General features: G+C 72.1%; 59 protein-coding genes (2 of these 59 running past the window's edge). 28 read left to right on the forward strand and 31 right to left on the reverse strand.

The features are described 5' to 3' along the window. Positions 1-48, forward strand: partial view of a response regulator gene (locus BJ969_RS06775; protein WP_184477980.1) — the 3' portion only. Its footprint begins 639 nt before the window's first position; 48 of the gene's 687 nt are visible here — the last part of the coding sequence; the start codon falls outside the window, past its left edge; its stop codon occupies positions 46-48. Positions 49-50: 2 nt separating this feature from the next. Next, positions 51-1,205, forward strand: coding sequence for a sensor histidine kinase (locus tag BJ969_RS06780; RefSeq protein WP_343071265.1), 1,155 nt, complete (start codon positions 51-53; stop codon positions 1,203-1,205). A 23-nt stretch (positions 1,206-1,228) separates the two neighbouring features. Here the strand turns inward: BJ969_RS06780 and BJ969_RS06785 are convergent, their stop codons facing one another. The 3 genes from BJ969_RS06785 to BJ969_RS06795 form a co-directional block, all read right to left on the reverse strand. After that, positions 1,229-1,840 carry a Uma2 family endonuclease gene (locus tag BJ969_RS06785; protein ID WP_343071266.1) on the reverse strand — a complete coding sequence of 204 codons (612 nt, stop codon included), beginning with the start codon at positions 1,838-1,840 and terminating at the stop codon, positions 1,229-1,231. Between the two features lie 207 nt (positions 1,841-2,047). Then, positions 2,048-4,153, reverse strand: coding sequence for a 3-hydroxyacyl-CoA dehydrogenase NAD-binding domain-containing protein (locus tag BJ969_RS06790; RefSeq protein WP_184477981.1), 2,106 nt, complete (start codon positions 4,151-4,153; stop codon positions 2,048-2,050). Then, positions 4,150-5,397: a thiolase family protein gene (locus tag BJ969_RS06795; protein WP_343071267.1), complete on the reverse strand. Its 1,248-nt coding sequence runs from the start codon at positions 5,395-5,397 to the stop codon at positions 4,150-4,152. Before BJ969_RS06795 ends, BJ969_RS06790 begins: the two co-directional genes overlap by 4 nt. Before the next feature lie 337 nt (positions 5,398-5,734). Here BJ969_RS06795 and BJ969_RS06800 point away from each other — a divergent pair, with 337 nt between their 5' ends. Beyond that, the gene (locus tag BJ969_RS06800; RefSeq protein WP_184477982.1) at positions 5,735-6,580 is read left to right on the forward strand and encodes a GNAT family N-acetyltransferase; all 846 of its coding nucleotides are present in this window, start codon (positions 5,735-5,737) and stop codon (positions 6,578-6,580) included. Positions 6,581-6,592: 12 nt separating this feature from the next. On the opposite strand, the gene BJ969_RS06805 is transcribed toward BJ969_RS06800, so the two are convergent. The 3 genes from BJ969_RS06805 to BJ969_RS06815 all read right to left on the reverse strand — a co-directional run bounded on the left by BJ969_RS06805 (position 6,593) and on the right by BJ969_RS06815 (position 9,601). After that, the gene (locus BJ969_RS06805; protein WP_184484935.1) at positions 6,593-7,858 is read right to left on the reverse strand and encodes an HRDC domain-containing protein; all 1,266 of its coding nucleotides are present in this window, start codon (positions 7,856-7,858) and stop codon (positions 6,593-6,595) included. 113 nt (positions 7,859-7,971) lie between these two features. Beyond that, the gene (locus BJ969_RS06810) at positions 7,972-8,688 is read right to left on the reverse strand and encodes a response regulator (RefSeq protein WP_037304891.1); all 717 of its coding nucleotides are present in this window, start codon (positions 8,686-8,688) and stop codon (positions 7,972-7,974) included. 337 nt (positions 8,689-9,025) lie between these two features. Next, positions 9,026-9,601 carry a DUF3000 domain-containing protein gene (locus BJ969_RS06815; protein ID WP_425503534.1) on the reverse strand — a complete coding sequence of 192 codons (576 nt, stop codon included), beginning with the start codon at positions 9,599-9,601 and terminating at the stop codon, positions 9,026-9,028. Between the two features lie 218 nt (positions 9,602-9,819). Between BJ969_RS06815 and hemE the strand changes: the two genes are divergently transcribed. The 3 genes from hemE to hemQ are packed head-to-tail and all read left to right on the forward strand — an operon-like array spanning position 9,820 to position 13,045. Then, positions 9,820-10,905 (forward strand): uroporphyrinogen decarboxylase, encoded by a 1,086-nt coding sequence (gene hemE / locus BJ969_RS06820; RefSeq protein WP_184477983.1) that lies wholly within the window; start codon positions 9,820-9,822, stop codon positions 10,903-10,905. Beyond that, positions 10,902-12,323, forward strand: coding sequence for a protoporphyrinogen oxidase (hemG, locus tag BJ969_RS06825; protein WP_184477984.1), 1,422 nt, complete (start codon positions 10,902-10,904; stop codon positions 12,321-12,323). The genes hemE and hemG overlap by 4 nt, the downstream gene beginning before the upstream one ends. Before the next feature lie 26 nt (positions 12,324-12,349). Further along, positions 12,350-13,045 (forward strand): hydrogen peroxide-dependent heme synthase, encoded by a 696-nt coding sequence (gene hemQ, locus BJ969_RS06830; protein ID WP_184477985.1) that lies wholly within the window; start codon positions 12,350-12,352, stop codon positions 13,043-13,045. Between the two features lie 6 nt (positions 13,046-13,051). Here hemQ and BJ969_RS06835 read toward each other — a convergent pair whose 3' ends face one another. Both BJ969_RS06835 and BJ969_RS06840 read right to left on the reverse strand, forming a co-directional pair. Then, positions 13,052-13,291 (reverse strand): hypothetical protein, encoded by a 240-nt coding sequence (locus BJ969_RS06835; protein WP_184477986.1) that lies wholly within the window; start codon positions 13,289-13,291, stop codon positions 13,052-13,054. A gap of 462 nt (positions 13,292-13,753) precedes the next feature. Next, entirely contained in the window at positions 13,754-14,500 is a 747-nt protein-coding gene (locus BJ969_RS06840) for an FCD domain-containing protein (protein WP_184477987.1), read from the reverse strand. A 156-nt stretch (positions 14,501-14,656) separates the two neighbouring features. Here BJ969_RS06840 and BJ969_RS06845 point away from each other — a divergent pair, with 156 nt between their 5' ends. Then, on the forward strand, positions 14,657-15,706 hold the full coding sequence (locus BJ969_RS06845; protein ID WP_184477988.1) for an LLM class flavin-dependent oxidoreductase: 1,050 nt from the start codon (positions 14,657-14,659) through the stop codon (positions 15,704-15,706). Positions 15,707-15,732: 26 nt separating this feature from the next. Here the strand turns inward: BJ969_RS06845 and msrB are convergent, their stop codons facing one another. Together msrB and BJ969_RS06855 are read right to left on the reverse strand one after the other, a co-directional pair. Continuing rightward, on the reverse strand, positions 15,733-16,155 hold the full coding sequence (gene msrB, locus BJ969_RS06850; RefSeq protein ID WP_184477989.1) for a peptide-methionine (R)-S-oxide reductase MsrB: 423 nt from the start codon (positions 16,153-16,155) through the stop codon (positions 15,733-15,735). Between the two features lie 48 nt (positions 16,156-16,203). Continuing rightward, positions 16,204-16,539 carry a hypothetical protein gene (locus BJ969_RS06855; RefSeq protein WP_184477990.1) on the reverse strand — a complete coding sequence of 112 codons (336 nt, stop codon included), beginning with the start codon at positions 16,537-16,539 and terminating at the stop codon, positions 16,204-16,206. Positions 16,540-16,630: 91 nt separating this feature from the next. Here BJ969_RS06855 and ligD point away from each other — a divergent pair, with 91 nt between their 5' ends. After that, entirely contained in the window at positions 16,631-17,659 is a 1,029-nt protein-coding gene (ligD, locus tag BJ969_RS06860; RefSeq protein ID WP_184477991.1) for a non-homologous end-joining DNA ligase, read from the forward strand. Between the two features lie 404 nt (positions 17,660-18,063). Next, positions 18,064-18,612, forward strand: coding sequence for an ester cyclase (locus BJ969_RS06865; RefSeq protein WP_184477992.1), 549 nt, complete (start codon positions 18,064-18,066; stop codon positions 18,610-18,612). A gap of 108 nt (positions 18,613-18,720) precedes the next feature. On the opposite strand, the gene BJ969_RS06870 is transcribed toward BJ969_RS06865, so the two are convergent. Further along, positions 18,721-20,151 carry an NAD-dependent succinate-semialdehyde dehydrogenase gene (locus BJ969_RS06870; protein WP_184477993.1) on the reverse strand — a complete coding sequence of 477 codons (1,431 nt, stop codon included), beginning with the start codon at positions 20,149-20,151 and terminating at the stop codon, positions 18,721-18,723. 67 nt (positions 20,152-20,218) lie between these two features. Then, positions 20,219-21,598 carry a 4-aminobutyrate--2-oxoglutarate transaminase gene (gabT, locus tag BJ969_RS06875; RefSeq protein ID WP_184477994.1) on the reverse strand — a complete coding sequence of 460 codons (1,380 nt, stop codon included), beginning with the start codon at positions 21,596-21,598 and terminating at the stop codon, positions 20,219-20,221. Between the two features lie 116 nt (positions 21,599-21,714). On the opposite strand from gabT, the gene BJ969_RS06880 reads away from it, so the two are divergent. Beyond that, positions 21,715-23,178 carry a PucR family transcriptional regulator gene (locus BJ969_RS06880; protein ID WP_184477995.1) on the forward strand — a complete coding sequence of 488 codons (1,464 nt, stop codon included), beginning with the start codon at positions 21,715-21,717 and terminating at the stop codon, positions 23,176-23,178. A gap of 281 nt (positions 23,179-23,459) precedes the next feature. Here the strand turns inward: BJ969_RS06880 and BJ969_RS06885 are convergent, their stop codons facing one another. Next, a complete protein-coding gene (locus tag BJ969_RS06885) occupies positions 23,460-23,930 on the reverse strand; it encodes a TetR/AcrR family transcriptional regulator (RefSeq protein ID WP_246456699.1) in 471 nt (156 codons plus the stop codon). 591 nt (positions 23,931-24,521) lie between these two features. Between BJ969_RS06885 and BJ969_RS06890 the strand changes: the two genes are divergently transcribed. Next, the gene (locus BJ969_RS06890; RefSeq protein ID WP_246456700.1) at positions 24,522-24,851 is read left to right on the forward strand and encodes a DMT family transporter; all 330 of its coding nucleotides are present in this window, start codon (positions 24,522-24,524) and stop codon (positions 24,849-24,851) included. A 416-nt stretch (positions 24,852-25,267) separates the two neighbouring features. Here the strand turns inward: BJ969_RS06890 and BJ969_RS06895 are convergent, their stop codons facing one another. Beyond that, positions 25,268-26,824 carry an alpha/beta fold hydrolase gene (locus tag BJ969_RS06895; RefSeq protein ID WP_343071268.1) on the reverse strand — a complete coding sequence of 519 codons (1,557 nt, stop codon included), beginning with the start codon at positions 26,822-26,824 and terminating at the stop codon, positions 25,268-25,270. A 229-nt stretch (positions 26,825-27,053) separates the two neighbouring features. Here BJ969_RS06895 and BJ969_RS06900 point away from each other — a divergent pair, with 229 nt between their 5' ends. Then, positions 27,054-27,956, forward strand: a complete 903-nt coding sequence (locus BJ969_RS06900; protein ID WP_343071269.1) for an EamA family transporter — start codon at positions 27,054-27,056, stop codon at positions 27,954-27,956. Positions 27,957-27,963: 7 nt separating this feature from the next. On the opposite strand, the gene BJ969_RS06905 is transcribed toward BJ969_RS06900, so the two are convergent. The 12 genes from BJ969_RS06905 to BJ969_RS06960 all read right to left on the reverse strand — a co-directional run bounded on the left by BJ969_RS06905 (position 27,964) and on the right by BJ969_RS06960 (position 35,395). Continuing rightward, on the reverse strand, positions 27,964-28,845 hold the full coding sequence (locus BJ969_RS06905) for a 2-dehydropantoate 2-reductase (RefSeq protein WP_184477997.1): 882 nt from the start codon (positions 28,843-28,845) through the stop codon (positions 27,964-27,966). Positions 28,846-28,903: 58 nt separating this feature from the next. After that, complete coding sequence (locus BJ969_RS06910) at positions 28,904-30,004, reverse strand: ATP-dependent DNA ligase (RefSeq protein WP_184484945.1); 1,101 nt, start codon at positions 30,002-30,004, stop codon at positions 28,904-28,906. Positions 30,005-30,228: 224 nt separating this feature from the next. Further along, a complete protein-coding gene (gene amaP, locus BJ969_RS06915; protein WP_184477998.1) occupies positions 30,229-30,870 on the reverse strand; it encodes an alkaline shock response membrane anchor protein AmaP in 642 nt (213 codons plus the stop codon). Continuing rightward, positions 30,870-31,403 (reverse strand): DUF6286 domain-containing protein, encoded by a 534-nt coding sequence (locus BJ969_RS06920; protein ID WP_184477999.1) that lies wholly within the window; start codon positions 31,401-31,403, stop codon positions 30,870-30,872. The genes amaP and BJ969_RS06920 overlap by 1 nt, the downstream gene beginning before the upstream one ends. Positions 31,404-31,407: 4 nt before the next feature. Further along, complete coding sequence (locus BJ969_RS06925; protein ID WP_184478000.1) at positions 31,408-31,821, reverse strand: Asp23/Gls24 family envelope stress response protein; 414 nt, start codon at positions 31,819-31,821, stop codon at positions 31,408-31,410. Continuing rightward, the gene (locus BJ969_RS06930) at positions 31,818-31,997 is read right to left on the reverse strand and encodes a hypothetical protein (protein WP_184478001.1); all 180 of its coding nucleotides are present in this window, start codon (positions 31,995-31,997) and stop codon (positions 31,818-31,820) included. Before BJ969_RS06930 ends, BJ969_RS06925 begins: the two co-directional genes overlap by 4 nt. A 67-nt stretch (positions 31,998-32,064) precedes the next feature. Beyond that, on the reverse strand, positions 32,065-32,349 hold the full coding sequence (locus tag BJ969_RS06935; RefSeq protein ID WP_184478002.1) for a hypothetical protein: 285 nt from the start codon (positions 32,347-32,349) through the stop codon (positions 32,065-32,067). Continuing rightward, entirely contained in the window at positions 32,346-32,714 is a 369-nt protein-coding gene (locus tag BJ969_RS06940) for a hypothetical protein (protein WP_184478003.1), read from the reverse strand. The genes BJ969_RS06935 and BJ969_RS06940 overlap by 4 nt, the downstream gene beginning before the upstream one ends. A gap of 76 nt (positions 32,715-32,790) precedes the next feature. Further along, positions 32,791-33,342 carry an Asp23/Gls24 family envelope stress response protein gene (locus BJ969_RS06945; protein WP_184478004.1) on the reverse strand — a complete coding sequence of 184 codons (552 nt, stop codon included), beginning with the start codon at positions 33,340-33,342 and terminating at the stop codon, positions 32,791-32,793. A 151-nt stretch (positions 33,343-33,493) separates the two neighbouring features. Next, entirely contained in the window at positions 33,494-34,063 is a 570-nt protein-coding gene (locus BJ969_RS06950; RefSeq protein WP_184478005.1) for a hypothetical protein, read from the reverse strand. Further along, positions 34,056-34,625, reverse strand: a complete 570-nt coding sequence (locus tag BJ969_RS06955) for an RNA polymerase sigma factor (protein WP_343071270.1) — start codon at positions 34,623-34,625, stop codon at positions 34,056-34,058. Before BJ969_RS06955 ends, BJ969_RS06950 begins: the two co-directional genes overlap by 8 nt. Beyond that, positions 34,622-35,395 carry a pyrimidine reductase family protein gene (locus BJ969_RS06960; RefSeq protein ID WP_425503535.1) on the reverse strand — a complete coding sequence of 258 codons (774 nt, stop codon included), beginning with the start codon at positions 35,393-35,395 and terminating at the stop codon, positions 34,622-34,624. The genes BJ969_RS06955 and BJ969_RS06960 overlap by 4 nt, the downstream gene beginning before the upstream one ends. 157 nt (positions 35,396-35,552) lie before the next feature. Here BJ969_RS06960 and zapE point away from each other — a divergent pair, with 157 nt between their 5' ends. Further along, complete coding sequence (zapE, locus tag BJ969_RS06965; protein WP_184478007.1) at positions 35,553-36,581, forward strand: cell division protein ZapE; 1,029 nt, start codon at positions 35,553-35,555, stop codon at positions 36,579-36,581. Positions 36,582-36,662: 81 nt separating this feature from the next. On the opposite strand, the gene rocD is transcribed toward zapE, so the two are convergent. Continuing rightward, positions 36,663-37,907, reverse strand: a complete 1,245-nt coding sequence (rocD, locus tag BJ969_RS06970; protein ID WP_184478008.1) for an ornithine--oxo-acid transaminase — start codon at positions 37,905-37,907, stop codon at positions 36,663-36,665. Positions 37,908-38,207: 300 nt separating this feature from the next. Here rocD and BJ969_RS06975 point away from each other — a divergent pair, with 300 nt between their 5' ends. Continuing rightward, a complete protein-coding gene (locus BJ969_RS06975; protein ID WP_184478009.1) occupies positions 38,208-39,248 on the forward strand; it encodes a lactonase family protein in 1,041 nt (346 codons plus the stop codon). Between the two features lie 271 nt (positions 39,249-39,519). Here the strand turns inward: BJ969_RS06975 and BJ969_RS06980 are convergent, their stop codons facing one another. Beyond that, positions 39,520-41,133, reverse strand: coding sequence for a protein kinase domain-containing protein (locus BJ969_RS06980; RefSeq protein WP_184478010.1), 1,614 nt, complete (start codon positions 41,131-41,133; stop codon positions 39,520-39,522). Positions 41,134-41,417: 284 nt separating this feature from the next. Between BJ969_RS06980 and BJ969_RS06985 the strand changes: the two genes are divergently transcribed. The 3 genes from BJ969_RS06985 to BJ969_RS06995 are packed head-to-tail and all read left to right on the forward strand — an operon-like array spanning position 41,418 to position 44,958. Further along, positions 41,418-42,878 (forward strand): sugar ABC transporter ATP-binding protein, encoded by a 1,461-nt coding sequence (locus tag BJ969_RS06985; RefSeq protein WP_343071271.1) that lies wholly within the window; start codon positions 41,418-41,420, stop codon positions 42,876-42,878. Then, positions 42,875-43,930, forward strand: coding sequence for an ABC transporter permease (locus BJ969_RS06990; protein WP_343071272.1), 1,056 nt, complete (start codon positions 42,875-42,877; stop codon positions 43,928-43,930). Before BJ969_RS06985 ends, BJ969_RS06990 begins: the two co-directional genes overlap by 4 nt. Before the next feature lie 26 nt (positions 43,931-43,956). Further along, the gene (locus tag BJ969_RS06995) at positions 43,957-44,958 is read left to right on the forward strand and encodes a substrate-binding domain-containing protein (protein ID WP_184478012.1); all 1,002 of its coding nucleotides are present in this window, start codon (positions 43,957-43,959) and stop codon (positions 44,956-44,958) included. Positions 44,959-44,967: 9 nt separating this feature from the next. On the opposite strand, the gene BJ969_RS07000 is transcribed toward BJ969_RS06995, so the two are convergent. Together BJ969_RS07000 and BJ969_RS07005 are read right to left on the reverse strand one after the other, a co-directional pair. Then, positions 44,968-45,303, reverse strand: a complete 336-nt coding sequence (locus BJ969_RS07000) for a hypothetical protein (RefSeq protein ID WP_184478013.1) — start codon at positions 45,301-45,303, stop codon at positions 44,968-44,970. A 44-nt stretch (positions 45,304-45,347) separates the two neighbouring features. Continuing rightward, positions 45,348-45,806 carry a peroxiredoxin gene (locus BJ969_RS07005; protein WP_184478014.1) on the reverse strand — a complete coding sequence of 153 codons (459 nt, stop codon included), beginning with the start codon at positions 45,804-45,806 and terminating at the stop codon, positions 45,348-45,350. Between the two features lie 208 nt (positions 45,807-46,014). On the opposite strand from BJ969_RS07005, the gene BJ969_RS07010 reads away from it, so the two are divergent. From BJ969_RS07010 to BJ969_RS07045, 8 genes are all read left to right on the forward strand, one after another. Next, positions 46,015-46,587, forward strand: coding sequence for a type 1 glutamine amidotransferase domain-containing protein (locus BJ969_RS07010; protein ID WP_184478015.1), 573 nt, complete (start codon positions 46,015-46,017; stop codon positions 46,585-46,587). Positions 46,588-46,602: 15 nt separating this feature from the next. Beyond that, positions 46,603-47,724 (forward strand): baeRF2 domain-containing protein, encoded by a 1,122-nt coding sequence (locus tag BJ969_RS07015; protein ID WP_184478016.1) that lies wholly within the window; start codon positions 46,603-46,605, stop codon positions 47,722-47,724. Positions 47,725-47,741: 17 nt separating this feature from the next. After that, entirely contained in the window at positions 47,742-48,071 is a 330-nt protein-coding gene (locus BJ969_RS07020) for a DUF2795 domain-containing protein (RefSeq protein WP_184478017.1), read from the forward strand. 93 nt (positions 48,072-48,164) lie between these two features. Further along, on the forward strand, positions 48,165-49,094 hold the full coding sequence (locus tag BJ969_RS07025; RefSeq protein WP_184478018.1) for a serine hydrolase: 930 nt from the start codon (positions 48,165-48,167) through the stop codon (positions 49,092-49,094). Positions 49,095-49,364: 270 nt separating this feature from the next. After that, on the forward strand, positions 49,365-50,381 hold the full coding sequence (locus BJ969_RS07030; protein WP_184478019.1) for a substrate-binding domain-containing protein: 1,017 nt from the start codon (positions 49,365-49,367) through the stop codon (positions 50,379-50,381). Between the two features lie 30 nt (positions 50,382-50,411). Then, entirely contained in the window at positions 50,412-51,749 is a 1,338-nt protein-coding gene (locus tag BJ969_RS07035) for an extracellular solute-binding protein (protein ID WP_184478020.1), read from the forward strand. Next, on the forward strand, positions 51,746-52,663 hold the full coding sequence (locus BJ969_RS07040) for a carbohydrate ABC transporter permease (protein WP_343071273.1): 918 nt from the start codon (positions 51,746-51,748) through the stop codon (positions 52,661-52,663). The genes BJ969_RS07035 and BJ969_RS07040 overlap by 4 nt, the downstream gene beginning before the upstream one ends. After that, a complete protein-coding gene (locus tag BJ969_RS07045; RefSeq protein ID WP_343071274.1) occupies positions 52,653-53,495 on the forward strand; it encodes a carbohydrate ABC transporter permease in 843 nt (280 codons plus the stop codon). Before BJ969_RS07040 ends, BJ969_RS07045 begins: the two co-directional genes overlap by 11 nt. Here BJ969_RS07045 and BJ969_RS07050 read toward each other — a convergent pair. Continuing rightward, complete coding sequence (locus BJ969_RS07050) at positions 53,456-53,719, reverse strand: HC3 family zinc finger protein (RefSeq protein WP_184478021.1); 264 nt, start codon at positions 53,717-53,719, stop codon at positions 53,456-53,458. The two genes, BJ969_RS07045 and BJ969_RS07050, sit on opposite strands and share 40 nt — an antisense overlap. A 170-nt stretch (positions 53,720-53,889) precedes the next feature. On the opposite strand from BJ969_RS07050, the gene BJ969_RS07055 reads away from it, so the two are divergent. From BJ969_RS07055 to BJ969_RS07065, 3 genes are all read left to right on the forward strand, one after another. After that, positions 53,890-54,753: a helix-turn-helix domain-containing protein gene (locus BJ969_RS07055; protein WP_246456702.1), complete on the forward strand. Its 864-nt coding sequence runs from the start codon at positions 53,890-53,892 to the stop codon at positions 54,751-54,753. Between the two features lie 4 nt (positions 54,754-54,757). Then, the gene (locus tag BJ969_RS07060) at positions 54,758-54,937 is read left to right on the forward strand and encodes a DUF397 domain-containing protein (protein WP_184478023.1); all 180 of its coding nucleotides are present in this window, start codon (positions 54,758-54,760) and stop codon (positions 54,935-54,937) included. Between the two features lie 104 nt (positions 54,938-55,041). Next, positions 55,042-55,331, forward strand: the 5' portion of a protein-coding gene (locus BJ969_RS07065; protein WP_221315730.1) for a hypothetical protein. The gene runs 235 nt beyond the window's last position; the window shows 290 of its 525 coding nt (coding positions 1-290); the start codon lies at positions 55,042-55,044; the stop codon falls past the right edge of the window.

Below are 55,331 nucleotides of genomic sequence, written 5' to 3' on the forward strand. Positions count from 1 at the left end.
GGCTACCGGGTGCCCACGGCGGGCCGCGCCGAGCACGCCGGGTCGTGAACGTGGCCCGAACGGCACCGCCGCTGCGGCCGTCGCACCGCCGAGGTCCGGGACTGCGAGCCCGGCTGACCTTGCTGGCGACCGGCCTGGTCGCCGCGGTGAGCGCCCTGCTGCTGTGGCTGGGCTGGATGCTGGTGGGCAACGTCGTCGCCGGGGTGCCGCGGCTGCCCGCGGGCGGCCGGGTGCGGCTCGGCGACGCCGAGGTGCCCGCCGAGCAGCTGGGCGCCGCGTTGCGCTCCACCGCGCGGGAGCAGGTGCTCGTCGTCGGCGGTGTCGCGTTCGTCGCCGTGGTGCTGGCGGCGGCGGTGCTGGCGTGGACGGTCACCGGCCGGGTGCTGCGCCCGTTGCACGAGGTCACGGATTCGGCGCGCCGGTTGTCCGCGGAGTCGCTGGACGAGCGGATCGTGCTGAGCGGCCCGCGCGACGAGGTCGCGGAGCTCGCCGACACCTTCGACGCGATGCTGGACCGGCTGCAGGCGGCGTTCGACTCGCAGCGCCGGTTCGTCGCCAACGCCAGCCACGAGCTGCGCACCCCGCTGGCGGTGATCCGCACCGAGCTGGACGTGACGCTCACCGATCCCGACGCGGACGCCGAGGAGCTGCGCCGGATGGCCGCGGTGCTGCGCGAGGCCGCGGCGCGCGCCGAACGCCTGGTGGAGTCGTTGCTGCTGCTGGCCCGCACGGACGGCTCGGAGCTGGCGGAGCGGGAGCGGGTGGACCTCCACGAGGTCGCGGTCCGAGCCCGGCGCGGCGTCGAGGCCGAGGCGCAGGCGCGGTCGGTGCGGATCATCTGCCACGGCGAGCCGGTGTTCGTGCTGGGCGATCCGGCGCTGCTGGAACGGGTAGCGGAGAACCTGCTGGAGAACGCCGTGCGCCACAACGTCGACGGCGGCTGGGTCGAGGTCGTGACGGCGACCAGCGGGCGTTCGGCGCTGCTGCGCGTGTCCTCCTCGGGCCCGCTGATCGACCCCGATCAGGTGGACGCGCTGTTCGACCCGTTCCGTCGAGCGGGCGTGCAGCGCACCGCCCGCACCGGCGCCGGCCTGGGCCTGTCCATCGTCCGAGCCGCCGTCATCGCCCACGGCGGCCGGGTGACTGCCGACCCGGTCTCGAACGGCGGCCTCATCGTGCACGTGGAACTACCGGTCGAAAAGTGATCGGGAGTACGACGCTGGCGTGTCTATCGGCGCGAGTAGCGGAGGTGCGCGATGTCGACCTCGACCGGAACCGGGCTGGCCGTGATCGCCAGCGCGCCGTCCCCGAGCTTGAGGTGATTCTCCTGCTCGTAACGCCGCCCGATGAGCCGGTAAGTCACGAGTTCAGTGGGCCCGAGGTTGTCCTGGGCGATGCTCCAGAAGAAGGGGATCTTCTCGCGCTCGCAGGCCTCGAATTTCCGGCGTTGCTCGGCGAACGTGTTGCCGGGTGACCAGATCTCTCCGATGAGCAGGGCGTCCGAAGGCCTGAACGTCGTACCGACGGGCGCAACGGCCAGCACCGCGAAGTCGGGGATGATCCCCGTGCGATCCGCTGTGCTGACCTCCACGCTGATTCCGCTCAGCGCGGTGAGTTCTTGCCGCTCGGCTGGGGAGGTGGCCTCTTCGGCGGCGGCTATGGCGGAGTCCAGCAGGTTCACGACGCGCTTTTCCGCGAATTGGTGCTGTCCGGATGGTGCGGGTGTCACGAGCCAGTAGCCCTCGATCAGTTCAAGGCGCGAGCCGTCTTCACGAGGGGGGAGCGCGTGCCAGTCCGCGACCGTGAACGGCCCGAGCTCGTGCTGCATCGGCGCGACCACCGGTCATCACCTCGTTTCCTGGGGACGGGCTCCATCGTGACAGCTCCAGCTTAGGCACGATCGGGGCCGGGGACTACATCACCGCCAGTGAGAACACCGGTTCTTCGTAGCCGCGACGATCACCGGACAGGTGTGAAGATCCACCGCATCGGACGGCGAGGGCCGGGATGGACGTGCCCATCCCGGCCCTTCGTGCGGTTTCCGCGATCAGGCGGGCAGCGAAGCCGCGCCCTTCGGCAGGAAGCGCTTGCCGTTGACCTGCTCGGAGATGCCCGCGCGGTCCAGGTAGGCGGTGATGCCGCCCAGCCAGAACGGCCAGCCCGCGCCGAGCAGCATGCACAGGTCCAGGTCCTGCGCCTCGGCGACGACGCCCTCGTCGAGCATCAGCTGCGCTTCCTGGGCCAGCGCCTGCAATGCCCGGTCCCGCACCTGCTCGGACGTGGACGGGTTCGAACCCTGCTCCCAGAGCGCGACGACCTCGGGGTCGACGACCTGGCCGCCCTGCTCGTCCTGCTGCCACACGGCGGTCTTGCCGGCCTTGACGAACCGCTGCAGGTTCTCGCTGATCCCGAACCGGTCCGGGTAGGCCGCGTGCATCGTCTCGTTGACGTGCTGCGCGACGGCCGGGCCGACGAGCTGCAGCAGCACCAGCGGGCTCATCGGCAGGCCCAACGGGGTCAGCGCGCGGTCGGCGACGTCGAAGGGGGTGCCTTCGTCGACGGCGGCGATGATCTCGCCCATGAAGCGGGTCAGCAGCCGGTTCACCACGAACGCCGGGGCGTCCTTGACCAGCACGCTGGACTTCTTGAGCTGCTTGCTCACCGAGAACGCGGTGGCCAGCGAGGCGTCGTCGGTCTTGTCGCCGCGCACGATCTCCAGCAGCGGCAGCACCGCGACCGGGTTGAAGAAGTGGAAGCCCACGACCCGCTCGGGGTTCTTCAGCTGCGAGGCCATCTCGCTGATCGACAGCGACGAGGTGTTGGTGGCCAGGATCGCCTCGGGCGAGACGTAGCCCTCCAGCTCGCCGAACACCTTCTGCTTGAGCGACAGCTCCTCGAAGACCGCTTCGATGACGAAGTCGGCGTCGCCGAACGCGGACTTGTCCAGCGAACCGGTGACGAGCGCCTTGAGCCGGTTCGTGGCGTCCGGGGACAGCCGGCCCTTCGCGGCGAGCTTGTCGATCTCGCCGTGGATGTAGCCGACGCCCTTGTCGATGCGCTCCTGGTCGATGTCGGTGATGACCACCGGCACCTTCAGGCGGCGCACGAACAGCAGCGCGAGCTGCCCGGCCATCAGACCGGCGCCGACGACGCCGACCTTCTTGACCTCGCGGGCGAGCTTCTTGTCCGGGGCCCCGGCCGGGCGCTTCGCGCGCTTCTGGGTCAGGTCGAACGAGTACAGCCCGGCGCGCAGCTCGTCGGACATCAACGCGTCCGTGAGCGCCTCGGTCTCCGCCGCGTAGCCGGCGTCGAGGTCGTTGCCGCGGGCCAGCTCGATGAGCTCGACGGCCTTGGTGACGGCGGGGGATGCACCCTGGGTGCGGGCCTCGACGATGCCCTTGGCGCGGTTCACCGCGTCGTCCCAGGCCTGGCCGCGGTCGATCTCGGCGCGCTGCACGGTCTGCTCGCCGTTGATGACGCGCACGGCCCAGCGCACCGACTCCTCCAGGAAGTCCGCGCTCTCCAGCTGGGCGTCGAAGATGCCCAGGCCGGTGGCCTTCTTGGCATTGAGCATCTTGTTCTGGTTCAGCGCGTTCTCGATGATCACGCTGACCGCGGCGTCCGCGCCGATCAGGTTCGGCAGCAGCTGGGTGCCGCCCCAGCCCGGGAACAGGCCGAGGAAGCACTCGGGGAACGCGATCGCGCCCACGCCATCGGAGACGGTGCGGTAGTGGCAGGACAGCGCCAGCTCCAGGCCGCCGCCCAGCGCCGCGCCGTTGACGAACGCGAAGGTGGGGATGGTCGACTCGGTGAGCCGGCGGAACACGTCGTGCCCGGTCTGCGCGACCTGGTGGGCGTGCTCCCGCTCCGCGATCTGGGTGACGCCGGAGAGGTCGGCGCCGACGGCGAACACGAACGGCTTGCCGGTGACCGCGATCGCGGCGGGCTCGGCGGCGAACGCCTCGTCCAGCGCGGTGTTCAGCGCGGTCAGCCCGCCCGGCCCGAAGGTGGACGGACGGGTGTGGTCGTGACCGTTGTCGACGGTGATCAGCGCGAGCTTGCCGCTGAGCCCGGGGACGTCGAGCAGCCGGGTGTGGGCCTGGGTGACGACCTCGTCCGGGAACAGTGCTGCGAAGTCGGTCTGCGTGCTCACTTCGCGCCCCCTGCGGTGTCGAAGTTCGGGTTCTCCCAGATGACCGTGCCGCCCATGCCGAAACCGATGCACATGGAGGTCAGGCCGTAGCGCACCTCGGGGTGCTCGGCGAAGTGGCGGGACAGCTGCGTCATCAGCCGCACGCCGGAGGACGCCAGCGGGTGACCGCAGGCGATGGCGCCGCCCCACGGGTTGACCCGCGCGTCGTCGTCGGCGATGCCGAAGTGCTCCAGGAAGGCCAGCACCTGCACGGCGAACGCCTCGTTGAGCTCGAACAGCCCGATGTCCTCGATGCTGAGCCCGGCGCGCTTGAGCGCCTTCTCCGTCGCGGGGATCGGCCCGACGCCCATGACCTCCGGCTCCACGCCCGCGAAGGCGTAGCCGACGAGCTTCATGCCGATCGGCAGGCCCAGTTCGCGAGCGGTCTCGGCGTCGGCGAGCACGCAACCGGTGGCGCCGTCGTTGAGGCCTGCGGCGTTGCCCGGCGTGACCCGGCCGTGCGGCCGGAACGGCGTCTTGAGCCCGGCGAGGGCTTCGACGGTGGTGCCGGGGCGCGGCGGCTCGTCGGCCGTGGCCAGGCCCCAGCCCTGCTCACCGGAGCGGGTGGAGACCGGGACGAGGTCGGCGGCGATCTTGCCCGCGAGCTGCGCCTGCTCGTAGCGCTGCTGGCTCAGCGCCGCGTAGGCGTCGGTGCGCTCCTTGGTGAGGCTGGGGTAGCGGTCGTGCACGTTCTCCGCGGTGGAGCCCATGACCAGCGCGGACGGGTCGACGACGTTGTCGGCGACGTAGCGCGGGTTGGGGTCCACGCCCTCGCCCATGGGGTGGTTGCCCATGTGCTCGACGCCGCCGGCGATGGCGATGTCGTAGGCGCCGAAGCCGATGCCGCCGGCGATGCTGGTCACGGCGGTCATGGCGCCCGCGCACATGCGGTCGATGGCGAAGCCGGGCACCGACTGGGGCAGGCCCGCCAGCAGCGAGGCGCTGCGGCCGATGGTCAGGCCCTGGTCACCGGTCTGCGTGGTCGCGGCGATGGCGACCTCGTCGATGCGTTCCGGCGGCAGTTCCGGGTGGCGCCGCAGCAGCTCGCGGATGACCTTGACGACCAGATCGTCGGCGCGGGTCTCGGCGTAGATGCCCTTCTTGCCTGCCTTGCCGAACGGCGTGCGGACGCCGTCGACGAAGACCACGTCCCGTACGGCACGTGCGCTGCGCGGGTCGGCTGGTGCCGACGCGGGTGCGACCACGGCGTGCTCCTAACTGTGTGGGTCCTGCGTTGTGCGAGTTCCGGACCGGCTCGGCGGCGATCGACCCTGTTCCGGGCGGGTGCGGGCCCCGCCGCTACTGGCCGGTAACAGCCACTCTAGCGCTTATTACCCGTGGGTAACCACCGGGTGTGGGGCGAAGCGCTCGTGTCGGGTCGATCACAGGCGCTCCGGCGGTGGTGGCGGCCTGGCGATCACGGCGCCGGGCGCACGGCCAACGTACTCGTTCCGCCGCCGGCCGCCGGGTCGCGCGGCGCGGACCAGGCCGCATCGACGGGATTCGATTGACCAGGTCGGCGGCGGCTCGCATCATCGGGCGATGATCGACGAGGTGCCGGTGTTCCCGGCCGCAGAAGCCGCGGCCTGCGCCGCCCGGTTCGCCTGCCTCGGCGACCCGACCCGCGTCCTGCTGCTGCACGCCGTCGCCTCCGGCGGGCCGAGCACCGTGGGCGAGCTCGCCGGTCGGCTCGGCCTCGGCCAGTCCACCTGCTCGCACCACCTGCGCAGGCTCGCCGACGGCGGATACGTGGTGCTGAGCAAGGAGGGCACCACCACCCGCGTCGCGGTGAGCACCGCCCGCCGAACCGACGGCGCCCCGGTCCTGGACCTGGTTCTCGGCCTGCCCCCGGCACGCCCCGGCGCCGCCGAGGGGCCCGCCGAGGACGTCGCGGTGCGAGCGCTGGAACCCGGCGACTGGCCGGCGGTGCGGCGGATCTACGGCGAAGGGATCGCCACCGGCGACGCCACCTTCGAGCGCGAAGTCCCGCCGCCCGCGGAACTGGCGGCGAAGTGGGTGCCGGAGCACCGCTGGGTGGCCGAGCTGGACGGCGCCGTCGCCGGGTGGGCGGCGCTGACCCCGGTCTCCGCGCGCGACTGCTACGCGGGCGTCGCGGAGACCTCGATCTACGTCGGAGCCGCCGCGCGCGGTCGCGGAGTGGGCGCGGCGCTGCTGCGGCACCAGATCGCCGCCGCCGACGAGGCCGGGCTGTGGACCTTGCAGTGCTCGCTGTTCCCGGAGAACCGCGGCAGCCTCGCTCTGCACCGCAACGCGGGCTTCCGCACCGTCGGCGTCCGCGAGCGCATCGGCCGCCTGCACGGGCGGTGGCGCGACACGATCGTCATGGAACGCCGGAGGCCGGACGGCCGACCTCCGGCGAGCCGGTAGCTCCCGGCGTCGTCAGTCGGAGCGCGAGCGTTCCGGCGCGGCCTGCAGCGCGGTGCTCAGCACCGACGCGGTCAGCCCGATCTGCCACTCCCGCGCGCCCCGCTCCCGCAGTCGCGCCTCGACCGACGCCACACCGGTGTCCTCCGGCGGCGTCCAGCACAGCCGCCGCAGCAGGTCCGGCAGCAGCAGGTTCTCCAGGGGCAGGTCGTGCTCCTCGGCGATGGCCGACATCGCGGCCCTGGCGGCCGACAGCCGGGCCGCGGCGGCGGGATCGCGATCGGCCCACCGGTTCGGCGACGGCGGACCGTCCTGCGGCGGTGAGACCACCGGCAGCTCGTCCTGGGGGAGCGCGCGGGCCGCGCGCAGCGCGCCCAGCCACGTCGACGCGCGGCGGCGCTGCTGCCTGCCGCCGAACACCGGCAGCGCGGTCAGCTCCGATTCGGTCTTGGGGTCGCCCTGCGCGGCCTGCACCACGGCGGAGTCCGGCAGTATCCGGCCCGGTGCGATGTCGCGCTCGGAGGCGATGCGGTCGCGCACCTCCCACAGCGAGCGGACGGCGGCGAGCTGGCGGGCGTTGCGCACCCGGTGGATGCCGGAGGTGCGGCGCCACGGCTCGGCGCGCGGACGAGGCGGTTCGGCGTTGCGGACCGCTTCGAACTCTTCCCATGCCCAGTCGAGCTTGCCCTGCCGGCTCAGCTCGGCGTGCATCTCGGTGCGCAGGTCGATCAGGAGTTCCACGTCGAGCGCGGCGTACACCAGCCAGTCGGCGGGCAGCGGCCGGCGCGACCAGTCGGCGGCGCTGTGGCCCTTCTCCAACCGGTAACCCAGCATGCGTTCGACGAGGGTGCCCAGCGAGACCCGGTCGAACCCGGCGAGCCGCCCGGCCAGTTCGGTGTCGAACAGCCGTTGCGGGCGCAGGTCGAGTTCGGCCAGGCAGGGCAGGTCCTGCGAGGCGGCGTGCAGCACCCATTCGGTGTCCGCCAACGCCGTTTTCAACGGTTCCAGGGCACCGCCCAGCGCGACCGGATCAACCAGTACCGTTCCCGCGCCTTCCCGGCGCAATTGCACCAGGTAGGCACGTTGTGAGTACCGGTATCCGGACGCGCGTTCGGTGTCCACCGCGACCGGACCGTTCCCCGCGGCCAGTGCGGCCGCGGCGGTCTCCAGTGCTTCGGGAGTCTCCACTACCGGCGGTACGCCGTCAGCGGGCTCGGTGAGCAGCACCGGCTCGGGACGGTCGGGCTCGACGGACTCGGGGCAAGCAGCTTCCACGGATATCAGACCTTACGTGTTGCGGTCCGCCCGCGGGTGCGACCAGCCCGAGGTCGCCGTGCCCGACCGGACCCGACGATCGCGGTGGGACCTCGATTCACCCGATCAGGATCATCCGGTCATCTGATCACCCCGGCCCGCATGGCCAGGGCGACCATCTGCGCCCGGTCTCCGGTGCCCAACTTGCGGCCGATCCGCGACAGGTGAGACTTCACCGTGAGAGCGGAGAGGTTCAGCGCCTCACCGATCTCCTTGTTGGATCGGCCATCGGCCACCAGTTGCAGCACCTCGACCTCACGTCCGGACAGTTCCCGGGGCGTGTTGTCGGTCCCCGGGACCCGAGTGCCCGCAGCGAGCACCGGAGCCACACTGGGATCGGCGTACACGCCGCCGTCGAGTACGCGGCGCACTCCGTCGGTGACGACCATCGGCGAGGCCGACTTCAGCAGGTACGCCTGAGCGCCTGCCTGGAAGGCGGCCCGGACCGCATAGGGGTCGTCGGACGAAGCGAGCACCACGATTCGCGGCCAGCCCTGGGTACGGAGTTCCGTAACCAGGTCGATGCCGGTCCCGTCGGGTAACCCGAGATCGAGGATTGCGAGGTCGCACGGACCGGTGGCCAGAGCGCGAGCCCTGGCCTCGGCCATGGATGCGGCCTCGTGCACCGTGCCGGCGCCCATCTGCAGCAACCGGGCGGCGATGGCCTCCCGGAGCAGCGGATGATCGTCCACCACGAGCACCGTGAACAGCTCTTCCCGCGGGTGCGGGACCATGTTGGCCGGCAAAGCGCCGGCGGGCGTGGTTCGAGCGGCCTGACCTAAGCCGACGGCAGCCACGTCACTACCTCCCTGGAGTCGGTCGTGCCCCCCGACCGGCACCGGGACTCTCGACCAATCAGCCGCGCCACTGATCGACCGAAAGTGGTGTCGTCGGGGGCAGCGTAACCGCCCAAGCGGGTCAGCGGGACGATCAATCGGGTATCTATCCCGATCGAGTTGTCACAGCGGTTCGTTTTTGTCACTCAATTGGGTGGGTCTTGGGGTTAGGCGTAACGCCATGGCGTGTTGGTGCGACAGACCTTGATTGCGCATCGTGAGAAGCTTGCGCGCGCAACCGGTTATGGGCGATTTCGCGGCCCTCGTGAGGGGAATCCCGATCGTTAAAGATCGCTACTCAAGCCTCGTCGCGGACTGCCGAACGGCGGTCGAACACGGCGACGCCCTCTGGGGGAAGGCCCGTTGCGCTGGCCATCAGCTCGTAGAAGGCCATCGCGTGCGCGTCCAGCCCCTCCTCGTGCGGAGTCCACGAGCCGCGCAGCTCCAGGTCGTGGCTGCGCGGCGGGCCCGCGATGTCGCCGAAGCGGGCCGACGAGGTCAGGGTCACCGTCCCGCCCAGCAGGTCGAGTCCCGCCCCGGAATCCTCCAGCGCCTCGGTCAGCCAGGACCAGCCGACGGCGGGGAGCAAGGGGTCCGCGGCGAGCTCGGGATCGAGCTCCGCGCGGAGGTAGACCACCAGCCGCAGCGTGCCCGCCCACGCCGCCGGTCCGTCGGGGTCGTGCAGCAGCACCAACCGGGCCGTCGCCAGCTCGCCCGCCGGGCCGTTCGCCTCGGCCGCGACCGCGTACGCCCACGGTGCGAGCCGCTTCGGTGGGCGAACCTCGGTCACTTCGATCTCGGCGCGCGGAGTCGGCGCGGCCAACGCGGCCACTGCCTGCTGGAACCTCTCGGGCATCGCCGCCATCTCCGTCACAGCTGGGGACTGTAGGCGGCCGGATCGGTGCGGTGTAGGCGCCACGCCGGACGCCGCCCGCGATCGTGATCTTGCCCGCGCGTCCGGCGGTCCGGGCGTCTGCGAAGATGTCCGGAACGGCTCGAACAGGGCCGTCGGCCTGAGCCGTGGCCGGCTCGGCCGACGCCCGCACCCGCGTCGAGCCCCCATCACTTCGACCGAGTACGGATGCGCCTCCGATGACCTCACCCGCCCCGGTCTCGGCTCGCCGGGACCTCACCGACGCCCCGCTGCTGGTGGCCGCCCGCGGCGGCACCCCGCGGCACACGCCCGTCTGGTTCATGCGCCAGGCCGGCCGTTCGCTGCCGGAGTACCGGAAGGTGCGCGAGGGCACCCCGATGCTGCAGGCGTGCCTGACCCCGGAGCTGGTCTGCGAGATCACCGCGCAGCCGGTGCGCCGCCACGGAGTGGACGCGGCGATCCTGTTCAGCGACATCGTGCTGCCGCTGTACGCGGCGGGCATCGGGCTGGACATCGTCGCGGGCACCGGACCGGTGGTGGCCGAGCCGGTGCGCGACGCCGCCGCCGTGGCCGCGCTGCCGGAGCTGCACGTCGAGCAGGTCGCGCCCGTGGCCGAGGCCGTGCGGCTGCTGCTGGCCGAGCTGGGCGAGACGCCGCTGATCGGGTTCGCCGGGGCGCCGTTCACGCTGGCCTCCTACCTGGTGGAGGGCGGGCCGAGCCGGAACCACGAGCGCACCAAGGCCCTGATGCACTCCGATCCGGCCACCTGGCACGCGCTGCTGGAGAAGCTCGCCGACACGACGCTGACGTTCCTGCGCACCCAGCTGGCCGCGGGGGTCGACGCGGTGCAGCTGTTCGACTCCTGGGCCGGCGCGCTGTCGGTGCGGGACTACCGCGAGTTCGTGCTGCCGCACAGCGAGCGCATCTTCCAGGGGGTCGCGGAGGCCGCGCCGGATGTGCCGAAGATCCACTTCGGGGTGGGCACCGGAGAGCTGCTCGGCGACATGCAGTCCGCGGGTGCCGACGTGGTCGGCGTGGACTGGCGGGTGCCGCTGGACGAGGCGGCCCGGCGGTTGCGCGCGGCGAACCCCGGCTCCGACCCGGTCGTGCAGGGCAACCTGGACCCGGCCGTGCTGTTCGCGGGGGAGGACGCCGTGCGGCGCGAGGTGAGCCGCATCCTCGCCGAGGGCACGGCCGCCGCCGGACACCTGTTCAACCTCGGCCACGGAGTGCTGCCCACGACCGATCCCGACGTGCTCACCGCCGTCGTGCGGCAGGTGCACGCCGAGAGCGCCCGGTCTTGACCGGCGGGCCCACGGTCGCCGTCGTCGGCGGTGGTGTCAGCGGGCTCGTCGCGGCGCACCGGCTGCGGTGCGACCTGGGCCCGGACGCAGAGATCGTCCTGCTCGAACAGGCCGATCGGCTCGGCGGCAAGCTGCACTCGGTTCCGCTGGCGGGCACCGAGCTCGACCTGGGCGCGGAGGCCTTCCTGGCGCGGCGCCCCGAGGTGCTGCGGCTCGCCGACGAGCTCGGCCTCGCCGATCAGGTGGTGCATCCCGGTCCGGCCGCCGCGCGGGTGCGCGCGGGCGGTGAACTGCACCCGTTGCCCGCGGGCACCGTGATGGGCGTGCCCGCGCACGCCGATTCGGTGGCGCACCTGCTGTCCCCGGCCGGGCTGGCCGCCGTGCGCGCGGAGGCCGAGCTGCCGCCGCTGCACCTGGGCGGCGCGGACGCCTCGGTCGGTGGGCTGCTGCGGTCCCGGGTCGGCGACGAGGTGGTGGACCGGCTGGTCGAACCGCTGCTCGGCGGTGTGTACGCGGGCAGCGCGGACGGACTCGGGTTGCGGGCGACGATCCCGGCGCTGGCCGCCGCGCTCGACGGCGGCGCCGAGTCGATCACCGCCGCCGCGGCGGCGGCCCTGCCCGCTCCGGCGCCGGACGGCGTCAAGCGGCCGGTGTTCGGCGCGTTCCGCCACGGCTACGGCGAGCTCGTCGACGCGCTGGTGAAGTCCGCGGCGGCGCGGGTGCGGCTGGGGCTGCCGGTGCGCGCGCTGCGCCGCGACGGCACCGGGTGGCGCCTGGAGATCGGTTCGGCGCCCGCCCCGGAGCAGCTGGTGGCGGACGCGGTGGTGCTCGCGGTGCCGCCGCCCTCGGCGCGCAAGCTGCTCGCCGACGTCGTGCCGTCCGCGTCGGAACTGCTCGGCCGCATCGAGCTGGCCTCGATGGCCGTGTTCGGCCTCGCGCTGCCGCCGGGCACCGAGCTGCCCGCGGCGTCCGGCACCCTGATCGCCCGCGGCGAGGTGCACGCCGACGGAACTCCGTTCACCGCGAAGGCCTTCACCTTCACCAGCCGCAAGTGGCCGCACCTGACCGGTTCCGGCGGTGCGCCGCTGGTGCGCGGCTCGGTGGGCCGCTCCGGTCAGGGCGAGCTGCTGCGCCGCACGGATGCGGAACTGCTGCGCGGGGTCCTGGCCGACCTGCGCGAGGTGACCGGGGTGGCGGTGGAGCCGGTGGAGTCGGTGGTGGTGCGCTGGGGCGGCGGGCTGCCGCAGTACGGCGTCGGCCACCTCGACCTGGTGGCCGAGGTGGAGCGAGCCGTGGCCGACGACGGCGGCGGCCTCGCGCTGGCGGGGGCTGCGCTGCACGGCGTCGGCGTGCCCGCCTGCGTGGCGACCGGTGAGGCCGCGGCGAGCGGCATCACACGGCACCTCGCGACCGGCTGACCCGGCGGTGGTGGGACGATGAAGCCATGGCGCGCGTGAACTACTCCGAACTCAACGAGACGATCCGCTACACCATGTGGTCGGTCTTCCAGGTCGAGCCGGGCGCGTTGCCCGAGGACCGGGAGAAGGCCGCGCAGGCCACCCAGGAGTACCTCGACGGCCTCGCGGAGTCCGGCGTCGAGGTCCGCGGTGTGTACGACCTGTCGGGCATGCGCTCCGACGCCGACTTCATGATCTGGTGGCACGCGGAGAAGATCGAGGCCCTGCAGGAGGCCTACGCCGGTTTCCGCCGCGGCACGACGCTGGGCGAGGCCTCCGACCCGGTGTGGAGCAACGTGGCGGCGCACCGGCCCGCCGAGTTCAACAAGAGCCACCTGCCCGCGTTCATCATGGGTGAGGAGCCGGGCGCCTTCATCTGCGTGTACCCGTTCGTGCGCTCCTACGACTGGTACCTGCTTCCCGACGAGGAACGCCGCACCATGCTCAAGGACCACGGCATGGCGGCGCGGGACTACCCGGACGTGCGGGCGAACACGGTGCCCGCGTTCGGGCTCGGCGACTACGAGTGGATTCTCGCGTTCGAGGCGCCGGAGCTGCACCGCATCGTCGACCTGATGTGGAAGATGCGCTACACCGAGGCGCGCAGGCACGTCCGCGAGGAGACGCCGTTCTTCACCGGCAAGCGCGTCGCGCCCGCGGAGCTGCTGCCCCGCCTCCCCTGATCGTCTTCACGGTTCCTGGGCGATCCGCCAGGGCAGGCCGGTGACGTGCTCCGCCGCGCGCACCGGCCGGCCCGGGTCGGCGGCGAGCGGACCTTCGGTCAGCAGCGCTCCGGGCAGCCGCCGCGGGGTGTTCGAGGCGATCACCCGGTCGGCTTGGTTGACCAGCACGGCGGGTGGCAGCCCGGGGTCGAGGTGGCGCAGCAGCGCGCGTTCGAACTCGCCGGTGCGCAGGTCGGCGGCGGCCACCCCGAGGAAACCGGTCCCCGGCGTGCACGGGCATCGCGAGCGTCACCAGGTACTCGTCGGTGCCGGCGAAGTCCACGTAGGGACCCACCGCGACGCCCAACCCGGAGTCGCGGGGCGCGGTGAACCAGGTCGCGGTGGCGTAGTCGTAGAACCCGACGCTGTCCGGGTCGTGGTCGACCTGGAGGAATCGGGGCGTGTCGCCGGGGCGGTGCTGCCACCACTCCAGCCAGTGCGCGCGGTCGGCGAGCACGCCGTCGGCGAGGATCACGCCGGTGCCCGCCAATTCGCCGGGTTCGGCGTCGAGCCGGTCGAAGATCGGTTCCCACAGCGCGGAGAGGTCTTCGGTGCTCAGCGCCGTGGTCGCCGCGTGCGCGGCGCGCAGTCGTTCGCCGAGCTCGGCGCACCACCGCAACGTGCTGTCGAGCAGCGAGCCGATGTGCTCGGCCGCGTCCTCGGCGGCGCTCATCGGGCGCACCGCCGCGCCGCGGACCACAACCGGAATTCGACGAGCCGCCGGATGCCGGCCCGCACGTGCTCCTCGGCGAGCGCGCGGGCCCGGAACCCGTCGCCGGCGGCGATGGCGCTGAGGATCGACGCGTGCTGTTCGGCTTCGCCGGAGTGCGGGATCGCCTCGGCCCACGGCAGCCAGCGCAGCGCGCCGGTCTCCGCTTGCAGCGTGATCTCCTGGTGGGTCAGCCGGGACGATTGCGCGGCGGCGGCGATCTCGATGTGCAACCGGCCGTCGAGCCTGCGCCGCGCGGCAGTGGTGGTGGCCGCCGCGAAGTCGGCGGCGAGTCCTCGCAGCGCGTCGATCTCGTCGGTGGTGGCGCGTTCCGCGGCGAGCAGCGCGGCGGCCCCGGCCACCGCGGAGTGCTGGTCGGAGATCTCCCGCAGTTCGTGCGTGCCGAGTTCGCGCAGCCTGGCTACTCCGGCCACCAGCAGCGGGTCAGCGGGTCGGCAGGTCAGCGGGCCGGCGTCGGAGGCGATCACGAGCCCGTCGCGGGCGAGCTCGCCGAGCGCCCCGCGCGCCGTCCCGTCCGGGCATCCGAGCAGCGCCGCGAGGTCCGCGCCGCGGGGGAGCGGTTCGCCGTCGGGCAGCACGCCCAGCGCGATGGCTTCGGCGAGCCGGGCCGCCACCGTCGCCGCGTCCGCCCGCGCGGGCAGTCGGGGCCAGTGCCGCAGCGAGCGCAGCGTGTCGTCGACGGGCACGGCACCTCCTTCCACGATGTGAGCTCCGCTGAACCGTTTCACATGATCCACGAAGGGACTCTGTGTAGCAGACGGATCTACCCGTCCGGCGGGTTCGCGTCCACCGCCGCGGGTCGGACACTGTGCTGAGGCTTGGCCGGCGTCGAAGGGGCCCCGATGCGCTTCAGCTACGTCATGCTGCCCGACTACCCGGTCCAGGAGTCCCTGGCGACGATCGAGCGGGCCGATGAGCTGGGCTTCTACGCCGCCTACGCGGCCGACGAGACCTGGCACAAGGACCTGTGGCTGCTGTTCGCCGCCGCCGCCGAGCGCACCGAGCGGATCCGGTTCGGCCCGAACCTCTCGCCGGTGACGCTGCGCGAACCGACGCTGATCGCGCAGGCCGCCGCGACCCTCGACGAGCTCACCGGCGGCCGGGCCGAGGTCGTGATCTCCAGCGGAAACTTCGGGCTGCTCGCGCAGTACGGGATCGACTGGACGACGACGCGCCCGCTGTCGCGCGTGCGCGAGGCGCACCACGTGATCCGGACGTTCCTGGACGAGCGGTCGATCACCTTCGCGGGCGAGTTCTACCGCTACGAGGGGCTGTTCACCTTCGCGGAACCGGTGCAGCCGCGGCTGCCGGTGAAGCTCGGCGCGATGCGCGGCCCGAAGTCGTTCCAGACCGCGGGCGAGATCTCCGACGGCGTGCACCACGCGCTGAGCTGCACCCGCGAGGCCTACGACTACCTGGTGGCGCACGTGCGCGTCGGTGCCGAACGGGCCGGGCGGGATTGGCAGGAGCTCGACATCGGGGCGTGGGTGGTGTTCGCGACCGGTCCGGACGGTGCGGCCGCGAAGCAGGCCGCGCGGGCCATGATCGGGCTCTACGCGTCGGCGATGCCCGCTGAGCAGTTGCGCCGCAACGGCGTGGAACCGGAGTCGCTCACCGAGATCGTCGCCGCGGTCGGCGCGGGTGATCTCGCGCGGGCCTACGAGCTCACGTCGCCGGAGCTCGCGGAGAAGCTGTCCATCGCGGGCACGCCGCAGGAGTGCGCGGCGCGCATCGAGCGGGACATCGCCCCCACCGGCGTGAACCACCTGATCCTGGCCGTCACCGACACCGCGCTGGTGCGGGCGTTCACCGGGCTCACCTTGCCCGGGGTGCTCGGCGCCGCCGACCAGCTCGAACTGATCGCCGAGCACCTGATGCCGGCCTTCCGCTGACCGTCACCGAGAGCCGACCCCGCGGGTCAGCTCTCCGGGATGTGGCGCAGGGCGACGGAGTTGATGCAGTAGCGCTGGTCGGTGGGCGTGGCGTAGCCCTCGCCCTCGAACAGGTGGCCCAGGTGGCTCTGGCAGTTCGCGCAGAGCACCTCGACGCGGACCATGCCGTGCGAGCGGTCCTCGCGCAGGATCACCGAGTCGGCGTCGCGCGCGTCGTAGAACGACGGCCAGCCGCAGTGCGATTCGAACTTCGTCTCGCTGCGGAACAGTTCCGTCCCGCACGCCCGGCATTCGTAGATGCCCGCGGTCTTGGTCTCGACGTATTCGCCGCTCCACGCCGGTTCGGTGGCCGCTTCGCGCAGCACCGCGTACTCGTAGGGGTTGAGCTGTTCCTGCCACTCCTGTTCGGACTTCACGACCTTCGGGGTGGCGCCCGCAACCGGTTCCATGCGTCCACGCTAACCCTTCCCGGTGATCGAGTGCCCGTGAGCTCCCGCTCAACCGGCGAGCGCCAGGAACGTGCCGAGCATGAAGCCCACCGCGTTCCACACCGTGACCAGCACGCCGAGCAGGATCAGCACCACCACGAGCACCACCATCACCCGCCGGTGCCCCTGGGCGCGGTTGGCGCAGCGGGCGAAGTCCTCCACGCCGCTGAGCATGCCTTCGACGGTGGCCTTCGAGTTGGGGCGTTCCATCCGGTCCAGGTGTTCGGCGAACGCCTGGACCTCCGGATCGTGCGGGTCCAGGCCGATCAGGTCGTCGGCGAAGCGGCCCCGCGCGTCCCGCGGGGCGTCGGGCTCATCACCGGTGGGGTGGCCTGCTGGCGCCATGGCTTCACGGTAGCGCCGAGGGGGTGCGCGCAGGCAGGGGCGAGTCGGGCGTCGCGCGCGAACGGGGGCCGGATGCTCCTAAGCTGCGCGGATGGCCGATTCGCCGCTGGAACTCGACGTCGAGGGCAGGACGGTGCGCCTGTCCCACCCGGACAAGGTGTACTTCCCGGAGCGGGGCTTCACCAAGCTCCAGGTCGTGCGCTACTACCTCGCGGTCGCCGAGCCGCTGCTGCGGGCGATCGGCGACCGGCCGACGACGTTGAAGCGGTTCCCCGGTGGCGTCACCGGCGACCCGTTCTACGCGAAGCGGGTGCCGAAGGGCGCTCCGCAGTGGGTCCGCTCGGTGCGGGTGACCTTCCCGTCCGGCCGCACCGCGGACAGCGTGCTCCCCACCGAACCCGCCGTGCTGGCGTGGGCGGCCGGTCTGGGCACGCTGGACTTCCACCCGTGGCCGGTGCGCTCGGCCGATGTGGAACACCCCGACGAGCTGCGCATCGACCTGGACCCGCAGCCCGGCACCGGGTACGCGGAGGCGGTCGAGGTCGCCGCGGTCCTGCGCGAGGTGCTGGCGGAGGCCGGGCTGGTGGGCTACCCGAAGACTTCCGGCGGCCGGGGCGTGCACGTGCTGGTGCGGATCGCGCCGCGATGGGACTTCATCCAGGTGCGCCGCGCGGTGATCGCGCTGGCGCGGGAGGTGCAGCGCCGGATTCCGCGGCAGGCCACCGTCGCCTGGTGGAAGGAGGACCGCGGGCAGCGGGTCTTCCTGGACTTCAACCAGGCGGCGCGGGATCGCACGGTCGCCTCCGCGTGGTCCATCCGCGGCACCCCGGCGGCGACGGTGTCCATGCCGTTGACCTGGGAGCAGCTGCCGGAGGTGCCTCCGGACGACTTCGACCTCGCCACGGTCCCCGCGCTGCTGGCCGAACACGGCGATCCGCATCGGGAGCTGGACGCGGTCGCCCACGACCTCGACATCGCCCTCGACTGGTTCGAACGCGACCGCCGCGACCGGGACCTCGGCGACCTCCCGTACCCACCGGACTACCCGAAGATGCCCGGCGAACCCACCCGCTCCCGCAAGGCGTCGCTGGAAGGGATGAGTAGGGAGAACGAGAGTTGATCGGGATTTTCGGCAGTGGGTTCTCCGGCTCCGAACGTTGATCGAGTGAGTCGAGGCCGGAGTCTTGGAGGGTCGGAGAGCTCGCCCGACAACTTGGTCACGGCACTCGTATTGACTGCCAAGATGTCCGCCGGCGCGTGCGACACGCGCGCGAACAGGGACAGGCGCGCGAGCCTCCGTGTGGGAGGCGATCGGGTCAGGCGGGCGGGTCGGCGGGCAGCAGCAGTCCGCTGAGCATGTACAGCACGATGGTCTCGGCTTCCTGCGCGGGCTCGTCGCTGTCGGCTAGCAGCGCCGTGGCTTCGCAGAGCATCCCGAAGATCATCTTCGCGCGTCCGGACGTCGCCCCGGCCCGCGGCGATGTCCGGCCCCACCTCACTCTTGACGAAGGAAACCGACTGAACATGAACGTGTGGTCCTTGACCGAGACCGGCGACGCCGCCGAGCGAGCGGATTCAGCTACCGAGGCCCGCAACCTGGAAGTGGTGGCCGAAGCGGTCACCTATTGGAACGCCCACGACCTCGACACCCTGCTGACTCTCTACGACCCGGAGATCCAGTGGTTCAACGCTCCGCTGGAGCAGACCTACCGGGGCCACGAGGAGGTCCGGACCTTCCTCTCCGCCTTGATCACGGCCTTCCCCGACCTGGTCTTCACCGTGGACAGCCGGTTCGCGCGCGGTGCCGAGGTCAGCGAGCAGTGGTCGATCGAGGGCACCCACCTGGGGAGCTTCATCGGGGTGCCGCCGACGGGGCGGCGGCTGCGGTTGCAGGGCATCAGCTCGATCGTGATGCGGGACGGGAAGTTCCTCCGGGACGACTTCTACTTCGACAGCATGTCGGCCATGCGGGTGCTGGGTGTGATGCCGAGCCTCGATGCGGTGCAGAGCCCGTTCGGGCGATTGCTGCTCAACATGATCGTCCGTCCGCAGCGGCTGCTGCGACGGAGGTGAGCGTGGCACCACCTGGGTGCCGTCCGGGAGCGGCTGCCGGGCGCATCGCGCGCGTCCGGCAGCCGCCTGGCGGCCCAGGTGACCGGACGCGCCGCAGCGTCCGCCGGATCAGGCGTAGGTGAGGAACTGGGCCTCCTGGAACGCCCGGATGCCCTCGCGGGCGCCTTCGCGGCCGAGGCCGCTCTGCTTCATCCCGCCGAACGGGGCCGCCGGGTCGGACACCACGCCTCGGTTGACGCCGACCATCCCGTACTGGAGCCGCCGCCCGATCTCCAGCGCACGACCGGTGTCACCGGCGTAGACGTAGGCGGCGAGCCCGTATTCGGTGTCGTTGGCCGCCGCGACCACCTCGTCGGTGTCGGTCCACGTCCGGATGGGCGCGACCGGCCCGAAGATCTCCTCGTGCAGCACCGCGGCATCGGCGGGGACCCCGGCCAGCACGACCGGGGCGAGGTAGCTGCCGGAGTCCGGCACGGCGACCGGCTCGCGCACCATTCGCGCGCCGCGGTCCACCGCGTCGGTGACCAGGTCGGACACCCGGCGCACGGCCCGGTCGTCGATCAGCGGGCCGATGTCGGTTCCGGGTTCGGTGCCCGGTCCGACGCGGAGCTCGGCGACCGCTGCGGCGAACGCCTCCGCGAACGCGTCCGCCGCGTCGGCGTGCACCAGGAACCTGTTGGCGGCGGTGCAGGCCTGTCCCGCGTTGCGCAGCTTCGCGATCAGCGCGCCCTGCACGGCCGCGTTGATGTCGGCGTCCGCGCAGACGACGAACGGCGCGTTGCCGCCCAGTTCCATCGAGCAGTTCACGACCCGGCCCGCCGCGAGGCCGAGGAGGTGCCGTCCGACCCCGGTGGAGCCGGTGAAGGACAGCTTGCGGACGGCGTCGTGGTTCAGCAGCGCGCGGGCGACCGCGTCCGCGCGGGTGGTCGGCAGCACGGTGAAGACGTCGGCGGGAGCACCTGCCGCCACGAGCAGGTCCCGGATCGCCAACGCCGTCAGCGGCGTCTCCGCGGCGGGCTTGAGCACGGCGGTGCAGCCCGCCGCGAGCGCGGGCGCGACCTTGCGGGTGACCATCGCGGCCGGGAAGTTCCACGGGGTGATCAGCAACGCCACCCCGACAGGCTGCGCGGTGACGACGGTGGTGCTCTTCCCGTCGGGGGACGGTCCGAAGTGGCCGTCCGGGCGAACGGTCTCCTCGGCGAACCAGCGGAAGAACTCGGCGGCGTAGCCGACTTCGGCGCGGGCGTCGGCGGCCGCCTTGCCGGATTCCCGGCTGATCAAGGTGGCGAGCTCGTCGGTGCGCGAGATCATCAGCCGGTGCGCTTCGGCCAGCACCTCCGCGCGACGGCGGGGCGGGGTGGCGGCCCAGCCGGGCAGCGCGGCGGCCGCCGCGTCGGCCGCGGGCGCGGCGTGGGATTCGTCGGCCGCCGCGATCCGGGTGATCTCGACACCGGACGCCGGGTCGTGCACGACGAGCTCGTGTCCGGTGGAGGTGGGCGAACCCCCGATGAGCAGGGGGCTGGGAGCGACGGTGGTCATGGCCGTCCTTTCGATGAGTCGGGGGATCAGGGCCGGCGGCCGGCCGGAGCGGCGAAGGCGGGTGCGTTCAGCGGGCGGCTTCCAGCGCCTCGGCCAGCACGTCGAGACCGTCGTGCAGCAGCTCGTCGGGGATGGTCAGCGGCGGGAGCAGCCTGATCACGTTCCCGAAGGACCCGCAGGTCAGCACGATCACACCGGCGCGGTGCGCGTACCCGGCGACGGCCTTTGCCAGGCCGGGGTCCGGCTCGTGGGTGCCGGGGCGGACGAACTCGACGCCGAGCATCGCGCCACGGCCGCGGACGTCCCCGATCCGCGGGTCGGTCTCGGCGAGGGCGCGCAGTCGCCCACCCGCCGCGTCGCCGATCGCGCGGGCCCGGTCGATCAGACAGTCCTCCCGGATCGTGTCGAGCGCGGCCAGCGCGGCCGCGCACGCCACCGGGTTGCCGCCGTAAGTGCCGCCGAGACCACCGGGATGCACCGAGTCCATGAGGTCGGCGCGTCCGGTGACGGCGGCGATCGGCAGTCCGCCGCCGAGCCCCTTGGCCGTGGTGATCAGGTCCGGGACGACGTTCTCGTGCTCGCTGGCGAACCAGGCGCCGGTGCGGGCGACGCCGGTCTGCACCTCGTCGGCGACGAACACGATTCCGTGGTCGGCGCACCAGCGCGCGATCTCGGCGAGGAAGCCGGGCGCCGGGACGATGAACCCGCCTTCGCCCTGGACGGGCTCGATCACCAGCGCGGCGAGCCGCTCGGCACCGGCGGAGCGTTCGAGGTGCTCGATGGCGCGTCGCGCGGCCGCGGGTCCGTCGACCGGGTTTCCGTCGAGGTCGGCGCCGTCCCGGAAGGGGTAGGAGGTCGGCGCGCGGAACACGTCGGACGCGAACGGGCCGAAGCCGTCCTTGTACGGCATGTTCTTCGCGGTCATCGCCAGCGTGAGGTTCGTGCGGCCGTGGTAGGCGTGATCCACGACGGCGACGCCGGAGCGGCCGGTCGCGTGCCGGGCGATCTTGACGGCGTTCTCCACGGCTTCGGACCCGGTGTTGAACAGCGCGGTGCGCTTGTGGTGGTCGCCCGGCGTGATCGCGGCCAACTCCTCCGCCAGCCGTACGTAGCCCTCGTAGGGGGTGATCATCGCGCAGGTGTGGGTGAACCGGGACAGCGCTTCGGTGGCGGCGGCGACGACCTTCGGCGCGGAGTTGCCGACGGTCGTCACGGCGATGCCGGACCCGAGGTCGACGAACGAGTTGTCGTCGACGTCGACCAGGACCCCGCCACCGGCGGCGGCCGCGTAGACCGGCAGCGCGGAGGAGAGGCCCGCCGCGACGACGGCCGAACGCCGCTGCGCCAAGGCGAGCGAGCGGGGGCCGGGCACCGCGGTCCGCAGTTCGCGGCGCTGCGGCAGGCAGGGACCGCCGAGCAGCTCTGGGGACGGGGCGGGGACGCTCATCAGCGAACTCCTTCCGGTGGCGAAGTGCGGGAACGACATCGACGTTAGGAGCGGCCGACCCCGAAGCCGAGTGTGCGAACCGGTCAGATGGTCGATCGACGGTGTGCAAAACTGCCATGGTGCTGACGCTCGCCGACGTGGTCGCCATCCCGGGGCTCGCCCTGCGCACGGTCGTCGAGCCCGCGACGCCCCGGGCGCTGGGCTGGGTGACGACGAGCGAGCTCGCCGACCCTGCGCAGTACCTGGAGGGCGGCGAGCTGCTGCTGACCACCGGATTGGCCGCGCAGGACTGGGCGGCTTACGTGGAGCGGATCGATCGGGCGGGTGTCGCCGCGCTCGGCTTCGGGACCGGGCTCTCGCACGCGGACGTGCCGCCCGACCTGGTGGCGGCGGCCCGCGCCGCCGGTCTCGGCCTGGTCGTGGTGCCGGAGTCGACGCCGTTCATCGCGATCGGCAAGGCGGTGGCCGGGCTGCTCGCCGAGCGCGAGCGGACCGCCACCGAGACGGCGCTCGCGGTGCAGCAGGAGCTGACCAGGGTGATTTCCCGGGCGGACGGGCCCGCTCGCGCTCTCGGCGTGCTCGGCCGGGCCGCGCGGGGGAGCGCGGGGCTGGTCGACGTTGATGGGAAAGCGCTGGTACCGGCCCGGTTCCGGGTTCCGGACGCGGCCCTGCGCGCGCTGGCGACGCTGCGCGCGGGGACCGGGCGCAGCGCCGCCACCGAGAGCGGGGCCGAGGGGACCACGGTCGTCCAACCGCTCGGTCGCGGGGTCGACGGCCCGTTCCTGGTGCTGGTGAGCCCGGGGGCGCTGGACGGGGTGCTGCGGGCGGTGCTGGTGTCCACGGTCGCGTTGCTGACCTTGGACGCCGAGCGTTCCCGCGCGGCCGCCGACGCCGAGCTCCGGTTGCGGGACCGGGCCGCGACCCTGGTCCTGGACGGCGCGGTCGACGCCGGCACGAGCGTCGCGGCCATGCTGAACTGCGCGCCGGTGGTGCCACGAAGCCTGCGGGTCTTGCGCGCGACGGGAATCCCGGACGGTGCGCGTGCGCGGTTGGCGCGGGACCACCCGGAGGTCCTGACGGCGGCGACGTCGGACGCGGGCATCGCCCTGGTGGTCGACGCGGACGCCGCCGTCGGTGCCGGGGAACTCGCGGACCTGCTGGCGGCGCTCGGCGCCAGAGTGGGGATCGGACCGGCCGTCCCCGCGCGTGATGCGGGGACCAGCGACGCGGCGGCGGGCACCGCGCTGTCCCTCGCCGATGGCGGATCGCCGGTCGTCGGCTGGGACGAGCGGTTCCGCGGCGAGGTGCGGGCCGCACTTCCCGACCACGCCGCCCGGGCGTTGGCCGCGTCGATCCTCGGTGAGCTGGTGGACGAGCCGGAGCTCCTCCGCACCTTGCGCAGCTACCTGACGCACCTCGGCCGCTGGCAGCCCACGGCCGACGACCTGGGCATCCACCGCAACACGCTGCGCAAGCGGATCGCCGCGATCGAGCGGCTCACCGGCCGCGGCGTCGACACCGCCGCAGGTCGCGCCGACCTCTGGATAGCGGTCGTGAGCGCCACGGAGCCGCCCGGCTGACACGCGTGCGGGCACTGCGGGGAAGCGGTCCTGATCCGGTGGAGTTCGCCGCCGAGGTCGTCGACGGCTTCACCACCGGCTTGGCCCGGACTCGGCCAGGCCGGTGAGAGGTCACCTGATCATCACCGCTACCGCGGTGATGATCAGGGCGAGCAGCAGCAGGGCACCGAGCGGAGGGCCTCGTCCGACCTACCGGGCGAGAGTCCCGCGGATGAGCGTTCGGAGTTCGTCGTGGTCGGGTTTCGCCTCCTTGATGACCACTTGCATTTGAAGCCCGCAGGTCAGGGTGCCGAGCATGCGGGATCGGTGCGCGCGATGAACGGCTGGGAGAACGCGTCGTCCCACGCCGCCGCGATGACGCGGAGGTGGGGGCGGTGCAAGGCGACCGCGTAGAGGTTGTGCTCAGCGATGGTGCGTTCGCGTTGCTCGGTCGTCGACGTCACGACGAAGTCCGCGAGGGCGGTCGGCAGATCCGCGTCCGCGGGAAGTTGCTGCTCCCATCGCCGAAGCCGGGCCACGCTGTGCTGTGAGACCTCGTCCATGGCCGCCTCGACGAGCTGGTCGAGGCCGGTGAAGTAGTAGGTGGTGGAGCCCAGGGGCACGTCGGCGGCTTCGGCCACCTTGCGATGGGTCAGTTCCTCCACCCCGTGCTCGGCGATCACCGAGATGGCGGCGCGCACGATCCGGCCCCTCCGGCCGGGATCGCGCGGTTTGCGGCCCCGTTCGTTCGCGACCACGTTGTCCGCTGTCATCTTGGTCCGCTCCTCACGGCTAGTGCTTTGTGGACCGATTCGGTTCTTTGTGGAGCGTCACGTTATCGCGGCGGATCTCCGTTGTCGGCGGTTGGTCGAATTCCGCGAGCTCCGCGCGATTCTCGGGGGCTCGGCGATAGCACCACGTTGGCGGCAGAATCACAAGCATCCACTCCGCCGATCATGCATGTGTCGTCGATCACACCCTCTTGGTGGTGCAGGCAAATTCCGTATCGGGATCGAATAGGCGTGGTCGTAGATGGCCCTGGAAGTGCCCTGGGGAGAATCTGGCAATTCACAGGAAAGGATGATTCGCGCCCGCCTTGACGCTGGAATGTCGGTTTTGGGGTTTCGGTATCGATTCGGGCGGTTCGCCTCGCGGCGTGCTTTGTGCGTTTTCCGGGCGGGACCAGGGGTGATTCGGATGTGTCCTCACTCCTGGGCTTGCGGGGGCCGGATTTCGACCCCTTTGTCGAGACCTCCCCGGAATTCGACAGGAATCGTCCGCGCCGCGAGCTGTGCGGGCCCTCCCAGGAGTTCGCTGGCGCAATGGTTGCGGCCGGCTGCCGATTTGTTTGATCTAAGGATTGGATGCCGGCAATGGCTTGGGTAATGCTGGTCTGCGCTATCACTGCTGAAGTTGTTGCCACCTCGTTCCTCAAAGCGAGTGAGGGGCTGACCAAGCTGTTGCCGAGCGTGATCGTGGCGGTCAGCTACATCACTGCTTTCACGATGCTCGGCAAGGCGTTGAAAACGATGGAGCTGGGCATCGCGTACGCGATCTGGTCGGGCGTCGGCACCGCCGCGATCGCCCTCGTGGGGATCATGTTCATGGGGGAGTCGGCGGCGCCCGTCAAGCTGTTCGGGTTGGGCCTGATCACCGTTGGCGTGGTCATGTTGAACGTGACGACGAGCCATTGATGGGAGGTGGGTGTCGATCCCGAACGTGCGCACGTCCGTCGAGCCCGCTCCGTCGGGTCGGTGGCACGAACGGAGGATCGGCCTCGCCGGATCGGCCGCTCAGCGTTCCGGTAACGGATTGCAATGAGTGCATGCTGCCTGTTCAGCAGGTTGGCGGACGGCCGGTCCCTCGCCCGGCGGTGTCAGCGGTGGTGCTCCGGCGCGCACGATCGCTACCGCTGGTGCTCATGACGTGAGGAGAGAGCCATGGTTCCCACCGAGAACGAGACCACTCCGCAGGCCGGCGGGTGCAGCTGCTGCGCGAGCTGCAGCGGGCCCTCCTGCGGGTGTTGCTCGGGTTGCTGACCGGACGCCGCGGGTTCGGGGAAGCGCGGTCGCCGCGCCTCCCGGACCCGCGGACGCGCCTGGTGTCCTGATCAGGCGGGGCAGGCCATGCCGTCGGCGGGGATCGCGCCCTGCACGAGGAACCGGCTGACGGTGCCGGTCACGCAGTCCGAGCGGCCGATCGCGCCGTGTCCGGAACCCTGCCAGTTCACCGCGACACCGGTCGGCAGCTGCTCGGCCAGGTGCTTGCTGCTGAGCGCGGGGATCAGCGGGTCGTTCGCGGTGGTCACCACCGGGATCGGCGGCAGTCCGGGCACCGACGGCGGCGGTGGTTCCTCCTGCGGTTCGGGCCACTGCGCGCACCACGCGAGGCGTTGCGCGAACACCCCGCCGAACAGGGGATGCGTGCCGACCCATTCGGTCGCCACGTGCACGAGCCGCTCCGAGGGCAGTCGCAGCCGGGTGTCGTTGCAACTGGTGATCAGCGCACCGTCGAGCTGCGCCGGATCGGATCCCGTCTCCCGCACCATCGGTGCCGCGAGCGCGCTGATGGGGGCGCCGTCACCGGAGTTCGCCGCGGCCAGTGCCGTGCTCAGCTGCGGCCACCGCTTCGGCTCGCCCAGTTCGGCGAGCAGCACCCGCACGATCTTGCCGCCGCTGACCGGCCCGTCGGCGGTGGGCAGCGACGTCGTCCGGGTGCGTTCCACCAGTTCTTCCACCGTGCGGCGCGGATCCGGCCCCAGCGGGCAGGAATCCCGGCCGCGGCAGTCCGCGGCGAACGCGTCGAACGTCTGCTCCGCGCCCTGCGCCTGGGCGCCGGCCTCGCCCATCGCGTCCAGCTGCGGGTCCGGGCCGCCGTCGAACACCATCCGGCCCACCGAGTCGGGGTAGCGCTGCGCGTAGCTGGTGAGCACCCGCGCCGCTTCGCCGCGGCCGATGGCGTGCAGCTTCGGCACGTCCAGTTCGAGCCGCAGCTCCTCCAGGTCGGCGGCGGTGCGCCACGAGTCGTAGGCCTGCAACCGGTCGTCCAGGTCCAGCAGGCATTCCTGGCTCGACACCCGCACCGAGGTGAGCAACCGGTCCAGCGACGCCCGGTCCGTCGCGCGCGGGTCGAAGCCGACGATGGACTCGCGCAGCGGCGGCGGCATGCAGTCCGCCGGGTCGGACTGGCCGGTGCCGCGCCGATCCATGCCGATGACCCGGAACGTGCTGAGCATCTCCGGCGGCATCGTCAGCGCCATCCGGGCCGCCACCGAGGTGCCCGGCTCGCCGTTGACGTCCCCCAGGACCACCAGCGGAATCCCGCCGGTACCGGTGCTCAGCAGCGCGGCGCGGGTGGTGCCCTCCGCCGGTGCCTCCGGGGAGTCCAACGTGGTCAGCAGCTGCGAGCAGGAGAACGACGGCCCCCGCGCGGGCAGCGAGAGCTCCTCCCGCGTTTCGCCGGTGCAGTCCTCCCAGTTCAGGGCGCTGCCCGCGGACGGCCCGAGCGCCGGTAGCGGAGCGGGACCGGGTGGTTTCGGGGCGGGGGCGACGGGCTGCTCGGCGTCGTTGTAGGCGACCGCGGGGCGCTGCGACGGCCCCGCCGAGCACCCGGCGGCGACCACGGCGAGCAGCAGCAGGGCACCGATGCGATGGCTGGTGCGCGGCACGACTGCTCCTCTGGCGTGGGCGGATCCTGCGCTGAGCATCGCATGATCGGCGTGTGTCCGAGGTGAGGGGGCGGCGCGCGGTGCGGGGCTCGTCGCAATCCGGTTGGGCGAGGTGGAGCCGACGGCTACGGTTCGCCGGGTTCTCGTACCGGCGAGCACGGCGGTGGAGCCGGGTGCGGGGGAGTGGGCGGACCGGGCGCGCGCCCGGCCGGGAACAGGAGGAGCAGGCGTGGTCGCGGTGAACATGGACGGTGCGTCGTCGAGCGGACGGCCGATGTGGAGCGGTGTGCAGCCGGTCCTGGCGCGCGGTTTCGGCGCCGTCCCGCCCCCGGTGCTGGTGCTGCTGGGCGTGATCAGCCTGCAGGTCGGCGCCGCGTTCGCCAAGCAGCTGTTCGCGCTGGCGGGCGCGTCCGGCGTGGTCACGTTGCGGCTGCTGTTCGCGGCGCTGGTGCTGCTGGTGATCTGGCGGCCCTCGTTGCGGTTGGACCGCAGGACGCTGCTCGTCGTCGCCGGGTACGGCGCGGTGCTGGCCGCGATGAACATCTGCCTCTACCAGTCGATCGACCGCATCCCGCTGGGCGTCGCGGTGACCATCGAGTTCCTGGGGCCGTTGAGCGTGGCCGTGTTCGGCTCGCGGCGGAAGCTGGACCTGCTGTGGGCGGTGCTCGCGGGGCTCGGCGTGCTGCTGCTGTCCCGAGTGGAGGGCGGCCTGGACCCGGTGGGGGTCGCGTTCGCGCTGGCCGCCGCCGTGCTGTGGGCGTCCTACATCCTGCTGGGCGCGAAGTTGGGGCAGCACACCAGCGGCGGCAACGGCCTCGCGCTCGGCATGGCGTTCGCCGCGCTGGTCGCGCTGCCGTTCGGCATCTCGGGCGGTGGCGCGGAGCTGCTGTCCCCGGCCGTGCTCGCCGCGGGCCTGGTGGTGGCGCTGATGTCCTCGGTGGTGCCGTATTCGCTGGAGCTGGAGGCGCTGCGGCGGATGCCGCCGCGCGTGTTCGGGGTGCTGATGAGCCTGGAACCCGCGGTCGCGGCGCTCGCCGGACTGCTGGTGCTGCACGAGGCGCTCGGCGTGGTGCAATGGCTGGCCATCAGCTGCGTGGTGCTGGCCTCCATCGGCGCGACTCGCGCTCAGTAGCGGCCGGTCAGCGGTTCTCGGGCAGGGCGCGCAGCAAGGTCAGCAGGGTCTCGTTGCGGGGCACCGGGATGCCGTGGCGCCGCGCGGCCCGCACCAGCGCGCCCGTGATGTGCTCGTGCTCGGTGCGCAGCCCGGCTTCCCGGTCGTAGAGCATCGAGGTCCCGGTGCCGGGGGCGAGCACTTCGAACGCCTCGATGGCCCGGTCGGCGTCGGCGGTCCCGAGCTCCGCTCCTTCGGCCCTGGCCACGGCGACGCCTTCGGTCACCACGGCCTTCGCCAGCGCCATCACCTCGCCGTCGGCGAACACGTCGAGCCGCCGCATGGTCAGCGCCGAGATCGGGTTGGCGGCCAGGTTCGTGAGCATCTTGCGCCAGGTCTCGGTGCGGAAGTCGTCGGTGGGGGTGACCTCAGGGTCGCAGAGCACCGCCCTCAGCCGCTCACCGAGCGTCCCGGCGGGCACCACCAGACGGAGCTTCGCGGAGTGCCTGCGCACGTGGCCCGCCCGCACGCGTTCGGCGCCGCCGTAGAGCAGCGCGGGCAGCACGGGTGAGCGCGCGAGCAGCGGTGCGAGCGAGTCGTGGTGCTCCACGCCGTTCTGCACGGCCACCACCGGGGTGCCCTCGGCGTCGAACGCGCTCAGCCAGTCCCCGGCACCGCCGACGTCCTGGACCTTCGTCGCCACCAGCACCCAGTCGACCGGACCGGCCTGGGCGGGATCGGTGATGACCCGCACCGGTACTTCCCGGCGACCGTCCGGGGTGTCGAGGACCAGCACCTCGAACGGGGTGCGCACGCAGAGGACGACTTCGTGACCGGTGTCCTGCGCCGCGGCGGCCAGCGCGCCGCCGACGGCGCCGCCCCCGATCACGGCGATTCGTTGGGTTCGCACGGAACGTGACGGTACCGGTGCGGGACCGAGGCCCGAGCCGCGTCCCGGTGGACCGGGCTCAGCTCCGACCGGCCTCACCGCGCAGCACCGCGTCCAGGTCGTAGCGGGCGGGTTCGTCGAGCTGGTCGTAGCGGCACGAAGCCGGGTCGCGGTCGGGGCGCCAGCGCACGAACTGCGTGGTGTGGCGGAACCGGGACGGTACCGCGCCCTCGGTGTGGTCGTAGGCGACTTCGGCGACCCGTTCCGGGCGCAACGGCTGCCACGGTTGTTCGGAGCTGCGCCAGCGGTTGATCGAACCGGGCAGTCTGCGCCCGTCCGCGGCGTGCTCGCCGACCCACGGGTGCTCGCCGTCGGTGCGCAGCGGGCTCAGCTCGGCGGCGAGCTCGCGGCGCCGCGCGGCGGGGAAGGCGCCGACCACGCCCACGTGGTGCAGCACGCCGTGCTCGTCGTGCAGCCCGAGCAGCAGCGACCCGACGGCGGTGCCGGGTTCGGTGCCGGTGTGCCAGCGCAGGCCGGCGACGACGCAGTCCGCGGTGCGCGCGTGCTTGATCTTGAGCATGGTGCGCTTGCCGGGCAGGTAGGGGGCTTCGGCGTCCTTGCCGATGATGCCGTCGAGCCCCGCGCCTTCGAACACCCGGAACCACTCGGTCGCCGTGGCGCGGTCCGCGGTCATGGGCGTCGTGAGCAGCTCCGGGCCGGTCAGTTGCAGCGCGTCCAAGCGCTGCCTGCGCTCGGAGAACGGTTGTTCGCGCAGGTCCGCGTCGTCGAGGGCGAGCAGGTCGAAGGCGATGAACCGGGCCGGGGTCCGCTCCGCGAGCGCTCGGACCCGGCTGGCGGCGGGGTGGATCCGTTCGCCCAGCGCGTCCCAGTCGAGCCGCTCGCCGTGCTCGTCGGAGCGCACCACGACCAGCTCGCCGTCGAGCACCACCGGACGCCGCAACCGCTCCTCGACGGCGCGCAGCACCTCCGGGAAGTACCGGTTGAGCGACTTGCCGGTCCGGGACTGCAGCACGACGGGTTCGGCTCCGCCGGGATCGGCGAACACCAGGCAGCGGAACCCGTCCCACTTCGGTTCGAAGCACATCCCGGCCCGGTCGGGAATGCCGTCGACCGGGCCGGCCAGCATCGGCTTCACCGGCGGATGCACGTTCAACGCCACCAGAACCTCCCGGAGGGTGCGGTCGATGCCCAGTACGGTCCGCGAGTTCGGCCCGACCCGCGCGTCGGGGTCGCCGGAGCCCGTCCTGGACATGGTCCTGCGCGGCGGTGCGGGTGGCGAACCACAACGGCCTCCGCACCGGAACCGATTTCCGGCGAGCGGTGAAATCGGTGTCCTGGTGAGGAGGCCGTTGGTGGTCGCTGCTCGGGACGGGGCGGAAGGCCTCAGCGCACGCGCTGGCGCGCCGCCCGGTCCAGCTGCAGGCGGACCGCGGTCGGCATCGCTTCCACGTCGAGGGCGCGGCGGGCGCGGGAGAGGACCTTGTCGTCCAGCTCCTCCCACACGTGCCGCACGTTGGTGCCTTCCTGCAGCGCGAGCGTGAGCCGCACGTTCGGCCGCTGCGGGGTGCCGGCCATCCGCACCTTGGCGCGGGTCACGCCGGTGACGTTCTCCGCGTCGGTGCGCACGGCCTCGGTCAGCGCGCTGGAGGTGATCGTCGCGGACCCCTCGGAGTCGCCGTGCAGCTGCAGGTCGGGACGTCCTTCGGGGCGCAGCGCCCGCAGCAGCCACCAGAGCCCCAGCAGTGCCAGCACGATCCCCGCCACGATCGCCACCCCGTAGGTGAGCGGCCGGTGGCCGGTGATCCACTGGGTGACCATCGGGTCCAGCACCGAGCGTTGCGCGCGGAACCGGCCGAGCCAGCCCGCGCCGACGACGAGCGCCAGCAGACCGGCGAGCAGCAGCACCAGCCCGAGCACCGTGAGCAGCGACCGCTCGAATCCGAGCGATCGGCCGATCGCCGTGCGGCTGGGCCGGGCCGAGGACGCGGCGGGCTTCTCGGCGGTGGCAGTGGCTTCGCGGGACATCACCGCTCCTTCGCGGGGGAGACCGACACCGACACTCGGGGCCGGCGCTGCAACGGCAGGTCGCCGACGGCGGACGTGGCCGTCTTCGACACGCGGTCCCGGAGGTCGCCGAGGGTCCGGAACCGGCTGTGGGCCTTCACCTTCACCCGGCGGCGGTCCGCGGTGACCGAGGCGCCGGACACCCCGTCCTCCGCGCGCACCCGGTGGCCGACCAGCCGCGCCAGCGAACGCGGATCGGTGGTCACGGTGACTTCGGGGGCCGGATCCATCAGCCGCACTTCGCTGCGCCCGGCTCGGGCCGCCGCCAGCAGCAGGATCAGGCCGAGCAGCGCGGCCACCGCGGCGGCCACCCGCGTCGCGACGTCCTGCCAGCTCAGCCCGCGCAGCGCGGACCCGGCCGACGACCAGGGCACCAGCACTCCACCGGAGCCGGGGCTGACCCACGCCCCAATGGCTTCCACGATCAGCAGCACACCCACGGCGAGGGCGATCAGCCCGGCCACGGCGGTGATCAAACGGACAACGGCACGCACGGGCTCACTCCACTCGGTCTCGTTTCGGGGCGGACACCAGCGCGGACACGACGACCTCGACCGAGGCCACCCGGCAGCCGGCGAGCCGGTCGAGCTCGTCGCGGACGCGTTCGCGCACCGCGCGCACCGTCTCGCGCACCGGGGCGGGGTAGCTCACCGCCAGGTCCAGCCGGACCTGCAGTTCCCGGTCGGGTCCGGTCAGGCGGGCGCTGGAGCCCTGGGTGCCGACGCCGACACCGGCGATCCGCCGCGGCGCCCGGGTGGTCCCGGAGGCGCCGTCCGCGGCGTGTTCGGCGATCTTGCGCAGCACCGACCGGTCGATGGTGAGCTCGCCGCGGTCGGCGGCCCCATCGTTTCCGGAGGCCTGCTCGGTCGCGGGCTCGGCGGCCCTGGCCCGCTCGGTGGCGGGGGCGCTCATCGGTCCTTGCCCCGGCCGAGGAAGTCGCCGATCTCCAGCTCGCCGTCCAGGACGCGGCCGACGATCAAGCCGATCGCCCCGAGCACCAGGGCGATGAGGAATCCGGTGAAACCCCCGAGTGCGGCGGCCACACCGAGGAGGAGGCCGGCGAACAGGCCGGACTGCGTTGCGTTCATCGTGGGAGAAACCTTCCTGACTGGGAGGGCCGTTCGTCGGCTGGCACATCATCGGCGGGTGGGGCGATCACCGCACGCGGGTGCGGCGTTTCCGCAGCCGCCAGATCCGGATCCGGCGCAGCGCGCCGTGCAGACCGCGTTCACCGGGCACGATGACCACCGGGGCGTCGTAGCGGTCCGGCGGTCGGTTCGGGGCCGGGGAACCGGGGGTTCGGACGGCCTCGTCGCGGCGGGAGCGCAGTTCCGCGAGGCCCGCGGCGAAGGTCTCGGGGTCACCGCCCACATCGGGGTGGTGGGCGCGGACGAACGCGCGCAGACGAGCCCGCGCGTCGTCGTCCGGCGTACCCGTCATCTGCCGCGCGCCTCGCTTCCGCTCGGGGCATCGGCGTCGTCCGAGGTGATCACGTCGACGACGGTGATGTCGACCGGGACCGGGCCGGTCACGGCGAGCACCCGCTGCCGCAGCGCGGCCACGATCTCCGGCAGCGGATCGGTCATGCGCAGCACCACGCCGACCTCCACGGGTTCACCGGCGCCGCTCGCGCGCACCCCGGTGACCTGGCGGCCGGGCAGGTAGGCGGCGATGGTGCCGTGCACGCCGCCGTCCAGCCGTGCCACCGCCGGATGGGTGTGGACCGCTTCGGCGATCCGGTCGGCGAGCCGGTCGTCGCCTTCGGGGGTTACCCGGCCGCGGTCACCGGGAGCGGATTCGGTCATGTCGGTGTCCTTCGAGAGCGGGCCGGGACGGGGGAACGCGTGGTCCCGGTCGGGGTAGCCGGGACCACGCGCGTTCTCATTCCACTCGGGACGAGGAGCCGGTGCTCTGGCCACCGTTGCCGTTGTCCTCGTCGTCCTCCGACGGGAGGTGGATGTCGTTGACCGCGATGTTGACCTCGATGACCTCGAGGCCGGTCATCCGCTCGACGCCGGTGATGACGTTGCGGCGCACCGCGCGGGCCAGCTCGACGATGGAGGCGCCGTACTCGACGACGATGTCCAGGTCGATCGCGGCCTGCTTCTCGCCGACCTCGACCTGCACGCCGGAGGTCGTGCTGGAGCTGGACCCGCCGCCACCGGGGATGCGCTCGCGGATGGCGCCGAAGGCGCGCGAGACGCCACCGCCCATGGCGTGCACGCCGGAGATCTCCCGCGCGGCGATTCCGGCGATCTTCTGCACCACGGAGGCGGCGATCGTCGTCTTGCCCTGGTTGGTGTCGTCGGCGAGCCGGGCGGGGGTGCTGGCGCTGGCGCTGCCGCCGGTGGCGAGGCCCTTGCCGCCGCCGGACGGCGTGGTCCCGCTCTGGGCCTCGGTGCTCGGCGTGGACGTACCGCTCGTCTGGGCCATGAAAGGGCTCCTTCCCCTGCGAAGATCCTGGTTGTCGCCGTGTTCGTCATCGCAGCGACCGGGTCGGTCTGCGAAATCCGGGACGGAAGATCAGATGCCCGTGATCCCGGAACATCGCGGAACTATGACGCAAGTCACTTTCTTGAGCTGATCACGAGCTTTGCGGAGGTGTCACATCGGCGATCCGCACCCACACCGCCGGTGCGGCCGCGCCGAGGTGCTCCCGCAACGCCCGGCCCAGATCATCCTGCAGTTGCGCGGCCAGCGCAGGAGCAGGCAATCCGTAGTCGATCACCACGTCCACCCGGATCTCCTGCACGTCCCCGGTGCAGGCCAGCAGCCGGGTGCTGCGCCGGTCGGCGAGCAGTTCCAGGCTCAACCGCCGCGCCAGCACCAGCGTCGCCTGCGGCGCCACCCGCAGCATGCCGAGTTCCTGGGCCACTTCCGCCGGGGAACCCGCGGCGCCGCCGCGCGCCCGGCGCACCGTGAGCAGCGTGCGGGATATCAGTCCTTCGGGTGGTTCGACGGAGAGTTCCGCGGCTCGCCGCACGGGTTCCCAGCCGCCGGGGGCCAGCTCGGCGAGTTCCGCCCGGCAGTGCGGGCAGGTCCGCGCGTGCGCCGCGAAGTCGTCGGGGGCGTCGCCCGCGAGGTGGTCGACGAGTTCGCCGACGGTGTGGCCGCAGGGCAGCACTTGATCCGGGTCGAAGGAAGGCTCACCCATGGTGCATCTCCTTCAACCTGGACAGCAGGGCGAGCCGAGCGCGGTGCAGCCGCGATCGCAACGCCGTCACGTTCACCTCTAGCACCTCGGCGATCTGTTCGTAAGACATGCCCTCGAACTCGCGCAGCACCAGCGGCACCCGCTGGGACGGTTCCAGCGTGGCGATGGCGCGGTGCACCAGGTCGGCCTCCTCGGCGCGCACCGCGTGACCTTCGGGGTTGCCGGAGTCGTGGTCGGAGACGAGGTGGCTCATCGATTCGTCGCTGATGTCCATCGCGACCGTGTTCTTGCGCCGCCGGACCTGGCCGAGCGCGGCGTTGGTGACCACCCGGTACAGCCACGTCGTCGGCGCGGAATCACCGCGGAACCGGGACAGCGACCGCCACGCGGAGACCCAGGCGTCCTGCACCGCGTCCTCGGCTTCGGCCTGGTCGTTGAGGATCCGGTAGGCCACCCGGTACATGGAGCGGGTGTGCCTGCGGACCAGTTCGTCGAAGGCCACCCCATCGCCGCGCTGGGCGGCGGCCATGAGGTTCGCGTCGCTGTCGGCCCGCTCGGTCACGCCCGGAGTCTCCCGTACCGCAGCAGCAGCAGCGATTCCTCCGCGTGCAGCGCGGACAGCAGCCGCATCGGGTGCGGTGCGGCCAGGTCCGGGCCGTGCGCGATGCGGCCGGCGCCGCCACCGGCGAGCAGCGGCGAGACGGTGAGGCACAGCTCGTCGACGAGGTCCGCGGCGACGAGGTCGCCGAACAGCCGCGGCCCGCCTTCGCAGCCGACGCGCAGCAGCCCGCGTTCGCCGAGCGCGGCCAGCGCCGCGGTCAGGTCCACGCCGCCGGTCCCGGCGACCACGACGTCGGCGCCCGCGTCGGCCAGCACGGCTCGGCGTGCTTCGGGGGCGTCGGCGCAGGTGATCACGATGGGTGGGACGACGGTGTCGGTCAGCAGCGGCGAGTCCGGTTCCAGCGAGCAGCGGCCCGTCACCACCGCGATCGGGGGTACCTCGGCGAGCCCGAACCGCGCCCGGCGTTCCGCGTCGACCTCGCTGCGCTCGACCCCGCGGTAGCCCTCGGTCAGCGCGGTGCCCGCTCCGACCAGGACCACGTCGGAGAGGTCCCGGATCAGCGCCATCGCGACCCGGTCGGCGGGCGAGGACAGGCCGCGGGAGCTGCCGCGCACGGTGACCGCGCCGTCGAGGCTGGACACGAAGTTCGTGCGCAGCCACGGCCGCGCGAGGTTCGCGGGGTAGTCGTAGAACGCTTCGACCTCGGGCGTCACTTCGGCCGGAGTCGTCGTGCTGAGGGGTTCGCCGCCAGGGGGCCACAGCCTGTCCACCCGTCCATCCCAACACGGCTCGCGCGGGGCGCATGGGGAGGGGCTGCTCACGGCGCCGGTCCGGTGACGCCCCGCGACCTGGGGTGAAGTCCGCGTCCGCGCTCGGGGTGACCACTGCCACCGGTTTCGGCCGCGGCGGCGGTTATAGGGTCGGCGCATGACCGCCGCACGCCTCATCGACCGCCGCCCCGAGCTGAGCCCGGCCGACATGGTCGACGCGATGACGCCGCCGCCGCGGTTCGACGAGGCGCGGTTCGAGACCTACGTCCCGAACCCGGAGGAGCCGAGCCAGGCCGCCGCGGTCGAGTCGTGCCGCGCGTTCGCGGACCGCTCCGGCGCCGCCCGCGGCAACAACGGCGGGTGGTGGCGTTCGCTGTTCGGCGGGGGCCGGGCTCCCGAGGGCAAGCAGGGCCTGTACTTGGACGGCGGGTTCGGCGTCGGCAAGACGCACCTGCTGGCCTCGCTGTGGCACGCCGTTCCCGGGCCGAAGTCCTACGGCACGTTCGTCGAGGTCACCAACCTCGTCGGCGCGCTCGGGTTCACCGAGACGGTGAACCGGCTCTCGGCGCACCGGCTGCTGGCGATCGACGAGTTCGAACTGGACGATCCCGGCGACACGATGCTGGTCACGCAGCTGATCGCGAAGCTCACCGAGGCGGGCGTGCACATCGCGGCCACCTCCAACACGCTGCCCGGCAAGCTCGGCGAGGGCCGGTTCGCGGCGGTGGACTTCCTGCGGGAGATCCACGCGATGTCCGAGCGGTTCGAGGTGCTGCGCGTCGACGGGCCGGACTACCGCCATCGCGGCCTGCCCGACCCGCCGGAGCCGATGGACGACGCGGAGCTCGCGGCGGAGGCGGACTCGCTGCCCGGCGCGACGCTCGACGACTTCGACGCGCTGTGCGATCACCTGGCCGGCGTGCACCCGTCGAAGTACGGCCGCCTGGTCGACGACGTCGCGGCGGTGCACCTGCGCGGCCTGCACGCGGCCCCGAACCAGACGGTGGGCCTGCGCCTGGTCGCCTTCGCCGACCGCCTCTACGACCGGGCCGTCCCGGTGCGGGTGTCGGGCGAGCCGCTGTCCGCGCTGTTCACCGAGGAGATGCTGCGCGGCGGCTACCGCAAGAAGTACCTGCGCGCACTCAGCCGCCTCACCGCCCTGTCCCGGGACACCGTCAAGTCCTGAGGTCCCGAGGTCGGTCGTTCCCGGTGTCGCGACCGCCCGGGCCGCGCCGTTGACGCGGCGCGGCCTCGTCGCTGGAGGGGGTCAGCGGCGGAGGGCGGTCGTGATCGCGTCGATGCCCTGGTCGAGCTCCTCGCGGGTGATCGTCAGCGGCGGGGCGATGCGCAGGGTGGTGTCCTGGGTTTCCTTGCACAGCACGCCGTTCTCGGCGAGCCGTTCGCTGATCCGGCGTCCGCTCGGCCCGCCGGGGGAGATCTCCACACCGGCCCACAGCCCGCGCCCGCGCACTTCGGCGACGCCGTGGCCGACGAGTTCGCCGAGCCGGGCGTGCAGGTGCGCGCCGAGTTCGCGGGAGCGCCGCTGGTGCTCGCCGGTCGCCAGCAGCCGCACCACGGCCCGCCCGACGGCGCAGGCCAGCGGGTTCCCGCCGAACGTGGAGCCGTGCTCGCCGGGGCGCAGCACGCCGAGCACGGCGCGGCTGCCGACGACGGCGGAGACGGGCAGCAGGCCGCCGCCGAGGGCCTTGCCCAGGGTGTAGAGGTCCGCGCGCACGCCGTCGTGGTCGCAGGCGAGCAGTTCGCCGGTGCGGGCCAGGCCGGATTGGATCTCGTCGGCGATGAGCAGCACGTTGCGGTCGTCGCAGAGCTCGCGCAGCCTGCGCAGGTAACCGGCGGGCGGCACCACGACGCCCGCTTCGCCCTGCAGCGGTTCGACGAGGACGGCGGCGGTGCGGTCGGTGATCGCGTCCTCGACGGCGGCGGCGTCGCCGTAGGCGGTGACGGTGAAGCCGGGGGTGAACGGCCCGAAGTCGGCGCGGGCCGTGGAGTCGGTGGAGAACGACACGATCGTGGTGGTGCGGCCGTGGAAGTTGGAGCCGGCGACGATGATCTCGGCTCGGTCCGCGGGCACGCCCTTGACCTGGTACGCCCACTTCCGGGCGATCTTGATGGCCGATTCGACGGCTTCGGCGCCGGAGTTCATCAGCAGCACCTGCTCGGTGCCGGTGAGCTCGGCCAGTTCGCGGCAGAACGGGCCGAACTGGTCGTGGTGGAACGCGCGGCTGGTCAGCGTGACCCGCCCGAGCTGCTCGGTGGCGGCGGCGACGAGGTCGGGGTGGCGGTGCCCGAAGTTCAGCGCCGAGTACCCCGCCAGGAAGTCCAGGTAGCGGCGACCGTCCACATCGGTCATCCACGCACCCTCGGCTTCGGCGATCACGACCGGCAACGGGTGGTAGTTGTGCGCGCTGTAGTCGTCGTCGAGGCGCAGGAACTCGGAGGTGCGGGAGGTCCCGGCCGCGGTGGGCAGGGTCTCGGGCGAGGCGGAGGTCATGCTGTTCAGGCTATTCCGGCCCAGGCCTTCGTTTCAGCCGTGAGATGTTGCTTCTTTCGGCGGATCGTTGCGTGATCCGGCCTGATCGCGAAACATTTCGCGATCGGCGGTCGCCCCGTTCGGGGCTGTCGGGGACGCCGCGCCGCGCGCTACTGTCGGGCCCGGTTCGATGAACAACGCGTGTACTGTCGATGACTCAGCGTGTGCGGATCGCGTTCCCGGGATGGTCGGTCCCGGTGCGCTGGCACGCGGTTCGCGTGCGCGCAGCAGAAGGTCCCGGAACATCGGTGGAGGTCGCTCATGCCGGAGGACGCGCAGTATCGGGTGTACGTGGGGGCTTACACCGGTCCGGAGTCGGCGGCGAACGGGATCCGCCTCGCGTTCGCCGATGCGGCGGGGCGGTTGCGGTGCACCGACACGGTCGCCGACACCTACGAGCCGTCGTTCCTGGCGCTGGCGCCGGACGGCGCGACGTTGTTCGCGGTGAACGAGGTCGCGCACGGCCGGGTGGTGGCGTTCGACGTGCGCCCGGACGGCACGCTCGCCGAGATCAACTCGCAGCCCACGCACGGGTCGGCGCCGTGCCACCTGAGCGTGCACCCCTCCGGCCGGTTCCTGCTCACCGCGAACTACCTGTCGGGCAACGTCGTGGTGCACCCGATCGGGGAGGGCGGGGTGCTGCGGGAGGCGTGCCACGCGGTGCAGCACAGCGGGCAGGGTCCGGACAAGGACCGCCAGGAGGGGCCGCACGCGCACCAGATCGTGCCGTCCCCGGACGGTCGTTTCGTGCTCGCCGCCGATCTGGGCACGGACGCGGTGTACGTGTACGCGTTCGACGCGGACACCGGGCACATGGTGCTCAAGCACGAGGTCGCGTGGGAGGCGGGCACCGGGCCCCGGCACCTCGCGTTCCACCCGGACGGCGACCGCGGCTACTTGGTGGGGGAGCTGACTTCGACGATCACCGAGTTCGAGTTCGACCCCGACGGCGGGACGGTGCGACCGGGCCGGACGCTCCCGCTGCTCCCGGCGGACTTCGCGGGCACGAGCCTGGCCGCGGAGGTCGTGGTCTCCCCGGACGGCCGCTTCGTGTTCGCCTCGAACCGGGGCCACGACAGCATCGCGGTGTTCTCCGCCGCCGGCTTCGAACCCGTCGGCATCTTCCCGGCCGGTGTCCGCGGCCCCCGCCACATAGCCCTCTCCCCGCAGGGAGACGTCCTCTACGCCGCAGGCGAGCTCAGCGACACCATCCAGGCCTTCGCCGTCTCCACCACAGGCGCCCTCACCCCGATCACAGACCCGGCGTCCTCCCCAACCCCGGTGTGCCTGCTCCCGGTCTAGCGGACGCATAGCCGACCACCCAACCACCCGACCACCACTGCGACCCGCAGACCACGGCCATGCCTTGCGGCCGAAGGCCGTGCCTGTATGTGCGAAGCACATAGCCCACGTCGAGAAGCCCTCACCCGCGGGTTCTCAGTCGGTCTGTCGCGAGGACAGCTTTTTCCCTCGTGGCGGAGCCACTTGGGAAAAAGATCCCGCAGCGACAGACCGACTGAGGTTCCGCTACCCGGTCACCCGAGCAAAACGACCGGCTCCAACCGCGCACACGTCAAACCATCCGGTCGTCGTAGGTTCCTCGGCTGTACTGCTGGAGCGCTTGGCGGACTCGGCGGCCTTCTTGGCGCCGGGTGATGGGGCCGCCGGCGGCGCCGATCGGGTACAGGCGCACGCCGCCGTGGTAGGGCCGGGTCGGGTTCCAGATCCGCCAGCCCTGCGCGGGGGCGCCGGGCCGGGTCCAGACGGTCACGGATTGGCGCTTGCCGCTGCCGACGACGGCGACGCGGCTGACTTGGCTCCACGGGATCTCCCTGGCGAGCCCGGCGCGGGAGATCCGCAGTCCTTCGCCGCTGACCTTGAGCCGCAGGCTCGGCAGCAGCGCTTTGCCCAGCGACAGCGCGGCGCTGATGGTCAGCAGCACCATGCCGAACTGGGCCAGCGCCCAGATGTCGGCGCTGGGGCTGCTGTTCCGGCTGACTTCGACGACGAGGTAGATCAGCCCGAACATGATCGCGGCGGACAGCAGCGCCCCGACTCGGCCGCCGAGCGCGAACACGGGGCCGGGTCCGTCGCCGCGCACGCGTTCGGCGGGTGGTTCGGGCCGGGAGGGGGCGATGCGCGCGGGCGCGGCGGTGCCGGGGTTGGGTTGCTGCGCGGTGGGTTTCGGCCGGGACGGGATGATCGGTTTCGCCGGTGCGGCGGGGGCGGCCGACCAGTCCGAGCCGCCGCGCTGCGTGCGCGGTGGCGGGGTGGGCGCGGCGGCGGGTGGCGCGAGCGGGGCGGCTTCGGAGGCCTGCTTGAGCTGCGCGGTGTGCTCGGTGATCACGGCGGTGATCTCGGCGGGCAGCCAGCTGTCGTTCTGCGGTGAGGATTCGCCTGCCTGGTCGAGCAGCGCCGCCGGGGTCGGCCGGTCGGCGGGTTCCTTCGCCAGGCAGGACCCGATGAGCGATCGCAGCCCGGTGGGCAGCGCGCTGAGGTCGGGTTCGTTGTGCACGACGCGGTAGAGCATGGCGGCGGTGTTCTCGTTGCCGAAGGGCCCGGCGCCGGTGGCGGCGAACATGAGCACCGCGCCGAGCGAGAACACGTCGCTGGGCGGCCCGACGTCGCTGCCGACGGTCTGCTCGGGGGAGAAGAAGCCGGGCGTGCCGAGGAAGATCCCGGTGGCGGTGAGGTTGCTGCTGCTCATGGCCCGTGAGATGCCGAAGTCGATGACGCGCGGTCCGTCGGGGCCGAGCAGCACGTTGCCGGGTTTGAGGTCGCGGTGCACGAGTCCGGCCCGGTGGATGGCGCCGAGCGCTTCGGCGAGGCCGGCGGCGAGGGTGCGCACCGTCTGCTCCGGCAGCGGTCCGTGGTCGGCGACGGCCCGGTGCAGGGTGGGGCCGGGTACGTATTCGGTGGCCAGCCACGGCTGGGCGGCTTCGGTGTCGGCGTCGATGACGGTGGCGGTCCAGAACCCGCCGACGGAGCGGGCCATGTCGACTTCGCGGCGGAACCGTTCGCGGAACTCGCCGTCGTCGGCGAGCTCCGGGCGCACGACTTTGATCGCGACGCCGCGGCCGCCACGGGAGCGCGCGAGGTACACGGCTCCCATCGCGCCCCCGCCGATCCGCGCGAGCAGGCGGTAATCACCGACTCTGTCCGGTTCGCTGGCCAGCAGCGGCTGCACGTTTCGTCCCCCTCTGGATTACTGCGATGGCCCCGTCGAGCTTACGGAGGTCGTGGTTGCGGCGTTCGCGGATGTCGCTGCAGCCGTTCGCGTGCAACGATCGGTAATCGGTTTCTTGGCTTCGCTGCAAGCCTTTCGAGCGTGTGATGTTGTGAGTATGCTCCGGCGCACCGCTGCGGCGGGCGATCATGAAGATCGAGGGAGGCGGCGTGTCGCAATCCTTGCAACCCGGTTCGGATGATGCGGGTTCGGTGCAGCAGCGTGCAGTGGTTCGGCTTTCCGCTGTGAGCAAACGATTCCCCGGCGTCGTCGCGGTGTCCGATGTGGACCTCGACGTGCGGGCCGGTGAGGTGCACGTGCTGGCCGGGGAGAACGGCGCGGGCAAGTCGACGTTGATGAAGCTGGTCGCGCAGGTGGAGCCGCCGTCCTCCGGCCGGATCGAGGTCGACGGCGAGCAGGTCACCTACCAGGGGCCTGCCTCGGCGCGGCGCCTCGGGATCTCGATGGTGCACCAGGAGTTCGCGCTGGCCCCGGACCTGTCGGTGGCGGAGAACCTGTTCATCGGCCACGAGCCGGGCAGCGGCGGCTGGATCGCGCGCTCCGAGGAGCGCCGCGCGGCCCGCGAGCTGCTGGCCAAGGTCGGGTTGCGGGTCGACCCGGCCAGGAAGGTCGGCCGGTTGTCGACCGCCGAGCAGCAGCGGGTGGAGCTGGCGAAGGCGCTGGCGGTGCAGGCGAAGGTGCTCATCCTGGATGAGCCGACCGCCACGCTGACCGAGCGCGAGACCGAGGAGCTGTTCGGCATCGTCCGCGAGCTCACCGCGCAGGGCATCGGCGTGCTCTACATCTCGCACCGCCTGGACGAGATCTTCGAGATCGGGGATCGGGTCACGGTGCTGCGCGACGGAGCGGTGGTGGCGACCCGCCCGGTCGCCGAGCTCGACGAGTCGCGGCTGGTGACGCTCATGGTGGGCCGCGACGTGCAGAACCTGTACCCGCGCACCTACGCGGAGCCGGGCGCGGTGCGGCTGAGCGTGCGCGGGCTGAGCAGGGGCGACGCGGTGCGCGGCGTGTCCTTCGAGGTGCGCGCCGGGGAGATCGTCGGCATGGCGGGACTGGTCGGAGCGGGCCGCACGGAGCTCGCCAGGTCGGTGTTCGGCGCGGAACCGCCCGACGCGGGCGTGGTGTCGCTGGACGGGGCGCAGCTCAAGATCCGCGGCCCGGCGGACGCGATCGCCGCGGGCATCGGCTACCTCACCGAGAGCCGCAAGGCGGACGGGCTGGCGCTGCAGCTGGGCCTGGACAAGAACATCACGCTGGCGAAGCTGCCGATGGTCTCGGGACTGATCGACCTGGGCGCGGAGCGCCGCATCGCCGAGCAGGAGCGGGATCGGCTCAACATCCGGGTGCCGTGGGTGGGCAGGCCGGTGCAGGCGCTCTCCGGCGGCAACCAGCAGAAGGTGGTGCTGGCGCGCTGGCTGCAGACCGAGGCCGAGGTGCTGTTCTTCGACGAGCCCGGTCGCGGCATGGACGTGGGCGCGAAGTCGGAGATGTTCAGCCAGCTCGACGCGCTGGCCGCGCAGGGCAAGGCGATCGTGCTGATCTCCAGTTATCTGCCGGAGTTGCTGAACATGTGCGATCGGATCCTCGTGCTGCGCGAGGGCCGGATCACGGGTGAGGTCGAGCGCGCGGAGTTCTCCGAGGAACGCGTCGTAGCGCTCGCCACCGGAGCGAAGGAGGGCCAGTGAGCGATCAGCCGGGGAAGGACGAACAGGCCGCACCGGAAGGCGGTGGCGGTACCGCGACCGCGACGAAGGCGGGCGGCGCGGGCGCGCTCGGCGGGCTGACGGATCGGTTGTCGGGGGCGATCTCGCAGGTCGCGGCGGCCGGTGCGCTGATCGTGGTGTTCATCGTCCTGTCCATCGTGGCGCCGTCGTTCCTGACGGCGGACAACCTGTTCAACCTGGGGTCGCAGACCTCTGTGAACGCGGTGATGGCGGTCGGCGTCACGCTGGTGATCATCACGGGTGGCATCGACCTGTCAGTGGGGTCGGTGGCGGCGCTGTCCGGGGTCCTGGGCGTGATGCTCATGGCGGATTTCGGCTTCAACCCGCTGCTCGGGATACTCGGCGGGATCGTCGTCGGCGCGGCGGCGGGCCTGGTCAACGGCCTGCTGGTGTCGACGGTGGGGTTGCCGCCGTTCATCGCGACGCTCGGCATGCTCAGCGTGGCGCGCGGCCTGGTGCTGATCGCGACGGGCGCGGTGGCGGTGTTCGGCGCGCCGGAGTCGTTCCGGTTGCTCGGGCAGGGCGTGCTGGGGCCGGTGCCGGTGCCGGTGCTGCTGATCCTGATCGTGGCGGTCGCGGGCCACATCGTGCTGACGCGGACGAGGCTGGGCCGCTACGCGTACGTGATGGGGTCGAACTCGGAGGCGGCGCGGCTGTCCGGCGTGCCGGTCCGCAAGCACACGACCTGGGTGTACGTGGTGTCGGGCATGTTGGCCGGGCTGGGCGGCATGATCGCCGCCTCGCGGATCAACTCGGGCCAGCCGAACTTCGGTGAGGGCTTGGAGCTGGACGTGATCGCCGCGGTCGTGATCGGCGGCGCGAGCCTGTTCGGCGGGCGCGGCACGGTGTGGGGTTCGCTGATCGGCGCGTTCCTGGTCGCGGTGATCCGCAACGGCGCGGTGCAGCTCAACATCGGCACCTTCTACCAGAACGTGCTCATCGGCGTGATCATCTGGCTGGCCGTGTGGTGGGACTTCTACCAGCGCCGCAAGCTCGCCGGCGACGCCGGTTGAGCTCGGGAACGAGGGAGTTCGCTGCGATGAAGAAGGTTCTTCCGCTGCTGTGCCTGGCGGTGCTGCTGACGTCCTCGGCGTGCAGCCTGGAGGTCCGCAGGCCGACCGGGGTGAACGCGCAGGAGGGCGACACGATCCGGCTCGCCGTGATCCCGAAGGCGATCGGTTTCGACTTCTGGGAGCAGGTGCGGGTCGGCGCCGAGTGCGCGGCCACCAAGCACCCGAACGTCAACGTCCACTGGGACGGGGTGACCTCGGAGGACGACGTCAGCGGGCAGCAGAGCCTGCTGCAGGACTCGTTGGCGCAGGGCGTGCAGGGCCTGGTGTTCGCGGCGACGGACGCGAAGGCGCTGGCGGAGGTCACGAAGTCGGCGCGGCAGCAGGGCACGACGGTGGTGAACATGGACTCGGGCACGACTCCGCAGCCGCCGGAGGTGCCGGTGTTCGCCACCGACAACGTGGCCGCCGCCGAGCAGGGCACCCAGTTGCTCGCGGATCAGCTGGGCGGGAAGGGCGAGGTGGCGTTCATCGAGTTCCTGCCGGGCACCAGCACGAACGAGACGCGCGCGGAGGGCTTCCAGCGCGGGCTGGCGAAGAACCCGGGGCTGAAGCTGGTGGCGCGGCAATCGTCGAACAGCGACTACAACACGGCGTTGCAGGTCACCCAGGACATCTTGACGGCGAACCCGAACCTCAACGGGATCTACGCGGGCAACGAGCCGAGCGTGCTGGGCGCGGCGGAGGCGGTGCGCCAAGCGGGCAAGCAGGGCGAGATCAAGATCATCGGCTGGGACACCTCGGAGGGTCAGATCGACTCGCTGGAGGAGGGCGTGATCACGGGTCTGATCGCGCAGAACCCGTTCAAGATGGGATTCGCCTCGGTGAACTCGGCGATCGAGGAGATCCGCGGCGAGCAGCAGGGCAGCCCGGAGACGAACACCGGCTCGACCGTGGTCACGAAGGAGAACATCAACACTCCGGAGATCCAGAAGCTGCTGAACCCCTCCTGCGCCGACCCGCCGAAGTGAGCGGCCCGGTCATTTCGGCATGGCGTCGAGGACCCGCAGCGTCGGCCCGTGCCCGCACGAGGCGGGCACGCTCGGGTCGGGCCTGCCGCGCACGACGACCTCCGCACCAGGCCGCAGCACGGACGGGTCGCCGCCGACGAGCACGCACGGACGACCGGCACCCGTGAGCAGCCTGCACTCCGGCCGCGGCCCGGTCTCGACGGTGCCGGACGCGGCGAACTCCCGGTCGGACGCGCCGCCCGGCGCGGGTGCGGCCGGTGGCGCCGGTGCCCGGCACGGTCGCGGTGGTGGGGCGTGCCGTCCCGGGTGGCCCGCGCCTTCGCGCGCTGCCTCCCGTACCGGCACGCCCCAGCACTACCCGGGGGACGTGCCGGGAAAAACGCGGCCGCTCAGGCGCTGCGCTTCTCCCGCAAGAAGGTCAGGGCCGTGTCGGCGTGGGAGGCCATGTTGAACTCGCTGCGCACGACTTCCAGCACGGTGCGGTCGGCGCCGATGACGAAGGTGTGGCGCTTGACCGGGAGCGGGCCGAAGCGGCGCTTCACGCCGAACTGCCGGGCCACGACGCCTTCCCGGTCGGACAGCAGCGGGTAGTCGAACGAGTGGGTCTGCGCGAACGTGGCCTGCTTGGAGACGGTGTCGGTGCTGATGCCGACGGGTTGCGCGCCGAGCTCGGCGAACTCCGCGGACAGGTCGCGGAAGTGGCAGCTCTCCGCGGTGCAGCCGGAGGTCATCGCCGCGGGGTAGAAGAACAGCACCACGGTGCCGTTGCCGAGCAGCTCGGAGAGCTTGCGTTCGGTGCCGTGCTGGTCGGGCAGGGCGAAGTCGTCGACGGTGTCGCCTGGGCGCATGGTCCGGCTCCTTGATCGTGGCTGGCCCGGTCACCTTAACCGCCGGTCCGGGCCCGTGGTCACGATGCGACCCGCCAGATCTCCACCGGTCTCGCTCCGCGGTCCGCTCGCCTCCACCCGCGGTTTGCCGCCGGGGTGCGCCGGGTAGGGCACGGCAGAGCGGCGAGGCACGGACGTCCCGCCGCGTCCCCCGTGGGAGGTGTGAGTGATGAGCGCGGACCTGAACGGTGCCAAGGTCGCTTTCCTGGTGGCGCAGGACGGCATTGAGCAGGTGGAGCTGACCGAGCCGTGGCGAGCCGTGGAGCAGGCGGGGGCCCGCCCGGAGCTGGTCTCGCTGCAAGCCGGTTCGGTGCAGGGTCGTGACCACTTGGAGAAGGCCGACACGTTCCCGGTGGACAAGATCGTCACCGAGGCGGCGCCGGACGAGTACGACGCGCTGGTGCTGCCCGGCGGGGTGGCGAACCCGGACGCGTTGCGCCGGGTTCCGGACGCGGTCCGGTTCGCCGGGGAGTTCTTCGCGCAGCAGAAACCGGTCGCCGCGATCTGCCACGCCCCGTGGCTGCTGGTGGAGGCCGACGTGGTGCGCGGTCGCCGGATGACGTCCTACCCGAGCCTGCGCACCGATCTGCGCAATGCCGGCGCCGAGTGGGTCGACGAGGAAGTGGTCGTGGACTCCGGCCTCGTGACCAGCCGGAACCCGGATGACCTTCCCGCGTTCTGCGCGAAGGTCGTCGAAGAGATCGCGGAGGGCAAGCACCGGGCACAAGCGCGCAGCGCGTGAGCAGAGGAGTGGTCGATGAAACTCGCGTTCCTGCAAGACGTCTACGGATATCAAGGACCGTTCGCGACCGTGTACCTGGACACTTCGGCGGACGCCGAGGACGCGGCGAAGGCGGTGCAGCTGCGCTGGCGTTCGGCCAGGGAGCAGCTCGCGAGCGCGGGCGCGGACGAGCAGACGCTGCGCGCGCTCGACGAGACCGTGGACCGCCACGAGTACCGCATCGGCCAGCGCGGGCAGGTCCTCGTCGCCACGGGTGGCGAGGTGGTGTTCGGGGAGGAGCTGCCGCAGCCGCCCACCGACGCCGCCGACGACGAGAAGGTGCACTTCGGGACGTTGCCGCACTTGCTGCCGTACCTGCGGTTGCGCGCGTCGCGCATCCCGCACGTGGTGGCGCTGGTCGACCACGTCGAAGCGGAGCTCACGATCGTCGCGGCGGGCGCCGAGCCGCGCACGCGCAAGGTGCAGGGCGGCGACCACCCGGTGCACAAGGCGCGCACCGGCACGAACGACGAGAACGAGCAGCGCTTCCAGAACGCCGTGGAGGAGCAGTGGCTGCACAACGCGAAGGAAGCGGCCGAGGAGATCGGCAAGCAGGCCATGCGGGTCGGTGCCGAGGTCGTGGTGCTCGCGGGTGATCCGAAGCAGCGCAAGCTGGTGCACGAGAACCTGCCCGGCGGCGTGCGGGATCGCACGGTGCAGACGGAGACCGGCTACCCGGATCGCAACGCCTCCGGCGAGGGCCTGCGACGGGAGGTCGCCGACACGGTGGACTCGGCGGTGACCGCGCACGTGGACGACGCGGTGCGCGAGTTCGAGCAGCAGCGCGGCAGGCAGGAGCGGGCCGTCGAAGGCTGGCGCCCGGTGGTCGAGGCGTTGCAGCGGGGACAGGTCCGCACGGTGCTGTGGGGGCGCCCGGATTCGGTGTCGTGGCTGCACGTGGGCCCGGTGCCGAACCAGGTCGCGCTCGACGAGCGGGAGCTCACCGACATGGGGGTTTCCAGCCCCGGCCACGCCCCGGCCAGCGCAGCCGTGGTGTGGGCGGCGGCGGGCACCGATGCGGACCTGGTGCTGGTCGATCCGGAGAAGGTGGAGCTGACCGAGGGGATCGGCGCGGTCCTGCGCTACGCCGCGAGCTGACGACGAGGGAGCCGAACATGACCACGACGCGCGAGACGGTGCAGAAGTCCCTGTCGGCGGTGGACTTCCCGGCGGACAAGCAGCAGCTGCTCGACCACGCCCGCGACAACGGCGCGGACGAGGGCACGGTGAACGCGCTGCGGGCGATGCCGCCGGCGGAGTACGAGAACCTCACCGAGGTGGTGCGCTCGGTGCCGCTGGACAAGGCCGACGAAGAGGGCCAGTCCGATGCGGACAAGGCGCGCCAGGCCCGGCAGCACGTCCGGCCGGGCGTCGCCGAGCACGAGCGCGAGGCACCGGCGAACCCGATCGAGCAGGAGTTGGGCGAGAACCGCAAGGGCGGCTGAGTCCTGCGATCGAGCTGGTGACGGCGTTACGGTCCGGGAGGCACGTTCGATGACCCGGAGCTTCCCGCCGGGTCTCGACGTTATGAGCTCCTCATGGATGATTCCGGTCGTTGGCACACGCCCGCACGAGTTCGTCCGCGGTCGGTGGTGCTCGGTTGCCTGTTCCTGGTGGTGGTGCTGTTCGGCGCGGCCTGCGGCTCCACCGTCGGCAGCAGCACGGCGGACGCCGACTCCGGCCCGTGGTGGGTGTCCCGCGCGGGGTACCCGAAGCCGCAGGCGCATCCGCCGCGAGCGCACCCGAATCCCGTGGTGCGCGACCTGGTCCGCGAGGTCGATTCGGAGGCCGGCGAGCTCTCCGGCAGCACCGTCGCGGTGGCGGTGCTGGATCGCGAATCCGGTGAGGTCGTCGGTGGTGAGCACGCGGACGACCGCATCGGCACGGCGTCGCTGTCGAAGCTGTTCGTGGCCGTCGACGTGGCGCGTCGCCGCTCGGAAGGCATGCCCGTCTCGGGCGCCGACGTCGACCTGATCCGCCGCTCGCTGGCGGTCAGCGACGACGCCGCGATGAACGCGCTGTGGGACCGGTTCGACGGCGCGGGCGCGATTTCGCGGCTCGCGGTCCGCTACGGGCTCACCCGGACCCGGCCTCCCGCGGTTGCGGGCAACTGGGGCGATACGGAGACCTCCGCGCGGGACGTGGCGACGGTCCTGGGGCAGGTGCCGACGCTGCCGGAGGCGGAGCGTTCGTTGATCCTCGGGTCGCTGGACGCGGCGCCGCGCACGGCGGCCGAGGGGTTCGACCAGGGCTTCGGGCTGAAGGAGTCGAAGCGGCCGGTGGCGGTGAAGGCGGGCTGGATGTGCTGCGAGCACGGCCGCCGCGCGGTGCACAGCGCCGGGCTGATCGGCCCGGACCGCCGCTACGCGGTGGCGTTGCTGTCCACCCAGCCGTCCTCGAAGAGCTACTCGGAGGCGTCCGAAGTCGTCACCGAGGCCGCGGAACCCCTGCTCGAAGACCTCGGCTGACCCGACGTCCCCGGGTCCGCGATTTCGCGAGAGATTGACGGACCCCGGCGTGTCGGACACCGCATGTGGACAACTGTTCTGGCTGCTCGGGAGAGGTCTCGCGGTCGGTGGGGGAAGGTTTCGCCTCGGTCGGGTGGCTCAATTTCTCGCGACATTGCGGGAGTCGTCCACAACGCGACAGGTCCGCTTCGGGGTGGGCGATCACGGGGTCGGCGGCGGGGTCGTTTCGCTACGCTGGCGTCTCGCTGCACGGCTACGAGGGGATCCACGGTGAAACGGCCCACCATCATCGACATCGCGCGCCACGTGGGCGTGTCGAAGGCCGCGGTGTCCTACGCGCTCAACGGCCGTGCCGGGGTGTCGGCGGCCACCAGGGAACGCATCCTCGACGTCGCCGCCCAGCTCGGCTGGGACGCGGCGGGCCCGGCGCGCACGCCCGCCGCCGACCGCACCGGCACGATCGGCCTGGTGCTGGCGCGCCCGCCGCAGGAGATCCGCGCCGAACCGTCCATGGTGAACTGGCTGGCGGGTATGGAGTCCGCGCTGGCCGAGTACGGCCTGGTCCTCAACGTGGCGCTGACCTCCGATGAGGACGCCGAGCTCGGGACCTACCGGCAGTGGGCGGCGGAGCGCCGCGTCGACGGCGTGATCGTGACCGACCTGCGCACCGCCGACCCGCGGGTGCCGCTGCTGCGCGAGCTGGCGCTGCCCGCGGTGGTCATCGGCGAGCAGGAGCGGGTGCCGAACGTGGCGGTGCTGCGCTTCGCCGTGGCCGACGAGGTCCGCGCCGTGGTGGAGCACCTGGCCGAGTTCGGCCACACCCGCATCGGTCACGTGCAGGGCGGTTTCGACCTGGAGCACACCCGACGGCGCAACGCGCTGCTGCGCGCGCGGGTGCGGGAGCGGCTCGGCACCGACCTGGTGAAGGTCGAGGCCGATCCCACGGAAACCGGTGCGGCGCAAGCCACTTGGCGACTTCTCGCCGCGGATCCGCCGCCGACGGCGATCGTCTACGACAATGACCTGATGGCAGTGGCCGCGGTCGCCCGCGCCGCGGAACTGGACGTCCGGGTGCCCGCCGATCTGGCGGTGCTGTCCTGGCAGGACTCGATGCTGTGCCGGGTGGTGACCCCGCCGGTGACGGCGTTGTCGCAGGACGTCGCCGATGATGCCGCGGCGGCGGTGCACCTGCTGCTGGAGTTGATCGAGACCGGTGCCGCCGACGACCTGGACGTGCCGCCGCGCGTGCTGATCCCGCGGGCGAGCACGGCGGGCGGCTCCGGGTGAGGTGAGCACGGCCAGAACGAGGAGACAACGGTGTTCCCACGTTCGAGCGAGGCCCCGCGCGATCGGGTCCGCGCCCGCTGCCCGGTGCTGGCGCTGGTGGTGCTGGTGCTGGCGGGCGCGCTCGCGGGGTGCGGGACCGAGCCGCGCCGGCTCGTGTACTGGGCGAGCAACCAAGGCGCGAGCACCGCGCAGGACCGGGAGGTGTTGCGCGCCCAGCTGGCCAGGTTCACCCGCGACACCGGCATTCCCGTCGAGGTCGACGTGATCCCGTGGAACGACCTGCTCAACCGCATCCTGGGCGCGGCGACCTCCGGGACCGGTCCGGACGTGGTGGACCTGGGCAACACCTGGTCGGCCTCGTTGCAGGCCACCGGCGCGTTCGTCGAGTTCGACGAGGCGCTGCTGGATCGCCTGGGCGGGCGTGACCGGTTCTTGGCGAGCAGCATGAGCTCGGCGGGCATGCCCGGCCGCCCGCCCGCCTCGGTGCCGTTGTACGGGTTGTCGTACGCGGTGTTCTACGACAAGCAGCGCTTCCGCGAAGCGGGGATCGCGCGGATTCCGGAGAGCTGGGCGGAATTCCTCGACGTCGCCGGTCGGCTCACCGACGGCGGCCGCGCGGGGTTGACGGTGCCCGCCGCGAGCTACACGCAGAACGCGCACTTCGCGTTCCTGTTCGGGATGCAGCAGGGCGCCCGGTTCATCGACGAGCGCGGTGCCGCCACGTTCACCACGCCGCGGGCGGTGGAGGCTGTGCTGCGCTACGTGGAGCTGATGAGCCGCAACCGGGTGGTGCGCGCGGACGACGCCGAGACGGGTTCGGCCCCGGAGTCCGTCGCGGAGTTCACCGCCGGGCGAGCGGCGATGCTGATCGCCCAGAACAGCGCCCTTCCGGCCATTGTGGACAGCGGGATGGCGGCAGAGGATGTCGGGGTGTTCCCGTTGCCGCTGCCCGATCCGCTGCCGCCCGGCGGCTCGCCCGTGCGCAGCCACGTCGGCGGCAGCAACGTCGCCGTGCTGCGCGACAGCCCGCGCCGCGAGGAGTCGCTGCGGCTCGTGGAGTTCCTCACCAGCAGGCGCACCCAGGTCGAGCTCAGCCGCAGCTACGGCAGCCTGCCGGTGGTCGAGGACGCCTACTCCGAGCCGGAGTTCTCCACCGGTCACGCTGCGGTGTTCGGCCGGTTGCTGGCCCGCGAGTCGGTGCCGGTGCCGATGATCCCCGACGAGAGCCGCTTCGAGACGACGGTGGGTGCCGCCGTGCGCGACCTGTTCGCCCGCGCCGCGACGGGCCGCCCGGTGGGGCGCGAGCAGGTGCGCGCCGAGCTGGCGCGGGCGCAGCAGCAGATGCGCGCCGCCGGGGGGAGCGGGTGACCACGCGGTCGCACCGCGTCCCGTGCGGACCGTCGGTGCCGTACCTGCTGCTGGCTCCCGCGGTGGTGTTCGAGGTCCTGGTCCACCTGCTGCCGATGCTCGGCGGGCTGTGGATGAGCCTGCACGAGCTGAACCAGTTCTTCGTGCGGGACTGGACGTCGGCGCCGAACGCCGGGCTGGACAACTACCGCGTCGCCGTGGACTTCGACGGTGCGGTGGGCGCGGAGCTGTTGCGCTCGTTCGGCGTCACGGCGGCGTTCTCGGTGCTGGTGGTGGCGTTGTCGTTCGGCCTGGGCCTGACGGCGGCGACGTTGTTGCAGCGCCCGTTCCGCGGCCGGTTGCTGGTGCGCGGCCTGTTCCTGGTGCCCTACGCGCTGCCGGTGTACACGGCGGCGCTGGTGTGGAAGTTCATGCTCGATCGCGGTGATGGCGCGGTGAACGCGGCGCTGGGCGCGGTCGGCCTCGGTGGCGGCGAGTTCTGGCTGCTGGGGCAGAACGCGTTCCTGAGCCTGGTGGTGACGGCGGTGTGGCGGTTGTGGCCGTTCGCGTTCCTGGCGCTGATGGCGGGCCTGCAGTCGATCCCGGCGGAGCTCTACGACGCGGCCGAGGTGGACGGCGCCGGTGCGGCCCAGCGGTTCCGGCTGATCACGTTGCCGCTGCTGCGGCCGGTGGCGCGCGTGCTGGTGCTGGTGCTGTTCCTGTGGACGTTCAACGACTTCACCGTGCCGTACGTGCTGTTCGACGAGTCGGTGCCGCAGGCGGCGAACCTGATCTCGGTGCACGTGTACCAGAGCTCGTTCCTGACCTGGAACTTCGGCTTGGGGGCGGCGATGTCGACGGTGCTGCTGCTGTTCCTGCTGGTGGTGGTCGCGCTGTCGCTCGCCCTGACTTCGAGGAGCAGGCGTGCGACGTGAACCGCGCGGGTTGCGGGTGCTGCGGGTCGCCGGTCTCGGCGGGCTGGGGCTGTTCACCGCGTTGCCGCTGTGCGTCATGGCGCTCACCGCGCTGAAGCCGCTGGAGGACGTGCGGGACGGGTTCACCTGGTGGCCGTCGCGGGTGACCGGCGGCGCGTTCGTCACCATGTGGTCCACAGTGGACTTGGCGGAGTACTTCGCGAACAGCGCCGTGGTGGCGGCGAGCTCGGCGGTGCTGTCGGTGCTCGTCGCGGTGCCCGCCGCCTACGCGGTGAGCCGCTACCGCTTCCCCGGCCGGGACCTGTTCCGGGCGGCGGTGCTGTCCACCCAGATGCTGCCCGGCATCCTGTTCCTGCTGCCGCTGTACCTGATCTACGCCTCGATCGGCCAGGCGACCGGAATCCTGTTGCAGGGCAACCTGATCGGGTTGGTCGTCACGTACTTGACGTTCTCGCTGCCGTTCTCGATCTGGATGCTGGTCGGCTACTTCGACACGGTGCCCGCGGACCTCGACGAGGCGGCGATGATCGACGGGGCGGGCGTGCTCGGCACCTTGGTGCGGGTGGTGCTGCCCGCGGCGAAGCCCGGCATCGCGGCGGTGCTGATCTACGCGTTCATGACGGCGTGGGGGGAGGCGCTGTTCGCCTCGGTCCTGACCGACGCGGGTTCGCGGACGCTCGCGGTGGGGCTGCGGGAGTACTCGACGGAGTCGTCGGTGTACTGGAACGAGGTGATGGCCGCGTCGCTGACGGTGAGCCTGCCCGTGGTCGTCGGCTTCCTGCTGCTGCAGCGCTACTTGGTCCGCGGCCTGACGGCGGGCGCGTTGCGCTGAGCGGCGGCAACGTCGCGGCGGGTGCGCGCGGCGTCCCAGCAGGCCGCGCAGGTCGGTGCCAGCCAGTCCTCCGGGGAGGCCTTGGTGATGGTGATGTCCTCGCCGCACAAGGACTTCCGCTGCTGACCGGGGTGCGGTCGTTCGGTCGGGAGCATCGCGTGCCGCGCTCCGTCCACCGGACGCCAGTACGCCACCGGCCCGTCGCCGCTGTACACCCGTCGCACCGCGCTCTCCTCTCCTGTGGGGAGGCGGCGACCCCGTCGGGGTCGGGGGAGGACCGGGGCCGCCGCCGCGATGAACGATAGCGGTGGCGATATCTCAAATGGTATTCCCTGATCGTGTAACGATCACCGGCTCGTACGCTGAGCGGGCCAGTCATGCCGAAAGGACCGCAATGCCTCCGCTTTCGCCTACCGTCATCGCGTGGCAACTGGGAACCAGGGTGCGTGAAGCCCGCGACTCGGTGGGGCTCACCGCCGTCAACGCGGCCAAGCAGCTCGGCATGTCCCAGAACTTCTTGAGCGACCTCGAACACGGCAAGCGCAGGCTCACCGAGACGAAGCTCGAAGCGATGATCCAGGTCTACGGCATCGACGTCGCCGAGCAGGCCGATCTGCGGTCGATGCTGGAGGAGTCGGGCCGACGCGGCTGGTGGGCGAAGTACTCCGGCATCTTCCCCGCCGAAGTCCTGCGCTACTTCGGCTACGAGCACGGCGCGGAATCCGTCCAGACGCACGAAAGCCTCCTGATTCCCGGACTGCTGCAAACCGAGGCGTACGCGCACGCCGTCGTCACCAGCGACGGCCCCAACATCCGCACTTCCGAAGCGGAACAACGAGTCGAAGTCCGACGTCGCCGTCAGCAGCGCTTGACCGACGATGACCCACTCGTGCTGACGGCCGTGCTCAGCGAAGGCGCGTTGAAGCAGCAGGTCGGCGGACGGGAAGTCATGGCAGGGCAATTGCGCCACCTGGCGGAGATGATCGAGAAGTGCCCGGACACGCTGGAGGTGCGGGTCGTTCCGTTCAGTGCCGGTGCGCATGGTGCGTTGGGTGCGTCGACGTTCCACATCCTGTACTTCCCGGACGCACGCCTTCCGCGAGTCGCCTGGCAGGAGAACGTCACCTCGTCCGCTGTGATGGAACATCGGCCCAAGGTCGGGCAGTTCGGCGCCACCTACGCGGAATCGTTGAAATGCGCGGCAGGGCGCCAGGAATCCTTGGAGATGATCCACCGGGAGCTGGCCGGGTTAGGGTGATCCGGTGGCTCTGGAACAGGCTCGCTGGTTCACCTCCAGCTACACGTCGAACGCTGCGGCTTGCGTGGAGGTCGCGCTGACTCCTGCCGTTGTCGGCATCCGGGACACCAAGGACCGCAGCGGCGGCACCTTGATCGTCGACCGGGAGCGGTGGAACTCCTTCCTGCGGGCCGTCACCCGCTGATCGGCCGGTGGGTCGGCTCACCGGGGGCGGCCGGGATTAGCCCGCGCGTGCGCGGGTAGCCGGGGTGCGGATGTCCTGTCCGCACGAGAACGGAGACGCGCGCGATGTCGGACCCGCTGGATGCTTCGACGCCCTCGGCCGACGAGGTCGGCCCGGACCCCGAAGACCCGCAGGACCCGGCCGAACTGCAATCCGCCGGGGACCTCGACGAGGACGAACTCGGCGTCGACCCGCTGGAAGCGGGCGTCGAACCGCCGGAGCACTGGTCGCAGACCACCGCGGCCAGGCCCACGCCGCGCGAGGAACGCGCAGGCGAGACGCTCGACGAGCGGCTCGCCGAGGAGCGCCCGGAAACCGGTGCCGACCTCGGCGAACCCCTCGCCGAAGCGCCGCT

The organism is Saccharopolyspora gloriosae (genome assembly GCF_014203325.1).
Lineage (GTDB): Bacteria > Actinomycetota > Actinomycetes > Mycobacteriales > Pseudonocardiaceae > Saccharopolyspora_C > Saccharopolyspora_C gloriosae.

Excerpts from the sequence above, each read along its gene's own strand:
- BJ969_RS06800 (WP_184477982.1), top strand. The coding sequence starts at position 5,735 with ATGATCGACGAGGTGCCGGTGTTCCCGGCCGCAGAAGCCGCGGCCTGC.
- hemE (WP_184477983.1), top strand. The coding sequence starts at position 9,820 with ATGACCTCACCCGCCCCGGTCTCGGCTCGCCGGGACCTCACCGACGCC.
- hemQ (WP_184477985.1), top strand. The coding sequence starts at position 12,350 with ATGGCGCGCGTGAACTACTCCGAACTCAACGAGACGATCCGCTACACC.
- BJ969_RS06845 (WP_184477988.1), top strand. The coding sequence starts at position 14,657 with ATGCGCTTCAGCTACGTCATGCTGCCCGACTACCCGGTCCAGGAGTCC.
- msrB (WP_184477989.1), bottom strand. The coding sequence starts at position 16,155 with ATGGAACCGGTTGCGGGCGCCACCCCGAAGGTCGTGAAGTCCGAACAG.
- BJ969_RS06855 (WP_184477990.1), bottom strand. The coding sequence starts at position 16,539 with ATGGCGCCAGCAGGCCACCCCACCGGTGATGAGCCCGACGCCCCGCGG.
- ligD (WP_184477991.1), top strand. The coding sequence starts at position 16,631 with ATGGCCGATTCGCCGCTGGAACTCGACGTCGAGGGCAGGACGGTGCGC.
- BJ969_RS06865 (WP_184477992.1), top strand. The coding sequence starts at position 18,064 with ATGAACGTGTGGTCCTTGACCGAGACCGGCGACGCCGCCGAGCGAGCG.
- BJ969_RS06870 (WP_184477993.1), bottom strand. The coding sequence starts at position 20,151 with ATGACCACCGTCGCTCCCAGCCCCCTGCTCATCGGGGGTTCGCCCACC.
- gabT (WP_184477994.1), bottom strand. The coding sequence starts at position 21,598 with ATGAGCGTCCCCGCCCCGTCCCCAGAGCTGCTCGGCGGTCCCTGCCTG.
- BJ969_RS06880 (WP_184477995.1), top strand. The coding sequence starts at position 21,715 with ATGGTGCTGACGCTCGCCGACGTGGTCGCCATCCCGGGGCTCGCCCTG.
- BJ969_RS06885 (WP_246456699.1), bottom strand. The coding sequence starts at position 23,930 with ATGACAGCGGACAACGTGGTCGCGAACGAACGGGGCCGCAAACCGCGC.
- BJ969_RS06890 (WP_246456700.1), top strand. The coding sequence starts at position 24,522 with ATGCCGGCAATGGCTTGGGTAATGCTGGTCTGCGCTATCACTGCTGAA.
- amaP (WP_184477998.1), bottom strand. The coding sequence starts at position 30,870 with ATGTCCCGCGAAGCCACTGCCACCGCCGAGAAGCCCGCCGCGTCCTCG.
- BJ969_RS06925 (WP_184478000.1), bottom strand. The coding sequence starts at position 31,821 with ATGAGCGCCCCCGCCACCGAGCGGGCCAGGGCCGCCGAGCCCGCGACC.
- BJ969_RS06930 (WP_184478001.1), bottom strand. The coding sequence starts at position 31,997 with ATGAACGCAACGCAGTCCGGCCTGTTCGCCGGCCTCCTCCTCGGTGTG.
- BJ969_RS06935 (WP_184478002.1), bottom strand. The coding sequence starts at position 32,349 with ATGACGGGTACGCCGGACGACGACGCGCGGGCTCGTCTGCGCGCGTTC.
- BJ969_RS06940 (WP_184478003.1), bottom strand. The coding sequence starts at position 32,714 with ATGACCGAATCCGCTCCCGGTGACCGCGGCCGGGTAACCCCCGAAGGC.
- BJ969_RS06945 (WP_184478004.1), bottom strand. The coding sequence starts at position 33,342 with ATGGCCCAGACGAGCGGTACGTCCACGCCGAGCACCGAGGCCCAGAGC.
- BJ969_RS06950 (WP_184478005.1), bottom strand. The coding sequence starts at position 34,063 with ATGGGTGAGCCTTCCTTCGACCCGGATCAAGTGCTGCCCTGCGGCCAC.
- zapE (WP_184478007.1), top strand. The coding sequence starts at position 35,553 with ATGACCGCCGCACGCCTCATCGACCGCCGCCCCGAGCTGAGCCCGGCC.
- rocD (WP_184478008.1), bottom strand. The coding sequence starts at position 37,907 with ATGACCTCCGCCTCGCCCGAGACCCTGCCCACCGCGGCCGGGACCTCC.
- BJ969_RS06975 (WP_184478009.1), top strand. The coding sequence starts at position 38,208 with ATGCCGGAGGACGCGCAGTATCGGGTGTACGTGGGGGCTTACACCGGT.
- BJ969_RS06995 (WP_184478012.1), top strand. The coding sequence starts at position 43,957 with ATGAAGAAGGTTCTTCCGCTGCTGTGCCTGGCGGTGCTGCTGACGTCC.
- BJ969_RS07005 (WP_184478014.1), bottom strand. The coding sequence starts at position 45,806 with ATGCGCCCAGGCGACACCGTCGACGACTTCGCCCTGCCCGACCAGCAC.
- BJ969_RS07010 (WP_184478015.1), top strand. The coding sequence starts at position 46,015 with ATGAGCGCGGACCTGAACGGTGCCAAGGTCGCTTTCCTGGTGGCGCAG.
- BJ969_RS07015 (WP_184478016.1), top strand. The coding sequence starts at position 46,603 with ATGAAACTCGCGTTCCTGCAAGACGTCTACGGATATCAAGGACCGTTC.
- BJ969_RS07020 (WP_184478017.1), top strand. The coding sequence starts at position 47,742 with ATGACCACGACGCGCGAGACGGTGCAGAAGTCCCTGTCGGCGGTGGAC.
- BJ969_RS07025 (WP_184478018.1), top strand. The coding sequence starts at position 48,165 with ATGGATGATTCCGGTCGTTGGCACACGCCCGCACGAGTTCGTCCGCGG.
- BJ969_RS07055 (WP_246456702.1), top strand. The coding sequence starts at position 53,890 with ATGCCTCCGCTTTCGCCTACCGTCATCGCGTGGCAACTGGGAACCAGG.